The organism is Gemmatimonas aurantiaca, from assembly GCF_037190085.1.
In the GTDB taxonomy this organism is placed as follows: domain Bacteria; phylum Gemmatimonadota; class Gemmatimonadetes; order Gemmatimonadales; family Gemmatimonadaceae; genus Gemmatimonas; species Gemmatimonas aurantiaca_A.
This window is the reverse complement of the sequence record NZ_JBBCJO010000002.1, coordinates 345,510-403,180: the sequence shown is the minus strand read 5'-3', so window position 1 is coordinate 403,180 and position 57,671 is coordinate 345,510. Positions and strand designations below refer to the sequence as shown.

The following is a 57,671-nucleotide window of genomic DNA, read 5'->3' as shown; positions in this document are numbered from 1 at the left end:
GCCCGGGATCTCCACATCGAGCCGACGCCACAGGGTCGTGGCCGCCTCGAGTGACACCTGTTGCTCCAGCACCATGCGTCCCAGAGTCGCGAAGCCCGCCGGCCGCGCCCAGAGCGGCGGCGCGCCGTGCGTGGCGACGATGGCGGCCAGACCGGGATCGTCCGCACACAGCGTGCGGACGGCGGCGGCGAGCGAGACACGACCGAGTCTGACAGGCGGTGGGACGTTCATGGTCTCCTATCGTCGCGACTCCACATCACGCAGGAATGTGCGCAGCGCATCGAGATACTCCGCGGGCTTCTCGCGCATGGCCCCATGGGCTGCGCCCGGAATGACCGTCAGACGTGCGTCGGGCATCGTGGCGCGGAACTGTTCGAGCGTCTCCGGCCGCGCTTCGTCGAATTCACCGGCGATGAACAATGTGGGGGCGGTGATCGCCGGAAGATCGGCGGCGCGCGTCCAGTTGCGCAGGGAGCCGTTGCTCAGGAATTCGGTGGGGCCCCACATCTGGCGATAGATGGTGTCGTTGCCGGCCACGCCGGCGCAGCGGGGTTCATCAGCCGTCGGCAAACGACGCACGTGACGGCCGTAGAAGGTGTCGGTGGCCACCTTGTAGGCCGGCGTGTCGAGCGTGCCGCGGGCTTCGTTTTCATCGAGCACGCGCCGGATGGAGTCGGGGAGCTGCGTACGCAGGAAGTTGGCGTCGGCGATCCAGCGTGGTGTGTCGATGAGCGGGCTGCTCAGAATCACCGACACCACACCGGCCGGTCTGGCGGCGGCCATGTACTCGGCCGCCAGGGCGCCGCCCCATGAATGACCGAGCAGGTGAATACGCTCGAGGCCAAGCGCCTCGCGCACGGCCGTGACTTCCTCCACGAAGCGCGGCACCTGCCAGAGCGTCGTATCCGCGGGATGATCGGAACGTCCCGAGCCCAGTTGATCGTAGAACACCACCGGACGATCCGCCGCGAGCGGCGCCAGCACTTCGAAGCGACACGACGTGCCGCCCGGTCCGCCGTGCAGGGCAAGCAATGGAGTGCCGCCGCCGTTGCCGATCTGTCGCACGAACACCCGGCCACCGGGCACCTTCACCAATCCCTCGCGGGTGGGGATCATGATCTCACCCACGCGCACGCTGTCGTAGCGCACGTCTTCCATCGCAGCGCTGGTGAAGGCCACATCGTGCGTGGCGTCCGGCGTGGTGCACGCCGAGCCCACCGCGAGGACGGCGGCGAGCAGAACGATGCGGGGAGTGGTGCTCCAGTCGAAGAGACGCATGCGAGTGGGCAGGAAGAGGTGGGAGGACAGCGGATGAAAGATGCCTGCCGTACACGGATTCCACACGGATTCCACACGGATTCTACACGGGTCTTACACGGATCCTGCTCCACAGAATGCCGCTACGGTCGCGAGAATGGCGGTGCGTCGCGTCGCATCCGATCGCCACAAGGCATATACCTGCCGTGTCAGGGCCGGCTTCACCGGCACCACACGCACCCCATCGGGCACGGGGCCACGACCCAGTCGCGGCAGCACCGCGGCTCCGAGTCCGGCATTCACCAGGGACAACTGCGTGGCATACTCCAACGCGAAGTGTTGCACGCGCGGTTCCCGGCCCTGCGCGCGCAAGGTCAGCATCAGCCAGTCGTGACAGATGGAGCCTTCACGCCAGGAGATCCATGCATCACCGGCGAGATCGCTCAACGCCACGGCATCCGTCGTTGCCAGCGGATGGTCACAGGGCAGGGCAATATCGGCGATGTCATCGTACACCGGCGCACGCTCGAATCCCTCGGGGATGCGCAACGGTTGATTGGACCAGTCCTGGGCCAGCGCGAGGTCGATGTCTCCACGCTCCAGCAGGGCGATCGCCTCGAACGGTTCCATCTCCTGCAATCGCACCTGCAGTTGCGGGTGTTCCATCGTCAGGGTGCGCAGCGCACCGGGTGCGAGTCCGCGAATCGCTGTCGCAAACGCGCCCACGCGCAATTCGCCGGCCACGACCGCTCGGCGGGCATCCAGTTCGGCCTCCGCCTGTCGCAGCACCGAAAGCGCGCGCTCCGCGTGTCCGGTCAGCAATTGTCCCGCATCGGTGAGCGCGACCCCGCGTCCCCGGCGCTCCAGCAACGGTTCGCCAACCTCGCGCTCCAGCTTGGCGATCTGCTGCGAAATGGCCGACGCGGTCACATTGAGGGCTTCTGCCGCGGCGTGCAGTGACCCATATGACCCCACGGCATGCAGGCTGCGTAGTCGGTCGAGACTGATCATACAGTACAGATTAACGATGGCGTCAAGATCATTTCATTTGTCCTAAAGAGATATTCCGGTGAGATTGGGTACATGACTCATGCAACTCCTTCATTGCCCGTCGTCCCCCGCCTGGAGGCCTGGCGTGCGGCCGCCAAGGGTGATTTCGGCCTCATTGTCGTCCCCGGTGTCATCTGGGGCGCTTCGTTCCTGTTCATCGCCGAGGGGCTTCACGCGACCGGTCCGCATGGAGTGGCGTTTTTCCGTATTCTGGCGGGATTCCTCACATTGCTCGCCTTTCCGGCGGCGCGCACACCCATCGCCTGGGAGGCGTGGCCGCGCATCGCCCTGCTGGGAGTCCTGTGGATGGCGATTCCGCTCACGTTGTTCCCCTATGCTGAACAGCGCATCTCCTCGGCCATGGCGGGGATGCTGAATGGTGCGGTCCCGCTTTTTGCAACGGCGATCGCCGCGCTGCTCGCCCGTCGCGCGCCATCGCGTACGGTCCTGACCGGTCTGGCGGTGGGCATGTCCGGCGTGGTGCTGGTGGCGCTGCCCAATCTGCGGGACGGCGGTGCGCACCTGGATGGTGTGCTGCTCGTGCTGGTGGCCATCACACTGTACGGCATCTCCATCAACATCGCGCGGCCGCTGCAGATGGAATACGGCGCCTTGCCGGTGCTGGTGCGTGCGCTGGGATTCGCCGCCGTCCTGACCGCGCCACTGGGCATTCCCGAGGTGCTGCATGGCACCTGGACCCTCATGCCACTCGTCTCGTTGCTCACGCTGGGCATGCTGGGCACCGGTATTGCCTACGTCATCGGGACGGTGGCCGCTGGCCGCCTCGGCGCAGCCCGTGCGTCGGCGTCCATCTTCATCACCGCTCCGGTGGCCCTGCTGCTCGGGATGCTCGTGTTGCACGAGCATGTGGCCGTGTTGTCCATCGTGGGAGCGATCACCTGCATCGCTGGAGCGATGATCATCCGGCGTCCGGACGCGTAGCCAGATGCTGTCGCGGGGGGCGGGCTGGAGCTTCCATGGGTACGGTGGGTACCATGTGAGATGAAGGGAAGAAAAGCAGCCGGTGTGCTCGTAGATTCGGGACCGCGCCACTTGGACTCCGCGCTACCGTGACATCGACGTGACATCGACCGATGAGAGATCGACTGCCCGTGGGACTGCAGCATTGGATGGGAACATTCGTGACGATCGGCGAGATTCTGCTGATCGTCCTGTTGGCGTGGGCGTTGCGGCTGATGGTGCACCGGCTCATCCGCCGTGTGAACGCGAAGTACAATCTGCCGCCGCATGCCCTGCCGGGCGCACGTCGGGTTGCCGGCATGCTCATCAACGCCGCAGCCCTGCTGCTCATCCTGCAACGGCTGGGTGTCTCGGGGACTGTTCTGTGGACGGCTTTCAGTGGATTCGCCGCCGTCGGTGCCGTGGCGTTCTTTGCCGCGTGGAGCGTGCTGTCCAACATCTTCTGCATGATCCTGATCTTCTCCACGAATCCGTTCCGCATCGACGATCACATCGAGGTGCTGGAGAACGGGGAGAAGCCCGGTTTCAAGGGACGGGTGATCGACATCAATCTCATTTTCACGACCCTCGAAGAGATCGCGCACGATCCGGCGGGCGGGCAGTCGGCCACCGGCACGGTGCTGCAGATCCCCAACAGTCTTTTTTTCCAGCGTGCCATGCGTCGGTGGCGCGGCAATGAATCGTCGGTGCTTCGGCGTCTGGTGACGCCTACGAAGGAGAGTCCGGAAGCCTGAGGGACCAGGGAGAGACTACGTCGATCGTGGTGCGTCCACGACAATGGATATCGCACGCTCTACTACACTCCGGTGAAGACGACCGCGGAATCCTTTCTGCGGTCGAGTACCACCGGACCTGCTGGTATCGCGGCTACTTCAAGGAGGATCTCACGCAGCAGCAGGTGGAGCAGAGCCTGAAGGCCGTGGGCGCCAATGCCGTCGTCGTGGGTCACACCCTGCAGGGAAAGGTGAACGCCCGGTTCAACGGCAAGGTGTTCGTCATCGATGTCCGTCTGCTGGAGGATGGAGGGGTGCGCCCGCTGGACGTCGGCGCGCCATAGAGTTCCCGTGCTGCGGCCGCTCCCATGCGTTCATGGTCGTGCCCGATTCCTGGAATCACACCGAGGCGCCAGGCAAGCGGCACGTTCATGCTCCGGGCCGCACGTTGGCCCTCGGCAAAGAAGTACCGGCCACGCTCGAGACGACTGACGCCATATCGGTCGAGTGTCGGCGTATGCAGATGAATGCCGCCGCGCTCGCCGTCGTTGTCGAGTTCTCCCAGCAGCACATGAAGCTGCACGCCGAACGCAGACGCGAGCTCGCTGCGCGTGATGCCGGTACCGGCGAGACCGGCCAGTTGCGGCTCGTCGAGTGACGGCATGGTGTAGAGTCCGGCATTGGCCGCCATCAGTCGCCGCGCCTTCGAATGTGGATGCAACAGCGCCAGCCGATGCAGGATCTGCGCGCCGGCGGAGTGGCCGAACATATCGTAGTGCATGGCCGTCGACCCCGTGGCTTTCACCAGCAGCCCGAAGATTCTGTCGAAGTCGGGGAATATCCATGTCTCGCGTCGCGGGTTCACCGTGAAAGTGATGTCTTCGTCGCGCAGCCGCAGCACGGTCGGTGGCTTCCCATCGGGCGACGATGGCATGTTGCGCAAGACGAGATTGCTGATCACGCCGCCCATCTGGTAGGCGGCGATGTCATACATGGTCTCGGGATAGCCAAGTGCCGCCACGAGCACATTGGCCTCCTCGGCGCGTGCGACCCATGGTTCCCGATAATCCGCCGCATCGCGGCCCGAGCCCGGCAGCACCAGCAACACACGCGACTGCGGTGTGAAGCGCGTGGGTATGTAGTAGGCCACGGTGATGCGATGGGACTCATGACCGATGCCGCCCCTCGTGAGGAAGGCGCCGCGTCCCGGTTCGAGTCTCTCCGGTTCGAACGGCAGTGGCGCGGCCCGTTGCTCCACGAGATTCATCCCGCAGGCAGGACATTTCCCCGGCGCATCGAACACGCGGCCATCCATCGCGCAACCACAAGGTGGACATATCCAGGCGGCGAGGCCTGCGTGGCGCCCCTGCAGGACAGGGACGCTCGATGGTTGCCATACCGCGCCGCCGCCGAGGATGGCGGCGTGTCGTAGGAATTCCCGACGTGTGGTCATCGTGGCTTCCGGTTTGCAAAGCGCTGCTGATACTCGCTCGGGCTCACCCCGAGCTCCCGTTCGAAGGCGCGACGGAATCCGTCCACGCTCTGAAAGCCCGCACTGCCGGCCACGCGTTTGATGCTCACGCGTCCTCCGGCGAGCGCCGTGCGGGCGCGATCGAGGCGCAATCTCATGATGAAGCGCCCGGGCGTCATGCCGACGGCGGCGCGAAAGCGGCGGGCAAACTGGCGCGGACTCATGTTCGTCCGGTTCGCCAGCGCCTCCACCGAGAGATCGGCCTCGAGATGATTCGTGGCCCAGAGACACACGTCCTGCAGTCCGTCATCGTCGATGGCCTGCAGGCGGAGCGGTTCGGAAAACTGCGCCTGGGTGCCGGTGCGTCTCAGAAAGACCACCAGTTCCCGCGCCGCGATCATGGCGGTGCGCACACCCAGATCCCGTTCGATGATGGCGAGAGCGAGATCGATACCGGCCGTGACGCCGCCCGAGGAGTACAGGGTGCCGTCCTGCGTGTACAGGGCATCCGATTGGACGCGCACTCTGGGATAACGACGCCGGAGATCGTCCGCGTGCGCCCAGTGCGTCGTGAGTGTGCGGCCGTTGGCGATACCGGATTCGGCGATCGCATAGGCACCCGTGCACACGCTGACGATGCGCGCAAATGCACCATGATGACGACGCAGCCAGTCGCCCAGTGCCTGGAGTGTGCGCGGTTCCCGCACGCCCGGACCTCCGGGTATGAGGAGCAGATCCGCGTGCGGTTGCTCAGGCGCGCGTCGGTTGGCACGGAGCGCCAGTCCGGACTCCGACCGTATGTCGAGCGTGCCCAGACTCCACACGTCGACGGTATAGCCGGGAGCGGCGGAGCCTTCCGGATGGGCCGCCGCGAACGCTTCGAGCGGGCCTGCGACATCGAGCGCATTCACGCCGTCGTAGAGCAGCGCCGCGATGGTGAATGGTGCCATGGTATGGTTCCTCCGCAGGCAAATTTGCCTGATCGGACCATGGCGGCAATGACAGACATACGACCAAAACTGCCATGTGCGGAGCGACCGACGGCAGGCGGATGCCGTCAGGGTCTGTCGTCGGTCGTCGCTTCGGGATCGTGCAACGCCTGCGTGAGTCGCACGCCCCACTCGTTCAACGTCGTGCGATCGGGATATTCGGGTGCGTGCGGATAGATGCGAAGCAGTTCATCGCCGGTCCATCGGGGATGCACGTGCACATGGAGATGCGGAACTTCCTGATTGGCGCCGGCGCCGGCGGAATGCCAGACACTGAGACCATCGGAGGGGAAACAGCGATCCACCGCACGTGCGACACGGGCCACCATGCGCATGACCGCGGCGGCCACGGCGTCGTCCGCCGTGCGTATGTCGCTCACATGTTGCCGGGGAATGACCAGGACGTGGCCCGGGTGGAATTGCCGGAGATCCAGCAACGCGATGGTCAGCGCATCCTCCGCGACGATGGTCGCGGGCAGGCGACCGGAGAGGATGTCGCAGAATGCGCAGGAGGCATGGACCAAGGTTGTCATGGATCACGATGGGCTGATGTGTGTTCCACCATGGACGTTCATGCAATGTAGAGACCCAGGCAGGACTCTTGACAGACGCGTAACTTCCGCAAGGCGGACCGCCTCCAACGGAGGCCGCACTGGCGGCCTGACGACACTTTCTCAGCGATGCAAGACGCCCTGCGTGCATTCTGGAGCATCCCGACGGCCGACGTGATGTCGGCGCTGCAATCGTCGGCCAATGGTCTCACCGGGGACGCCGCAGCGGAGCGCCTGGCCCGGATCGGACCGAACGTGCTTGGCGAGCGCAAGCGTTCCGATGCCCCGACATTGCTGCTGCGACAGCTCACCAGCCCACTCGTCCTCCTGCTCGTCGGCGCGGCATTGCTTTCCTTCGCGCTGCACGACCCCACGGATGGGGTCATCATTCTGGCGATTGTCGGGGTGAGCGCTCTCCTCGGCTTCTGGCAGGAGCGTGGCGCCGCGATGGTGGTCGAGAAGCTGCTGGCCACCGTCGCGGCACAGGCCACCGTCCTGCGTGATGGGCACGAGATCGAGATCGCGGTGGACGGGTTGGTGCCGGGTGATGTGGTGCTGCTCTCCGCGGGCTCCAGCATTCCGGCGGACTGCCTCTTGCTCGCGGAGCAGGATCTGTTCGTGAACGAGGCCGCGCTCACGGGAGAGAGTTTTCCCGTGGACAAGACGCCCGGGGTGAAGCCGGCGGATGCACCGCTCGCGCAGCGTGACAACATGCTCTTTCTGGGAACACACGTGATCAGCGGCAGTGGACGAGCCATGGTCGTGCGTACCGGAAAGTCGACCGAATTCGGATCGATCGCCGCGCGGTTGCGCCTGCGTCCGACGGAAACCGATTTCGAGCAGGGCGTGCGCCGCTTCGGTTACCTGCTGATGGAGATCACGTTGGTGCTGGTGATCGCCATTTTCGGGTTCAACATCTATCTGCACCGACCGGTACTCGACTCCTTCCTGTTCGCATTGGCGCTCGCGGTGGGACTCACGCCGCAATTGCTGCCGGCCATCATCAGTGTGAATCTGGCGAGCGGCGCCCGCCGGATGGGTGAGAAGGGCGTCATCGTCAAACGACTGGCCGCCATCGAGAACTTCGGCAGCATGAATGTGCTCTGCTCCGACAAGACGGGCACGCTCACCGAAGGCCAGGCGCGTGTGCACGCCGCGCTCGATGCGACAGGAAACGACAGCGAACGGGTGCTGCTGCATGCCTTCGTGAACGCCTCCTATCAGACCGCTTTCGGCAATCCGATCGATGCGGCCATCCGGAGCCATCACGTCTTCCCGCTCGACGGCTGGCGCAAGCTCGATGAAGTTCCCTACGACTTCGCGCGCAAGCGTCTGAGCGTGCTTGCCGAGCACGAGGGGCGCGCGGTGCTGATCACGAAGGGCGCGCTGAGCAACATTCTCGACGTATGCACGTTCGCCGAACAGGCGGACGGCCCGATTCCCATCGCCGCCGCGCGCGAGGGAATCGAACGGCAGTATGCGAAGCTGAGTGGCGACGGGTATCGCACGCTCGGCGTTGCCATACGCGAGACCGCGTCGCCCGGTCCCATCGACCGCGACTCGGAACACGACATGACCTTCCTGGGACTTCTCGCCCTCGAAGACCCGCCCAAGCAGGGTGTCGAGACGGCCGTGACCGCACTGGCCACGCTGGGCGTGCAGTTGAAGATGATCACCGGGGACAATGCATTGGTTGCTGCCCGCGTGGGCGCACAGGTCGGTCTGCCCGACCCCCGGGTTCTGAGCGGCGCCGATCTCCTCGCACTGAGCGACGATGCCTTGCCGGTCATCGCGACGGAGACGGATATCTTCGCCGAGGTCGAGCCCAATCAGAAGGAGCGGATCATCCGTGCGCTGCGCAAGGCCGGACATGTGGTGGGCTACATGGGCGACGGGATCAACGATGCCCCGGCGCTGCATGCGGCTGATGTCTCCATTTCGGTGCAGGAAGCCGTGGACGTCGCGAAGGAAGCGGCCGACATCGTGCTCCTCGAGCCGGATCTTGCCGTGCTGGAGGCTGGGGTGCGTGAGGGACGGCGGACGTTTGCCAACACGCTCAAATACGTGTTCATGGCCACCAGTGCCAATTTCGGCAATATGTTCAGTATGGCGGGCGCTTCGCTCCTGCTGCCGTTTCTGCCGCTGCTGCCCAAGCAGATTCTGCTGACCAATCTGCTCACCGACATTCCGGAGTTGACCATCTCCTCGGATCAGGTGGACGCCGACTGGATCGAACGGCCGCGTCGCTGGGACATCGGTTTCATTCGCCGATTCATGCTCACGTTCGGGCTCGTCAGCTCCGCGTTCGACTACCTGACGTTCGGCGTGCTGCTCTGGCTGCTGCGTGCCGGCCCGGCGGAATTCCGGACCGGATGGTTCGTCGAGTCCGTTGTCTCGGCGACCCTGATCGTGCTCGTGGTGCGCACACGCGGCAGTTTTCTTCACAGCCGGCCGGGACGCGCGTTGTTGAACACGACGTTCGCGGTGGCCGCTGCAACGCTGGTGATTCCCTACACCCCGCTCGGTGCGGCTTTCGGCTTCGTGCCACTGCCCCCGCTTTTCCTGGGACTGATGGGAGTGATCGTCCTGGGCTACGTGGTGAGCGCAGAATGGGCGAAACGCTGGTTCTACCGCGGCATGCGATAGCGGAGCCGATTCCGGGACCGCCGTGGATGTGACGCGGACGGTCATCCACGGGTATGGAGGGAACCCGCCGCTGCAATGGCATCATCTCCCACCAATGGATACCCTCGATGCTGCACGTCTTTCTCGCCGCCGTCCTTCAGGTCCTCGATTTTCCTGCGATTGCGCCCCGGATCGCCCCTGCCGAATGTGGATCCCTGCCGGGTATCGAGACCGTTCTGCATCTGCCGTCGCTGAACTATCTGCTCATCGGTGAATATCACGGCACCGTGGAGATGCCGGCGGTGGCTGCCGACGCATTGTGTGTCGCCGCGAAGAGTGGACGACCGGTGGTGCTCGGTATCGAGTTCACACCCGCGAATCAGTCGGCGCTGGAAGCCTATCTGTCGTCGGATGGAAGCGATGCGGCCCGCACGGCGCTGCTCTCGTCCCCGGCCTGGCAGGTCAACGAAGGGCGCACGACCCAGGCCGTATTCGATCTCATCGAATCGGCGCGCCGGCTCGTGGCCGAAGGCCGTCGCATCGCAATCGTCGCCTTCGACCGGGTTCCCGAACCGGCGGTGTCCCGTCAGCGTGAGGCGGCACTCGCCCAGTCCCTGATGGAGGCCCGGGCCGGTTTGCCGGGAAGCCTCGTGGTGGCGCTCACCGGCGCGGGGCATGCGGGCAAGACGCCCTGGAGTTCACAGACGCCGCCGTTTCCCTCCACGGGACAGATCCTCCCGGATGCGGAGACCGTGGCGCTCACGTTCGCCCGTCCCGGCGGCATGTTCTGGGGGTGTCGTGCCCCCAATGGTGATGCCTCCGCGGGATGTACGGCCTACGAGATGCCGGCGCGCGAACCCGTTTCGGCGCGGGGCATCGTGCTCGACCGCACGTTGCGCGAAGGTTTCGAGGGCGTGTTCTCCGCCGGAAGACCATACACCGCGTCGCGTCCTGCGCGTTCGTGAGTGGTGACGGTCCCGCTTCACGGTGCAGGACATCTTGTGCCCGTTCAACCCGGGCAAGATCGTTATGAGCGCCGAGATGACATGAGCTGATCTACCGCAGCAGGCACAGACCAACCAATGCCCAGAGTCGACATCAGGGAGTACGACCCCGAGTGGCCGCGCATCTTCGAGCGGATCCACGCGCACGTATGGCCCGTGGTGCAGCACGCGGCCATGCGCCTCGAACATGTGGGCAGCACCTCGGTCCCGGGGCTTCGTGCGAAGCCCGTCATCGACGCCTGCATCGTGGTGGCTTCACCGCGCGATATTCCCTACGTGGTGAAGGCCCTGGCCGGGATCGGCTACACCCATCGGGGCAATCTCGGCGTCCCTGGACGCGAAGCATTTCGGCACCCGGAGTCACTGCCGAAGCATCACCTCTACGCCAGCCCCCGGAGCAGCCTCTCCCTGAAGAACCACCTCGGCCTCCGCGACTATCTCCGGGCTCACCCGGACGTTGCCCTGCAATACGGCGACTTGAAGGAGACGTTGGTCAGGCAGTTCCCCGAGGACATCGACCGCTACAGCGTCGGGAAGACCGACTTCATTCTTGGCATTCTCCAGGAGATCGGCTTCACCGACGACGAACTTGCGGAGATCCGGAACATCAATCGGATGGAGAATCCCGTTCGGCCGGTCACGCCATGAAAAAACTCCTCGTCTTCATCGGCTCCACGGTTTTCAGCTACGGTGGCTGGTGGCTGGGCAGTACCGTCGGCATCATGACCAGCTTCATCCTCAGCATGCTCGGCCTGGGGGTCGGCATGTGGCTGGGCGCGCGGATCGCGGGATACTTCGATATGTGAGTGATGCCGCTGTGGCGTGGTCGCCTACGACGGGGACTCGTCCGATCCGCGCCCATATCTTCGGCAAGCCAGTTGGCGACCTGCGTCGTCGGCGGCCAGATTCAGGACGACTCAGGAAGGCTCAGGATGAGAACGCCCCAGGCCCGTGTGCCCCAGACCCCGGAGACGTGATGAAGAGAACGCTGATGGCGCTGTTGACGATCCCGCTGTTCGCAGTGAACGCCTCGGCACAGCAGGGAGCGGGCGGGGGCGGGGGAGCGCAGGCGGCCCAGCGGCAGGCGTTGGCCAACAAGCCCCGCACCATCGAGGGCATCAACACGGTGTGGCTCGAAGAGCTCACGCAGCCCGAGTTCCGCGACCTGGTCAAGGACGGCTACACGACCGTACTGATCATGACGGGAGGTGTCGAGAACAACGACGGCAACCTCTCGATGAACAAGCACAACATCAACAACCGGCTGCTGGGAGAGATGTTGGCCCGGAAGATGGGCAAAACGCTGGTGGCGCCGCTGGTCACGCTCGAACCCGGCAACGCCGGCACCAACATCCAGCCCGGCCGGGCGGGCCCGATGCTTTCGCAGGCCACCTACTTCGCGCTGCTCTACGACATGGGCAACTATCTGCGCAGCATGGGCTTCAAGGAGATCTACTATCTGGGCGACAGCGGCGGGAACGGACGCGGCATGCAGGCGGCGGCCGATTCGCTCACGAAGGTCTACGCCGAGAGCCCGGACAGGGTCTACTTCAAGCACGTCCCGGAGTACTACAACCACACCAGCGTGGTGCAGCCGTACATCCAGAACGAGCTCAAGATCCCTGAGGGCATCAAGATCGGCGCCAGCACCGGCACCAGCGGCCTGCACGAGGAACTCGGTATCGACGCCACGCTGGCACTCGCCGACCCGCAGTCGATCCGTTTCGAACAGCGCGTGAAGGCCGGTGAGGCGGAGATCAACGGCATCAAGTTCCAGTCGCTCGCCTGGCTGCAGGATCTGGGTCGCAAGATCGCCGATGTGCGCGTGAAGACCACGATCGACGCGATCAACGCCTATCGGGCGACGTTGCCGAAGCGGTAGGGTTCAGGGAGATCGGGGGGCCGTCACCTGGTGGCACTGCGCCGCGCGCGATCGGCCTCCCACTCCACGAACGGGCCGTCGAAGTCCCGGAGACGCGTGCCGTCGAACGACCAGACCCGCGTGGCCACTTCCCGCAGAAACGCCCGGTCGTGACTCACCAGGAGCACCGAGCCCTCGTATTCATCGAGCGCGTCTTCGAGGGCTTCGATGTTCTCCACGTCGAGATGGTTGGTGGGTTCGTCGAGAATGAGCAGATTCGCGCGCGACAGCGTCATCAACGCGAGCGCCATGCGGGCCCGCTCGCCACCGCTCAATGATCTGATCTCGCGCTGCACCTCGTCGCCGCTGAATCCGAAGGCGCCGAGGCAGTTCTGCACCTGCCCCCGGCTCCAGAGAGGACGCTGATCCTGGATCGCGTCATACATCGTCTTGTCGAGCGGCAGATCGGCGAGGTCCTGCCGGAACCACGCCGCCGTGATCGACCCACCGATGCGGGCCTCGCCTCCCGCCGGTTCGCGATCACCGATGAGCGTGGAGATGAAGGACGACTTGCCGGCACCGTTCGGTCCCACGAGCGCGACGAAGTCGTTGCGCCGGAGCACGGCGGTGAAGTCTTCCACGAGCACACGGCCGGGGACTTCCACGCGGAGATCCTTGACGGCGATCACCTGATCGCCACCACGTTCCGCCACCTCGAACTCGAGCGACATCGCGGCGGGGTCGCCGACCGGAGGCGCCAGGCGGGGCAGACGCTCGAGGCGCTTGCGCTTGCCCTTGGCCTGGAACGAATTGACGCCCGCGATGTTGCGCCGGATGTACTCCTCCTCCTTCTTCACGTACGCGCGCTGCTTCTCCAGTTCACGCTCGCGCGAAAGACGCCGTTCGGCGCGTTGCGGCACGAACTGACTGTAGTTGCCCTTGTACCACTCACTCGATTTGGCTTCCACGTGCAGGATATGCGTGCAGATGGCATCGAGGAACGCACGATCGTGTGATACGACGATGACCGTCTCGTCCGCCTCGTTGAGCCATTCCTGCAACCAGGTGGTGGTGTCGAGATCGAGGTGATTGGTGGGTTCGTCGAGCAGCAACAGATCGGCTGGCGCGATGAGCTGCGCCGCGAGCCCCACGCGGCCGCGTTCTCCGCCCGAGAGCGAGGACACGAGGCGGGTCTTCGACTCCTCGGCGTCGAAACCGAGTCCCTGCAACACCGCATCGACGCGGGCGTGGTACTCGTAGCCGCCCATGTCGGCAAACCGTTCCTGATCCCGCCCGAAGCGTTCGAGGAAGGCGTCGCTGACATTCTCGCCGAGTTCACCCAGCTCGACGGCCTGTGCCGCGATGTGCTTTTCGAGCGCGATCACCTCGCGCCATGCCGCCGCACCGGCTTCCCAGACGGTCGTCGCGCCTTCGAATGCGCGATGCTGATCGAGCAGCGCGTGCCGCATTCCCGGCTTGCGGGCCACACTGCCTACCGTCGGTGCACGGTCGCCCGTGATGAGGCTGAAAATCGTCGACTTGCCCGCGCCGTTCCGCCCGATGATGCCCCACCGTTCACCCTCGGCGACGGTGAAGGTGATGTTCTTGAACAGTTCGGTCGCGCCAAAAGAAACGCCGACGTTGGAGACGGAGAGAAGAGTCACGGCAAACAGGATGTGAACGGACGGATACTCAGGCTTTCTTCACGAATTCCGACTTGAGCTTCATCGCACCGATGCCGTCGATACGGCAGTCGATGTCGTGGTCGCCATCGACGAGGCGGATGTTCTTCACTTTCGTGCCGACCTTCACGACAGACGACGAGCCCTTGACCTTGAGATCCTTGATCACCGTGACCGTGTCGCCGTCCTGCAGGACATTGCCGTTGGCATCCTTGATGACGCGGGTCCCGGCCCCTGGCTCTGTCGCGAGACTCTCCGGCGTCCATTCATGGGCGCACTCGGGGCAGACGAGCAGGGGACCTGATTCGTACACGTAGATGGACTGGCATGCGGGGCACGGCGGAAAGTCGGTCATACCGAATAGTAACCACCTGATTCTACGGTCGGTGTCCCGTCGCCTTTTGCAGCATGTCCGCGACGGTCCGATGCCCCTTCCGTTCTGCCCAGGAAAGGGGAAGAGCCCATGACGCTCCTCCGGCGTCAGGGTCCGCCCCGCGCGCGAGCAGGAGTTCGATTATTGCCCCCTGGCCGCGGTGGGCGGCCACACCCAGTGGTGAGGAACGATACTCGTCGTCGATGGCGTCGATGTCCGCCCCATGATCCAGCAGGAGGCGTGCCTTCCCCAGTTCGCCCTGGGCCGCCATGTGGTGCAGCAGCGTGAACCGATGCCAGTTCATGTGATTGGGATCCATGCCGTGCTCCAGCAGGAATGCAGCGGTCGCCTCGTGCTTGAAGTAGTAGTAGGGCGCCCATTTCGACACGGACGGTACGCGCGCGCCGAGACGGAGCAGCATCGCGATGATGTCATGCCGTCCACGGTTTGCGGGACCGGCGAGGATGCCGTCTCCCCAACCCGCTTCATCGTCATGAATGAGGTGCGGGTGCTCGTGCAACAGCCGTTCGGCGTCGTCCAGCTTTCCTTCCTCCAGGAATCGCGCGACCTGATCACGTTCGGATGCGCGGTGTGACCGCCCGCCGTGTTGCCTGAGGAGCTCTGCGAGTGCGACATCTTTCCCTTCGGCGTGGGACATCGGTGTGCCGCTCGATTCGACCGCACCGTTCGGGTCGGCTCCGTGCGCCAGCAGCAGGCGGACGATCATCTCTTCGCCATCATTCACGGCGATCCACAACGAAAGCCCACGTGGTGCGCCTTCTTCGGGCAGATTCGGATCGGCTCCGTGGTCGAGCAGCAATCGGGTCATCGCCACATCGTGTCGCCGCACGGCTGCCGAAAGTACACGATGATGGCAGGTATCCTCGAAGTTCGCGAAGGAGCGGTCGCGGGCCAGGGCATCGCGCACGAATCGTTCGTCGCCGCGCAGGGCCGCGATGAACACCGTGTATCGCGCACCCTGCGACAACAGCAACTCCACGATCTCTTCTCGTGTGTCATGTGAGACCTGGAAAAACCAGTTGGGCATCAGCGCGCAGTGCACGGGTCGATACCCGTCACCACGTATGGCATCCACATTCGCGCCTGCGGCGAGCAATACCCGCACGATGGACAGGAACCCGTTTTTCGCCGCACGGTGAAGTGCGGTGTCACCCGTTTCGTCGCTGGATCGCGCGAGCGTGACGTCCCGGGCCAGCTCCGCCTCCACCGCCGCAAGATCACCGCGCGTCGCTGCCTCGATGATGGTTCGTGTGCCGGGAACGACGGCGAACCGGCGTGTCAGGCGGTGGCGCAGGAGATCGGCCAGTTCCATATGACCACGATCCTCGGCAAACGTCAGCAGCGACTCCTGGAAGGGATAGCTGCGATAGGCCGGATCGGCACCGTGGTTCAGGAGGAATTCGGCAACGTTCCGGTGTCCTTCCCGCACCGCGAAATGAATCGGCGGCGTATAGTTGTATTCGACCGTTGCAAGCGCCGGACGATGTGCGACGAGTCGCTTCACCGCGGCCATGTCCCCGTCGCGTGCCGCCACGAACATGGCGAAGACATCGTCCGTGGATGCGATCGTACCGTCGGCGAGCGTCCAACGGCGGCCGGGTGAGAGTTCCACCGGGCGAATGAGCGGACGCAGAACGAATCCACCGCCGTCAACGGTCTCCACATGATGCACCAGCTTCGGCCAGCTCGGGAAACCATGCTCGCGTGCGATCACGAGTTGCGCGTCGGCGAGCGTGGCCGGCGTACCTGATGCGCCTCGATCAATGGCCGCCAGGCGGGCGCGTGCATCGGCGTCTTCGGCGCGCGCATGGCGCAACAGGTCTTTGGCCTGTTTGCGGAGGTGTTCGAGCGACGGGTGCTCGGGGAGGGGCCGGGACATACGATCTCCTTTCGATGCGCCCGTGTCCGCGAGTCGGGCTGAAAGAAGATCAGGCTCTGGCTGCCGTATTGCGTCAGGTGGGCTCTGCCCTTCCCGCGGACCGGATGCGCCCTGCGCGCCTGTCCATCCTACTGGTGGAGGTGGTGCGACGTCAAGCGAGCCCGCCCTTCAGGACGACAACAGCGCGCGCACCATCTCGATCGTGTCCGCCTCCGCGGCGGGTTTGTCCTTGCGCCAGCGGGCCATGCGCGGAAAGCGTACCGCGAGGCCGCTCTTGTGTCGGGTGCTCCGCTGAATGCCTTCGAAAGCCAGCTCGAACACCAGCTCCGGTTTCACCGTGCGCACCGGTCCGAACTTCTCCAGCGTATTCGCCCGCACGAAGCGATCCACTTCGCGGATCTCGGCGTCGGTGAGGCCACTGTAGGCTTTGGCAAAGGGAACGAGCACCGGCCCATCCCAGATGGCAAACGTGTAGTCGGTGAAGAGTCCCGCGCGACGCCCATGTCCCGCCTGCGCGTAGACGAGCACCGCATCCACGGTCATCGGATTCACCTTCCACTTCCACCAGTCGCCCACTTTGCGCCCCACTCCATACGGCGACTCGCGGCGCTTGAGCATGATGCCTTCGCTCTGACGCATGCGCGCCTCTTCACGCGCCTGCGCGATATCTGCCCATGTGTCTGCCGCAATGATGGGCGACAACCCGATGGAGCCGCCGGACGGCAGCCTTCCCATCAACTGTTCGACACGATCACGCCGCACCTGCAACGATTCACCGCGGATATCGTGCCCGTTCACTTCCAGGCAATCGTACACCAGCATGTGGCACGGCACGTCGGTGAGCAACGTCTTACCCACCGTCTTGCGATTGATGCGCCGTTGCAGCTCGCTGAACGGCAACGGTTGTCCATCACGCCACGCCAGCAACTCACCATCGAGCACCGTGCCTTCCGGCAACCACTCGGCGCTTGCTTCCACCTCGGGGAACCGGCCGGTGAGCAACTCCTCACCACGACTCCACAGTACTGTGCGTCCGCGACGTCTCACCAACTGGCAGCGGATGCCATCCCATTTCCACTCGCACTGCCAGTCCCGTACGTCGCCGAGTGTGTCCGGCGCCGCTTCGAGTGGATAGGCGAGGAAGAAGGGATAGGGTTTGCTCCAATCCGCATCGGTGGTCTCGGGGTGCACGAGCTGGTCGTACCAGGTGGCGCCGGGTTCCCACTGTCCCATCAGACGATGCGCGATGGTATCCACGGCCACGCCGCTGACCTGCGACAGCGCCCGCACCACGAGTCCTTCGGCAACGCCCACCCGAAAGCCGCCGGTGATGAGCTTGTTGAACAGAAACCGCGCCGTACCACCCAGTTCGGCCCACGCGGTCCGCAACGCATTGCGTTGTTCCGCGGGAGTCATGGTGGCGAGCGGCAACAGGCGTTGTTCCACCCACCAGGCGAGCGACTCGTTGCTGCCCGACACCGGCTCCGGCACGAGCAACGAGATCGTTTCGGCCAGATCGCCGGCCTGCGCATAACATTCCTCGAACAGCCACGCGGGGATATCGGCTGCTTCGGCTGCCCATGCGCGCAGGTCTGGTGCCTTCACCAGCCGCCTGGGACGCCTGCCCACGAGGAATGCCACCGTCCACGCCGCATCCGCCGGGCTGACCGTGCGGAAGTACGCCACCAGGGCGGCCACTTTCTCATTGGTGGCGGTGGTGGCGTCGATGGCGTCGTACAATGCGGCGAATTGCTTCACGGTGCAGATCCATCGACGGTGGATTCGTCTGCCGCATGTTCACCGGTGGCGTTCGTCTCCCCGGGGGCCTCCGCATCCTCTGCGTCACCCCAACGGGTCGGCAGCACACGTGCATCCCGTCCCTGCTCCACGAGCCATTGCACTACGGTGTTCGTGAAACCATGGGTCACCCACACCTGACTGGCATCTGTGGCATCGATTGCCGTGAGCAGTTGTGGCCAGTCCACATGGTCGGACAGGGTGAACCCCGCATCCACGCCGCGTTGACGTCGGGCGCCACGCACGCGCATCCATCCACTGGCAAACGCCGTACGGACATCACCGAACCGGCGCACCCAACTGGTGCCTGCCGCACTCGGCGGCGCGATCAGCAGGGCGCTGCCCGTATCCCCGTCGCGCAGTGCGTCCAGGGCGTAACGCGTGGGAGGCAATGCCACGCCCGCATTCCGGTACAGCGCCGTCATGCGTTCCACCGCGCCATGCGTGAGAATGGGTCCGATGGATGCATCGAGGCCCGCCAACAGACGCTGCGCTTTGCCCAGCGCGTATCCGCACAGCAGCGAGACACGGCCGGCTTCCGCGTTCCGGGCCCACCAGGCATTGATATCGCTCAACACCTGCTGCTGCGACGGCCATCGATAGATAGGCAAGCCGAATGTGCTTTCGGTGATGAACGTATGACATCGCACCGGTTCCCATGGGGTGCAGGTGGGATCGGGGTCGATCTTGTAATCACCCGACACCACCCACACTTCGCCACGATACTCCACGCGCACCTGTGCCGAGCCGAGTATGTGTCCGGCCGGATGAAGGGAAACCCGTACGCCATTGATGACACGGGGCTCACCGTACGGAACGGACTCGAGGCCACGCGCCCACTGACCCAGGCGCTCCCGTGTGATGCTCTCGCCATCGCGTGAGACGAGATAGTTGTCACATCCCCAGGTGAGATGGTCGCCATGCGCATGTGTGACCACGGCCCGCGGGACCGGTGCCCACGGGTCGATGTGGAAGTCACCGACCGGACAATGGAGACCGTGCTCGGTGACGGTCAGCAGTTGCATGGGAGGAATGAAATGAGTTACGCGTCGTGCGTTCAGCTTCCGCCGCTGGCGAGTCCGCGATCAGGTTATCACCGTCGGTGCGTCTCTTCCCGTTCGCTTGACCATCTCACTCACGGCGAGCGCCGTCGTCACCAGTTCGGCGAGCGCTTCGGCGGTGGCCATGCCCAACCGATCGGGCGCGGTTTCCCGCGCTTCGATGTACACCCGGATGGTCGCACCTTCCGTGCCGGTGCCGGACAGGCGAAACACGATGCGCGCACCGTCCGCGAACAGGATGCGGATGCCCTGCCTGGCGCTCACCGATGCATCCACCGGATCGGTATAGGAAAAATCGTCTGCCGCGCCGACCACACGGTGACCCAGCAGCTGTCCGGGTAACGACGCGAGCTGCGCCCGCAGGTGCGCCATGACACCGTTCGCGGCGTCCGTGGGCACACCCTCGTAGTCGTAGCGCGTGTAATAATTGCGCCCGTATCCAGCCCAGTGCTCCCGCACGATCTGCTCCACGCTCTCTCCACGTGCGGCCACCACGTTGAGCCAGAACAGCACGGCCCACAGGCCGTCTTTTTCGCGCACGTGGTTGCTGCCCGTGCCAAAGCTCTCTTCGCCACACAGCGTGATGCGACCGGCGTCCAGCAGATTGCCGAAGAACTTCCAACCCGTGGGCGTTTCGTAACACGGGATACCGAGCTTCGCCGCGACGGCATCCACCGCGGCGCTGGTGGGCATCGAACGCGCCACGCCGGCCAGCCCATCACGATATCCCGGCACCAGCGTGGCATTGGCAGCCAGCACGGCAAGACTGTCGCTCGGCGTGACGAAGAATCGCTTGCCGAGGATCATGTTGCGGTCACCATCCCCATCCGAGGCGGCGCCAAAATCGGGCGCGGTCTGCCCGAACAGTTCTTCCACCAGGTCGTGCGCGTAGGTGAGGTTGGGGTCGGGGTGCCCGCCGCCAAAGTCTGGCAATGGCGTGCCGTTGATGACGGTCCCTGCCGGGGCTCCGAGCCGTCGCTCCAGAATCTCCACGGCGTAGGGTCCGGTGATGGCATGCATGGCGTCGAAACGCATGGTGAATCCGCCCGCCAGCAGCGCACGAATGGCGTCAAAATCGAACAGCGTTTCCATGAGCGAGGCATAGGCCGTCACCGGATCCACGACGTCCAGTGTCAGCGTGCCGAGTTGCTGCACACCCAGTACATCCAGATCGAACGCCGGCAACTCCGCCACACGATAGGACGTCAATGCCGCCGCACGTTCGGCCACCTTGTTGGTGAACGATTCGGGGGCGGGGCCGCCGTTGGCGGTGTTGTACTTGATGCCAAAATCGCCGTCAGGGCCGCCGGGGTTGTGACTGGCGGACAGGATAATCCCGCCATGCGCACCCGTGCGAATGAGATGGGAGGCGGCCGGTGTGGACAACAATCCGCCGCGCCCCACGATCACATGACGGATGCCGTTGGCCGCGGCCATGCGTACGATCACGCCGATGGCCTCCCGGTTGTGAAACCGTCCATCGCCACCGACCACCAGCGTCTGCGTGGACGTGAGCGCGGCTTCGTCCAGCAGGGCCTGCACGAAGTTTTCGAGATAGTGCGGCTGCTGAAACACCGGCGTGCGCTTCCGCAAACCGGACGTCCCCGGCCGCTGGTCAGCGAACGGGGACGTGGGGACGATCGTGATGTCGTTCATCGTCATCGGAGAGAAGTCAGCTCCAGCGAAGGTCGACCTTCGACAGGGGAATCTGTCGCACGCGCTTGCCGGTGGCCTGATGGATGGCGCCCATCAGTGCCGGGATGAAGGGCGGCATCGCGGGTTCACCGATGCCGGTGGGCGCAAAGTCGGTCTTCTTCCAATGCACTTCCACCTCCGGTGGCACCTGACGGATCCGCAGCATCGAGAAGTTCGCCGCGGATCCGGCGGCCAGCGTGGGCGGCGCAAAGTTGGTCTGATCGGCCTTGCCATCGGTGAAGGTGATCTCCTGACCGTATGCCTGACCCAGGGCATCCAGCACGGCGCCCTGCGTCTGCTGTTCGGCGTGATTGGGGTTGATGATCTCACTTCCCACATCACCCACGGCCCAGACCTTGTTCACGGTCACCTGACCGGCCTTGCTCACGGTGGCCTTCACCACTTCGGCGAAGTATCCGCGATGACTGAAGTAGAAGGCCACGCCCATGCCGGTGCCCTTGGGCAGCGTGGTCTTTCCCCACCCCGACACGTCGCGCACCATCTCCAGCACACCGATCACCCGCTGCGCATCCATCAGGCCCGCCTGCTGCTGCGGCGTGTACGGCTGTGCGGGCGGGATCTCCGCCTTCAGCATGTCGATGCGGAACTGAATGGGGTCCTTGCCCGCGGCGGCGGCGCATTCGTCGATGAAGCTCTGGAAGGCAAACGACAGCGCGTTGGAGCGCGGGGCACGCAGAGCGCCCGTGGGCATGCCGAGTGGCATGACCGATACGTCCATCCTGAGATTCGGCACGAACCGCGCCGGGTACTCCGCGGGCGTCATCTCGGCGCTGGGCGCAAAACGCTCACCTTCACCAAACGTCGCGCAGTGATTGCGGAACGCCACCAGCTTGCCGCTGGCGTCGATACCACCGGTGAACTTGTGGAAGCCACCGGGGCGGAACATGTCGTGCTGCAGATCGTCGGTGCGGTTCCACAACAGCTTGACCGGCACACCGGCTTCGCGGGCGATCCACGCGGCTTCCACGAGCGGGTCGTTGTACAGACGACGACCGAAGCCGCCACCGGCCCGCATCATGTGCATGCGCACCTTGTCTTCGGGAATCCCGAGCGTGCTGGCTACGAGGGCCCGGCCGCCCTGCGGCGTCTGCGATGTGGTCCACATCTCGCAGGTGCCGTCGGCATTGAATCGCGCGGTGCAGTTCTGCGGTTCGAGCGTGGCGTGCGCGATGAACGGGTAGGTGTACTCCGCATCCACCACCTTCACGGCATTCTTGATGGCCGCATCGAAGTCGCCGTCGTTGCGAATGGTGCGGTGCGGTGGCGATGCGAAGAACTCCTTGGCTTTCGCGGCCCAGCCGGCACTCGACTGCTGCGACGTGGGATGCGCGGCCCACTGCACCACCAGCTTCTCGCGGGCCTTCTGCACCTGCCACCAGTTCCGCCCCACGATGGCCACGCCGGGCATGAGGCCCTGCAGATTCGCGGTGCCTTCCACCACGAACGCATGCGTCACCCCGGGCTGCGCCTTGATCACGTCGAGGTTGGCGCTGGCGACCTTGGCGGCATACACCGGCGCTTTCACGAACGTGGCGTAATGCATGCCGGGCACGGAGACGTCGATACCGAAGATCGGCTTGCCGGTGGTGATGTCCCGGATACCCACCGTGGTGGTGCGCTTGCCGATGATGCGGAAGTTCCGAGGATCCTTGAGCGGCACCGTTTCGAGCGCGGGGGGCGTCATCGTGGCGGCCGTGGCAGCCAGTGCGCCGTAGGTGGCCTGCTTCTTCGATGCACGATGGTGCACGACGCCCCTGTCGGTCTCCAGCTCACCGAAGGGCACGTTCCACTCCTTCGCCGCGGCGGCGAGAATCATCGCGCGACCGGCCGCACCCACACGACGCATGGGCAGCCAGTTGGTGGGCGTGGCGGTGGAGCCGCCGGCAATCTGCGCCTGATACTTGGTGGGATCGAAGTCGGCCTGCTCGACGCGGACGTTCTTCCAGTCCACGTCGAATTCCTCGGCGATCAGCATGGGCAACATCGTCTTGATACCCTGACCGATCTCGGGATTCTTCGCCGTGATCGTGACGATGTTGTCGGCGGTGAGGCGGATGTACGCGCTCAGCATGGGATCGGCGACGGGTGCCGTACCGGTGCCCAGGCGCTGCAGGGCTTCGAGCGGTTCCGCGTAGCTGGCCAGCAGAATGCCGCCGCCGGCCAGCGCACTCACGCGCAGGAAATCGCGGCGCGAGAAGCCGGTCGACGCGGCGGTGTTCGCCGTAGCGTTCGTCGTGGCGTTCGCCGACGATTCGGACGCGGCTGCCGGAGTGGGTGTGCTCGTGGGATCGATCATCGTCGCCATCGTTCAGTCCTCGCGCTGATTGTCGGGACCGGTGCGACCCGCGCCGGCCGGAACCGTACTGGCCGTGCCCGACTTGATGGCCGCGGCACGATGGACGGCGGCCCGGATACGCAGATACGTGGCGCAGCGACAGAGGTTCGTGTTCAACGCGGTGTCGATGTCGGCATCACTCGGCCTCGGTGTCTTCTCGATGAGCGCGGCGGCGGCCATCATCTGGCCGGCCTGACAATACCCGCACTGCGGCACATCGAGTTCTTCCCATGCCTGCTGCACCGCGTGGGCTCCATCGGGCGAGAGACCTTCGATGGTCGTGATCTCGGCGCCGGCCGCCCGCGAGACCGGCATGTTACAGGTGCGTTGCGCAACGCCGTTCACATGCACCGTACATGCGCCGCAGCGTGCCACGCCACAGCCATACTTGGTGCCCTTGAGATCGAGTTCGTCGCGCAATACCCAGAGCAGGGGCATGTCGGCCGGCACATCGACCGTACGGGTCTTGCCGTTGACCTTGAGGGAGATCGGCATCAGAGGCAGGGTTGAGGGAAGATCTGAAATGTGCGACCGGAGCCCCCATGAGGCCATCCCTCGCCGTGGTCGGATATGTCACGTGATGAAACGTCGATGCGGGAACGTCCACACGCCCGAGGGATAAAACGCACCATGCCTACCATTGCCGGTTCGAGGGTCGCCAGGCTGATCGTTGTCGCGGGCGGCGTGGCCTGCGGCACGTTCCTGTCCGCCTGCAGTCGTACGTCCAGTTCGGCCGAGCCGGATGAGTCCACGCCCGACACGACGACCACGGGACAGGTGCTGGCCGATCGTTCCCCCACCCCATCGTCGACGAGCGGAGTGGTCCGTGCGGAGACGTGGGCCAGCGGTCTCGTCAATCCATGGGCGATAGAATTTCTCCCCGATGGACGGGCGCTTGTGACGGAACGTCCCGGACGTCTGCGGATCGTGGCGCGGAACGGGACGCTTTCGGCGCCGCTTGCCGGTGTGCCGGCGGTGCATGCCGTGGGACAGGGTGGACTGCTGGATGTTGCACTCGATCCCGACTTTGCAGCGAACGCCACCATCTACCTCTCGTATGCCGAAGCAGGTACGGGTGGATCGGGGACGACGGTGGCGCGCGCCCGGCTCACCGAAACGGGACTGCAGGATGTGCGGGTGATCTATCGCCAGACGCCGAAGCTCGATGGCGGTGCGCACTATGGCTCGCGTCTCGTGTTCGGACGCGATGGCCTGCTGTTCATCACGCAGGGCGATCGACAGAACTGGCGTGAACGCGCGCAGGATCTGACGATGGGTCAGGGCAAAGTCGTGCGCATTGCTCCGGACGGCAGCGTGCCCGCGGACAATCCCTTCGTCTCACGCAGGGATGCGCGTCCGGAAATCTGGTCGTACGGTCATCGCAACATGCAGGGCGCCGCGCTGCATCCCACCACCGGACAACTGTGGACCGTCGAGCATGGCGCGCGTGGTGGCGATGAGCTCAATCACCCCGAGCGCGGCAAGAATTATGGCTGGCCGGTGATCACCTATGGTGTGGACTACTCGGGCGAGAAAATCGGCGAAGGCACGGCCAAAGCGGGAATGGAACAGCCGGTCTACTACTGGGATCCCGTCATCGCCCCATCGGGGATGACGTTCTACAATGCCGATGCGATCCCCGGATGGCGCGGCAGTATCCTCATCGGCTCACTCACCCCCGGTGGTCTGGTGCGGCTCGAGCTCACCAATGGCCGCGTCACGAAGGAAGTGCGCTATCTGGGAGAACTCGGAGAACGCTTCCGCGATGTCACCGTGGGCCCCGACGGGTTCGTGTACGTGGTGACCGACAACAGCAATGGACGGGTGTTGCGGATCCGACCGGTGTGAGAAGAGGGGACGTGCCGTCGCGCCATTCGTCAGAACACGCGCCACAGCAGCATGCCCACTGCTGCCATTGCGACTGCCCCCAGCACGATCGCCACCATGCCTGGACGTCGTGTGGGTACCGCCGGCGACATCTGCGGGGATGAGGAAGGGAACACCGCGTCGTTTGCTGCCGCGGCGTACTCACCCGTGCTGACCGGCTGTGCCTGGATCGCATCGATGGTCTTGACGATCACCGATGCCGAATGTGGACGGCGATGCGGATCCTTTTCGAGACACTGCATGATCACGTCGCCGAGAGCCGGAGGCACGTCCTTGCGTCGGTCGCTCAATGGCGCCGGTGTTTCCGAGAGCTGCGCCGCCATGGTGGCGCGCAACGACGTTCTGGCGAGTGGCGGGTCACCGGCGACCAATTCATAGGCCATGCACCCCAGTGCATAGATGTCCGCCTTGTGATCGACCAGTTTGGCCGAGTTCACCTGTTCGGGAGCCATATAGGCGGGGGTGCCCAAGGCCATGCTCACCGTCGTGACACGCCGACCGGTGCGCAGCGCGTCGTCGCTGGCATCGTCGAGGGCTTTGGCCACGCCGAAGTCGGTCACCATGGCCACGCCATCACACAGCAGCACGTTCTCCGGCTTGATGTCGCGGTGCACGATGCCGCGGGCATGCGCGTACGCGAGCGCCGAGGCGATCTCACGCAGCAGCCGGATGACCTCCGGCAACTGCAGCGGGCGTCCGGCCAGCAGGCGTTCGCGCAATGTCTGCCCCTGGACATACGGCATGCTGAACCAGGGGATGGCCCGCTCCGCGTTGCTTGCGGCCTGTGTGCCGGATCCGCTGGCGTCCCCGCTGGTATCGCGCTCCGAAGAAGCACCGGCGCTCAGCAGCGGGACCAGATGTGGATGCTGCAACCGGGCGGCGAAGGCGATCTCCCGGCGAAACCGCTCCACATCCACGCCGGCCGCCAGTTCGGGCGGGAGCGCCTTGAGCACCACGGGACGGTCGAGCGCGACTTCGGTGGCCAGAAAGACACTCGCCGAGCCACCCCCCGACAGCTCGCGCGAAATCGCGTAGCTGCCGCCGAGTTGCCGCTGCAGGCGGTCCCGTACCGAATGACGCGGCGAGTGCGCGTCCGTCGACGACTCCCCGGCTCGAAAGGTGGTCACCCGGGGTAAGCTAGCGAACTCACCAGACGCCACCAGAAGTGGACACCGGTTCCAATGGCTCCACGCTGGTGCGGTTTGTGAAATCCATCACATAATTCACCGCATATGGAACTCGGTATTTACACGTTCGGTGAAACGGATCCCCGCCGCACAGATGACAGCACGGTCGTCGCGCAGCGGATCCAGGACCTCATCGAGGAGATCGTGCTCGCCGACCAGGTGGGGCTCGATGTCTTCGGAGTGGGCGAGCATCATCGCCCCGACTATGTCATCTCCGCGCCAGCGGTCGTGCTGGCCGCGGCGGCGTCGCGCACATCACGCATTCGTCTCACGAGCGCCGTGACGGTCCTGAGTTCCGACGATCCCGTGCGGGTGTTTCAGGATTTTGCCACGCTCGACCTCATCTCCGGCGGTCGGGCGGAAATCATGGCCGGTCGCGGAAGCTTCATCGAATCCTATCCGCTCTTCGGACAGGATCTGGCCGACTACGACGCGCTGTTCGCGGAGAAACTTGAATTGCTGCTGGCGCTGCGCCAGCGCGAGCGCATCACCTGGCAGGGCACCCATCGTCCGTCCATCGACGATCGTGGGGTGTACCCCCGACCACTGCAGCAGCCATTGCCGGTGTGGATTGCCGTGGGTGGTACGCCACAATCGGTGGTGCGCGCGGGGACGCTGGGGCTTCCGCTGGCCATCGCCATCATCGGTGGCATGCCGGAGCGATTCGTGCCGTTCGCCGATCTCTATCGGGAAGCCGGCGCAAAGGCGGGACACGATCCGTCCACGCTCAAGGTGAGCATCAATTCGCATGGTCTCATTGCCGACACCACGGCGCAGGCCGTGGACGCGGCATTCCCGCCGTACATCGATACGATGGCGCGTCTGGGGCGGGAGCGTGGTTGGCCGATGCCCACACGACAGCAGTTCGATTTCGAGCGTTCGCCCCGCGGCGCGATGCTGCTGGGCGAACCGCAGGAAGTGATCGACAAGATTCTTTTCGAACACGAGCTGTTCAAACACGACCGCACACTGGTGCAGTTCAGCATCGGCCCGATGAAACACGCCGACATCATGCGCAGCATCGAACTGTTCGGCACCCGCGTGGCGCCGGCCGTGCGAAAAGCACTGGGGGTGTCGGATGCCGACACCCCCAGCGGTCCGGCGGCGGATCAATAGCCTATCGGTCGCAGATCAGTAGCGGATCCGTCGTCGGTCATCCGCTGCCGGTTTGCCGGTCTGCTGCGGCTCATCACTTGGAGAGCGCACGCACCACGTCGATGAGGGCGCGCACACGCGGGGCGTCGGACGACTTCGTCGCATCGGTGGCGAGCTGCGAAGCCAGCAGCGTGAGGGCACCCTTGCGTGTCGAGCCGCTGGCCTTTTCGGCTGCATCGAGTGACTTGTTGATGGCCGCGATACGCGAATCGGACAGCGCATCCTTGCGGGCCAGCTGATCCACATACGCCCGTGCCACGGGGAACGCGGCGGGCCACACGATCTTCGTCTGGAGCTGCGGATTCACCTCGTCGTACTTCACGAGCTTCGCGGCTTCGATTTCATTGGCCGAGAGAAACTCGCTGGGCTTCAGCGCGAAGATGTCGAGACCGCGTCCGATCTCGGAGCCGATGATGTAGCCGTTGTACCAGTAAGTGGACCAGTACCCGGCAAGCGTGAGCTGCTCGGCGATGGGGCCGCGATCGAAGTACGCGATCTCCACCGGCCGGGAGGGATCGGAGAAGTCGAAAATCGACATGCCGCCCTGATACCACGCCTGCGCCATGATGTCTCGCCCCGGCACGGGAATCAGCGATCCGTTGTGCGCGACGCAGTTTTCGGCGTCGGTTTGCGCGGCCGGCAGTTTGTAGTAACCCACCTGCTTGAGCTTGTGATCGGCACCCAGCGTGAAGAGCGCATTGGCGCCCCAGGTGGGCTTGTCGGTCGACCGGCAGCGCGGCGCCGTACCGCCGCCCCACTCGTCGGTGAAGAGCACCGTCGTGCCGGCGTTGTTGAACGTCGCCGAATGCCAGTAGGCGAAGTTGGGATCGATGACTTCGTCGATGCGCCTCGGATTGGCCGGATCCTTGATGTCGAGCAGGATGCCGTTGCCCGAACAGGCGCCGGCCGCAAGACCGATTTCCGGATAGGCCGTGATGTCGTGGCACTGGTCGGTGCGTCCGGTGTTCTGCGTGCCGTCGCCGTGCGCGCCACCCTTCCAGAGACCGGCCACATTGCCCTGCGCATCGGCGAAGATGCGCGGCATGTTCACGATCTCGGCGTTCTGTGGCGCAGCCAGGGGCACCTTGATGACTTCGATGCGGAAGTACGACGTGTTGGCGTCGTCCACGGCCCGATTGCATCCGGCGAGTTCATTGGATGAACGCACCGGACCCGTACCCTGCACGTACACATACACCGTGCTCCTGTCCTTCGGGTCGGTGACGAGCGTGTGCGTGTGTGAACCGCGGCAGGTCTGCACGGCGGCCACCTGCTTCGGATTGTCGATGTCGCTGATGTCGAAAATGCGCACTCCACGGAAACGCTCAGCGCTCACCGTGTCGGCCACGCCCTGCGTGCCACAATCCACGCGTCCGGCGAGATCCTCCACCGACATGAAGAGCAATCTGCCGTGCACCGACAGATCGCCCTGACCGCCCTGACACACGAACGCCTTGCGCAGCGTGGGCGCTTTGGGGTTGCTGATGTCCCACGCCTGCCAGCCGTGCCAACCGCCCTGGAAGACGAGATTCTTCTGGAACGCGAGATCGGAGTTGGCAAAACCGAAATCCCCGAGCTGCTGCGGATTGAACCAGCCGTTCTGCTTGGGCGTGTGCGAGACGAGTTCGAGATTCCGGATGGCTTCACCGGCATCCTGGAAGCCGGTGCGCAGCCCGATGCGGGGATCCTGCGCCATGCCAGCGGACGGCGTGACGGCGACCGCCGCCAGGGTGGAGGCGATGACGAGGAGCGCGCGCGTGCCGCGCAGGCGGACATCGTGACAATGACGGGTCATGGGCGAACGAGTAGTGAAAGGTGTGACAGGTAGGACATGTGGGACAGGTGATGCTTCAGGGCAACTGCGCCAGCAGGGCCTTCATACGACGGATCTCGGCGCGCTGATCGGCGTCCACGTCGGACATGATCTGGAACACCATGGGCTCCTGCGCGGCACCAGGGCTGCGCAGGAGCTCGGCCACCATGACCAGCGCGCCTTCGTGGTGCTGGATCATGTACTGCAGGAACAGCCGGTCGAAGGTGGTGCCTTCGACGTTGCGCAGCGAATCCATCTGTGCCGGCGACAGCATGCCGGGCATGGCCGTGTGCGCCGCGTGCATGTCGTGGGACATGGCCTGTTTCGTGTCGCCGGCTTCCCCATGGGCCGTCAGCCAGCGCTGCATGATGCCGATTTCGTCCTTCTGGGAAACGGCGATCCGTTCGGCGAGGCTTTCCATCTCCACCCGTGAGGAGCGCGCGGGCACGAGGGCGACCATCTCCAGTGCCTGCGCATGGTGGCCGATCATGCCCTGCATGAATGCCACGTCGGCCGCCGTGTGTTTGCGCGACGCCACGGATCCCGGAGTGCCAGACGTGCTCTGTGCGTTCACGGACATCGCCGTCGCACCGTTCACAACGGAGACGACGAGGACAGTGTACAGAACCGTGGGGACGATGCGACGACATGATGTGGGAAAGGCCATTCTCACGCTCCGGACCGACAGGAAAACACGACGGGCATAAACTACCGCTTCAGTGAGTGCGCGACGACCAGTGCACCGCGGTGATGCGCCAGCCAGCGGCGGCCCGCTCCAGCACGATCACCTCCGCACCGGCGCTGCCCCGGGGACGATTACCGTAACGACCGGTGAGGGTTTCGGTGACGGTGCTGTAGGCCACGTCGCCCACCACGATCACGGTGCGCGGAATGCGCGCCACGTTGTGTGAACGGGCAAACGCGATGTCCGCCGGCAGATGTCGTACCCGATACTCCGCAAGCGGTTCGGCCGTGCCCCGTTCCAGGATCTGCGTGTCCGGATCGAGCAGATGGAGTACCGTGGCACTGTCCCCACCGGCCAGCGCGGTGAGGAACTGCGCCACCACGGCCGATGCGGCGCTGCTGTCCGCACTGCTGCCACGCGGATAGCGCGAGTCGGGCGTCGCCGGCGGCATCTGGTGGCCCGCGTGAGGATCCACCTTGGCGGGCGCCGCGTGGCCCGTGTGGGCGTTGTCCGCACGCGCGTCGTCTGCATGGGCATTGCCTTGCGCGCCAGTGGCCGCACCTCCGTGCGTGAATCCGGTCATGGCCCCGGTACTGTCGTGCTGCATGACGGCACCCATGGTCACCGAGGGGATGGGAAACCGCGACGTGAAGCCCACGACCGGACCACCCATGTTCTCGATGCCCATGTGTTCGGACATGCGGCGCCAGGCCGCCTCCGTCATCACATACGACGTATCGTCACGGAAACGCCGAGCGGCGAGCAGAATCTCGTCGCGTTTGTGAGAGCGTGGCACACCGGGGTTGGCGAGGATGTCCGACACGACATCGTGCATGGAGTGCAGATTGTCGAAGATGATGGCCGCCTCCGGATAGCGCTCGGCGAACGCTGGAGAGATGGCCGCCGTCATGGGCATCTGATACGGCATGCTGCGCGGCGCATCGGTGAGCATCTGGAAGAAGCGCACCGTGGCCGCCCGCACACCCGCATGTCGTTCGGCCGCATTGCGTCCCACCATGAGCGGCTCGTACAGCCCCACCTGGAACCAGTGATAGCCCCAGATGAGCCCATTGAACTTCGGATACTTCACGCGGAAGGCGAGCGAGTATGGCTGCTCCTGCATCAGTGCCATCGACTTGGGCCTGCTGCTGAAGGCGATCGCGGGACGCGACTTGTAGTACGCGAGCAGCTTCGCCACAGCGGCATCGCGCTGGGGCCAGTCGAGACGGTCATCGGCGAGCACATCGTAGATCTGCCGATGCAGCAGATGGGCCCAGTCGAACATCGTCTTCGCCTCCGGCGCGAGCCGGGCGTACATCGGTTCGATGGCGGCTTCCTCGAGTGGCAGGCGTGGCGGCTTCTGCAACACCTGCTTCGTGAGCTGGTCGTAGCGACGGGTCTCGAGTTCGGCGACCGGCGCGTTGGGAAAGCGCCACATGGTTTCGTACAGGATCGCGTGTCCGAAGTCGAAGGCGTTGAAGAGACGATCGGCGTAGGCGAAGTGTGTGCGGAACTGCCAGTTGTGCGGCGCCTGCAGATAGAACTGCTCGTAAACCGTGGACCACTGCGCCGACAGGGAGGCGGGCAGCAGGCAGAGCGCGGACGCCGCGAGTGTGCGCAGACGGCGGCTGAGGGTCGATGGCCTGATCGGGCGCATGATCGAAGGCATGATCGGTGTCATTCTCCGTGTCATGGTCAGTTCCCCCGCCACGGCAGGCCGATGGCGACGGCGGCACCGGTGGTGGCGAACCATCCAGGCTCGTTTCCGGCCAGGCGATATCCGCCACCCATATCGAAGGCCACGCGGGGACTGAGTTGCACGCGCGTCCCTGCCGCGACGTCCCACCGCAGCGATGCCGCGCGCACCAGCGGCTGACTCGTCACGACTTCGGCCGTGAACAGCATCGAACGCAGCGGCAGGGTGCGATCGACCGCCATGCCCACCTGCCAGCGCGAGTATTCGGCGTTTGCATCGACGTCGGCGCGTGTGGACGGCGGTGCCGTGGTGGGATCATCGGCGAAGGTGAACTGTCCGTTCACGTGCACCCGCGCCCACGGCAGCGTGCGGGTGGCGATGGCCTTGATGGTGGGGATCTGCGTGGAGGGACCGAGGCTGCCCGCGGGAATCACCACATCTCCCACGACGGCGAAGGCCGGGATGTTCGTCTCGGCATTGAAGTTGTAGAACGCCGACAGCTCCACGCCGCCAACCGCCGTGGTGCGCGCGGTGTTGTTGCCGCCGGCATGCAGGATGGGCACACCGATCTCGATGTGCATGCGTGGAAGCAATCCGATGGCGATTTCCGGTTCGATGCCCCAGCGATAGGCACCGGCGCGCGAGCGTTCGATACGGAACGGGGCGATCTGCAGCTCGAGGGCCTGTCGCTCGAGCGCGTAGGCGTCTTCGACGCGGATGGGTCGACCGGCGTCGGTGTTGAAATAGTCCGTTTGTGCACCGGCAACGGACGCTGTCGCATGACCGAGCGCGAGCAGCGCCGCGGTCACGCGCAGGGAGTGCGCGAACATGTGGGTCCTGGGATACGGGAAACACGGAGCGTGTCGACGGACCGGTCGGAAGACGGGTCGGAGCACGCCGGGCGTCATGGCGATGAACGTCGATCGGATGCGGCCGGTGGCAGCGCATCCGCGTGTTTCACGCGCGCGGAGGGGGCGGTTCGGGCGCGAGCCGGGTGGAGCGGGGCAGATGATCGTTCTCGAACGCGAGCGTCGAGGCCATCTGCGTGGCGTGTGTCGGAAGCATCGGAACGCCGGTGACGATGGCGCTCACCGCACAGGCCATGGCCATGGGGCAGGCGAGGGGCGCCGTGCCATGATGGTGCGTCTTCGCGGGGGACTGGTGCGGCGAATGGCTCGCCGAATGGTGCACTGCGCGATGCGCCTCATGGTGCACGGCCTGTGCATCGGCCCCCTGCACGGCGCTCCCCCGGTCCGCTGTCGGATTGCACGCGGCCAATGCCGTGATCACGGCAGTCACGAGGACATGCGCGCCGAGGAGCATGGCCAGGGACCGTCGGAATCGCAGTGCGAGGTGCAGCAATCCGGAGGGCATGGGGGCAAGCTAATCGATCCCGGAGAGAGCGTCAGGATCCTGCTGGGCGGCCGCCGGGCCCGGCGATGGGTGTTCCTACATAGGTGTCTTGACAATAATTGTTAAAACAGGAATATTGGATGGCATGAGTGTATCCAGTCATGACATGTTCGATGGCGCCGGTGCGCCACAGCCGGCGCTGCCCGGCAGTTACGGAGAGGCGCCGCCTCGCTTTCGGCTTCCGGAGGCGCTCCGGCTGGGACCGGTGCATCTCCAGGTTTCCAATCTCGATCGGTCGGTGGCCTGGTATGCGGGAGTGCTCGGGCTCACCGAACTGTCGCGTCGCGGAGATGTCGTCGCACTGGGCGCGGTGGGGGCCAGCGAGCCACTCGTGATCGTGGAGGCGCGGCCGGGCACGAAGTCCGTGAGACCGGGGTCGCGCCTCGGGCTCTATCACTTCGCCATTCTGATGCCCGACCGTCCGGCACTCGGCCGTTTCGTGCAGCACCTCGCCGATATCGGGGCTCGCGCCGGCGCGGCCGACCATCTGGTGAGCGAAGCGCTGTATCTGCAGGATCCGGATGGGCTGGGGATCGAGGTGTACGCCGACCGTCCGCGATCGACCTGGCAGCGGCTCGGACGCGAGCTCATGATGGCCACCGACCCGCTCGATTTCCCGGCGCTGGCGGCCGCGGCGCGGGGAGAGCCCTGGTCCGGTATGCCCCCGGGGACGGTGATGGGGCACCTGCATCTGCACGTCGGGGACCTGGCGGAGGGGGCCGCGTTCTATCACGCGGCGCTCGGGTTGGATCGCATCGTCTGGCGCTATCCGGGCGCGCTGTTCCTGAGCGCCGGTGGATATCACCACCACCTCGGCACCAATACCTGGGCGCAGGGAGCGCCGTCGCCCCGGGAAGACGAGGCGCGACTGCTGTCGTGGAACATGATCCTGCCGACGGTCGCGGACGTGGCGGCCGTGCAGGCCAGCATGGCAGGTGCGGGATATGAAGGGATGAAGGACCCGTGGGGGACGAGGCTGAGGGTGAGTGTCTAGTGGGGGAGGCGGGGACTACGGGGGCTGGGACTACGGGAGCTGGAACGACGGGAGCTGGAACGACGGGAGCTGGGACCACGGGAGCTGGAACGACGGGAACCACGGCGCCACGGAGGCTGGAGAAACGGGAGACCTACGGGTGTCCGTAGTCCCAGCTCCCGTGGTCCCAGCTCCCGTCGTTCCAGCTCCCGTCGTTCCAGCTCCCGTTTCCCTAGCCCCCGTAGTCCCCGCCCCTCTTGCATACCCCCTCCCCCTATTATAACTTGCTGCATACCCACCCCGGGTATAACTCAAGGAAGGAGCCCATGCAGACCCTTACGTTCGAAATCAACGGCATGTCCTGCGGACATTGCGTCAAGGCCGTCGAGAAGGCCCTCGCCTCCGTCGAAGGCGTCACCACCCAGACGGTGGCGATCGGATCGGCCACGGTCGCGCTCGATCCGGCGCGCACGAGTGCGCAGCTGGTGACCGACGCCATCACGGACGCCGGCTACCAGGTCACCGCGACGCACTGAGGGAGCGCGTCATGGAAACGCTCCGTATCCCTGTCACCGGCATGACCTGCGCGGCGTGTTCGTCGCGTGTGCAGCGTGCGTTGCAGAAGCAACCCGGTGTGGCGGACGCCAACGTCAACCTCATGATGAAGAGCGCCACGGTCACGTTCGATCCGGGGGCCGTGACACCGGAGGCGCTCGTCGCCACGATCGAGGACACGGGATACGGAGCGTCGCTGGCCAATCCGGATCAGACGGCGTTCGAAGAGCAGGAAGCACGCGATCGCGCGCAGGACGACGAGTATCACGAGCTGCGCGGCAAGGCGATCGTGAGCGGCATTCTCGGCGTGATCGCGATGATCGTCAGCATGCCCCTCATGTCGATGCTGGCCGGGGGGATGTCCGGTACGTCGCAGGGTGGTGCGCATGCGCACGGCGGCGCGGTCGTCGTCGATCCGTTCATGCGGTGGAGCATGGATACGCTCGATCCACTGCTGCGCCGCGCGATGCCGTGGTTGTACACCATGCCGGCGTCGGTCCTGACGGCCGGCTTGCTGGTGGCCACGCTGGTGGTGATGCTCTGGGCGGGCCGCCACTTCTACACGCGCGCCTGGGCAGCGGCCCGTCATGGCGCCGCCGACATGAACACGCTGGTGTCGGTGGGGACCCTGGCCGCGTTCGGCTATTCGGTGGTGGCCACCCTGGCTCCGCAGTTCTTCACGAGCCGGGGCGTGGCGCCCGACGTGTACTACGAGGCGGTGATCATCATCATCGCGCTCATTCTCACCGGCAACATGTTCGAGGCCCGCGCCAAGCAGCGGACATCGGCGGCATTGCGGGCGCTGGTGGATCTGCAGCCGCCCACGGCGCGTGTGCTGCGTTTCGACGAAGAGGTCGATGCTCCCGTCGACACCATCGAAGCCGGTGAAGTGATCATCGTGCGACCGGGTGAACGCATTCCCGTGGATGGCGAGATCGTGCAGGGCGAGAGCGCCGTCGACGAAAGCATGCTCACGGGCGAATCGCTGCCGGTGGCCAAACAGGTGGGCGATCGGGTCATCGGTGGCACCATCAATCGCACCGGCGCGTTCCGCTATACGGCCACGACCCTGGGTGCCAACAGTGTCCTCGCGCAGATCGTGAAACTCATGCGCGACGCGCAGGGGACACGCGCACCCATTCAACGACTGGCCGACCGGATCAGCGCGGTGTTCGTGCCGGTGGTGATCGGGCTTGCCGCCCTCACGTTCGGGATCTGGTACTTCGCCGCCGATCAGGCGCCCCTGGTGCGCGCTTTCGCGTCGGCGGTCGCGGTGCTCATCATCGCCTGCCCCTGTGCCATGGGACTGGCCGTTCCGACGGCCGTGATGGTGGCCAGCGGCAAGGGCGCCCAGTTGGGCGTGCTCATCAAGGGAGGCGAGGCCCTGCAGCGCGCCGGTGACATCACCACGGTGGTGCTCGACAAGACGGGCACCATCACCCGGGGCGCGCCGGCCGTGACCGACTTCGTTCCGGCGCCGGGGCTGACCATCGACGCCGATACGCTGCTGCAGCGGGTGGCGTCACTGGAGCGTGTCAGTGAACATCCGCTGGCCGAGGCCATCGTGCAGCATGCCGCGGGAAAGAACCTCACGCTCTTCACACCCGAGGGATTCGCTTCGGTGACCGGTCGTGGTGTGCAGGGCGTGGTGGATGGGTCGGCGCTCGCCGTCGGCAACGCGACGTTCATGCAGGACTGGGGCGTATCCACGGCATCGCTCGACGCGGAGGCCACGCGCCTGGCCGGTGACGGACGCACGCCGATGTACATCGCGATGGATGGCGCGCTGGCCGGCCTGATCGCCGTGGCCGACCCCATTCGCGACAGTTCTCCCCAGGCCATTGCCGCATTGCATGCGCTGGGGCTGCAGGTGGTCATGCTCACCGGGGACAACGAACGCACCGCGCAGGCGATCGCGCGCGCCGCCGGCGTCGATCGGGTGGTGGCCGGTGTGTTGCCCGAGGGCAAGGTGCGCGAGGTGCAGCGTCTGCAGGAGGAAGGGGCGGTGGTGGCGATGGTGGGCGACGGCATCAACGATGCGCCGGCGCTGGCGCAGGCCGATGTGGGCATGGCCGTGGGCAGCGGCACCGACATCGCCGTGGAAGCCGGCGACGTGGTGCTGATGCGCGGTGATCTGCAGGGTGTGGTGCGCGCGATCGCGCTGTCGCGACGCACGATGCGCACGATGAAACAGAATCTCTTCTGGGCGTTCATCTACAACGTCATCGGCATCCCGATCGCCGCCGGCGCGTTGTATCCGGCGTTCGGTCTGCAGCTCAGTCCCATCCTGGCCAGCGCGGCCATGGCTTTCAGTTCGGTGAGCGTCGTGACCAATTCCCTGCGGCTGCGCCGGGCCACCTTTGCCTGAGTCGAACGATCCCATGTCGCACGATCCCGTGACGAAGAGCGCCACGACGAAGAGTGCCACATCGAAGAGTGCCACATCGAAGCCGGCGAAGCGCGTAAAGCCGGCAGAACCGGTCGCGACGGAAGGCCGCAAAGCCGTGGCAGTCGACGCCGATGCGAAGCAGCGCAATCAGAAACGTCTGCGGCGTATCGAAGGACAGGTACGCGGCCTGCAGAAGATGGTGGAGGAAGGCCGCTACTGCGCCGATATCCTCACCCAGATCGCATCGGTGCACGAGGCGCTGCGGGCCGTGGGGCGGGAGCTCGTGCGCAACCATCTCAAACACTGCGCCACGCAGGCCATCAAGCGCAGTCCGGAAGACGCCGAAGCGATGTACGACGAGCTGGTGGAGATGATGTACCGCACCAGTCGCTGACAGTCCTGCCGATCGTCCCGCTGGTCGTGCGGCGCCTCGTCTCGCGGATGGTCCCGTCTACTCCCGCATCGCGAACAGATCGATCTGCGGCGGTTGGGTCGGCAGTCCGAGCTCCGCGAGCGCATGCACGGTCCACTGATCGCGTTCGCCGGGCTCCAGGCGATGCACCGTCACGCCCAGGTCGTGCACGAGTTCATCGATGATGCCATCGATCTCCTGCTGAAACGACGGACTGACCGCCCGTTTGCCGTCGAATGCGGGCGCCGACAGGACGGGGACCTTGAACAGTGCCTGATAGCTGCGCACCCACTCGCGTACCAGCGGCTCGAGTTCCGCGCGGCGCCCCACGCGGGCCACGAGATAGGCGTAGTTGTCCAGCACCGACCGGTCGCAGACCACGACTTCGTAGTGCGAGGCCGCTTCGATCTCCTCCGCGATCTGCGTGTGCAGAATCCACGCCTGCGCATCGAAGGTCGTGTCTTCGTTGATCGGCAGGGGACACCGTCGGGCCACTTCCTTCACGATGTCGACCCCGAGATCGAGTCGCTTGAGCTGGGCCGCGAGGTCGAAACAGAGCGTGGTCTTGCCCACACCGTGTGTTCCCACGAAAGCCACTTTGAGTCGGCGACGACCGAGTGGATCGAGCGGCAGCAGAATGGACGTCGCGGACATGGATCGTGGCTGGAGCGGGTGATGCAACGTACGTTACAACGTACGTTGCATGGCATGGACAACACGCCGTGCGGTACGGACGTTACCAATGGCGCAGGGCTTTCGTAACCTCACCCGCCGTGGCGCAGGGCGCGCCGCTGTCTGTCACCGGACGCACGCATGACGATTCGAGCCGCCGTGTTGCGAGCCACGGCACTTCCGCGCCCGTATACCGACAGTCTTCCGCTGACGGTGGAGACGGTGCAGCTGACCCCGCCGCAGGCACACGAAGTTCGTGTGCGCATCGTGGCTGCCGGTCTGTGTCATTCCGATCTGTCGGTGGTGGACGGCAACCGTCCGCGGCCACTGCCCATGGTGCTGGGCCACGAAGCGGCGGGCGAAGTGATCGAAGTGGGGACCGGTGTCGGCGATCTCGTCGTGGGCGATCATGTGGTGTTCGCCTTCGTGCCCCAGTGCGGTCATTGTGCCCCCTGCCGCAGTGCCCGACCCGCGTTGTGTGAACCCGGCGCCGCGGCCAACGGGGCCGGCGAACTGCTTGGCGGCGGCCGACGGCTGCGCGACAGGCACGGCGCACCACTGCATCATCATCTCGGGGTTTCGGGCTTCGCCGAGGAAGTGGTGGTGTCGCGCCAGTCCGTCGTACGGGTGGACCGTTCGTTGCCATTCGAGATCGGCGCGCTGTTCGGTTGCGCCGTGATGACGGGGGTCGGCGCGATCGTGAACACGGCGCGTCTCCGGCTTGGCGAATCGGTGCTCGTCACCGGCCTCGGTGGTATTGGCTTCGCGGCGGTACTCGGGGCTCTGGCTGCCGGCGCCGGCCAGGTCGTCGTGGCCGATGTGAACGACGATAAGCTGCGGCAGGCGCTCGCCCTCGGTGCGCATGCCGCGGTGAACAGCAGTGCGGACGGCGCGGTGGAGCAGGTGCGTGATCTCACGCAGGGCGGCGCGGATGTGGGGCTCGAATGTGCGGGCGTCGTGGCCGCGCTCGACTTCACATGGCGCGCGACCCGTCGTGGCGGACGCACGGTCACCGTGGGACTGCCGCATCCGTCACAGACACTGGCCATTTCGCCGGTGCAGCTGGTCGCGGAGGAACGCACGTTGCAGGGATCGTATCTTGGCAGTTGTGTGCCGTCGCGGGACATCCCGGCCTACATCACGTTGTATCAATCGGGTCGCCTACCGGTGGACCGGTTGCTCACCCATCGTCTTTCGCTCGACGATATCAACGACGGTTTCGATCGCCTCGCGCGTGGCGAGGCGATCCGTCAGGTCATTCTGCTCTGAGTTGCCCCATGCCCACTTCCGAGTTCGCTTCGCTGTCGTTCTATCGTACGCAGGGTTATGTCGACGGCGCGTGGCTGGCGGCGGATGACGGTTCCACGTTTGCGGTGCACAGTCCGTCCACGGGAGCGCATCTCGCCGATGTCGCCGACATGGGGCGGGCTGAAACGCGTCGGGCGATCGAAGCCGCCTCAGCGGCCTGGCCGGCCTGGCGGGCGATGACGGCCAAAGAACGTGGCGCGCTGCTGCGTGAGTGGTTCACGCGCATCGTGGCTCACCGCGAGTCGCTGGCCCGTCTCATGAGCCTCGAATCGGGGAAGGTCATCACGGAAAGCCTCGGCGAAGTCACCTACGGCGCGTCGTTCGTGGAATGGTTCGCCGAGGAGGCGAAGCGGGCGTATGGCGATGTGATTCCTCCGCACACACGCGATCGGCGCCTGGTCGTGATCCGGCAGCCGGTGGGTGTGGTGGCCGCCATCACCCCGTGGAATTTCCCGTTGGCCATGATCACCCGCAAAGTGGCGCCGGCGCTGGCGGCCGGATGTCCGGTGGTGATCAAGCCGCCGGCCGAGACGCCGCTCACCGCCCTGGCGCTCGCGGCATTGGCCGAAGAGGCGGGGATTCCGGCCGGTGTGCTGAATGTGGTGACGACGAATCAGGCGTCGGAGGTCGGGCTCGAACTGTGCGAGAATCCGCTGGTGCGGAAACTGTCCTTCACCGGCTCGACCGATGTGGGACGCACACTCATGGCGCAGTGTGCGCGGAACCTCACCAAGCTCTCGCTGGAGCTCGGTGGCAACGCACCGTTCCTGGTGTTCGACGACGCCGACCTCGATGCCGCGGTGCGTGGAGCGCTGACGGCGAAGTACCGGCACAATGGGCAGACCTGCGTCTGCGTGAATCGCATCCTGGTGCAGGACGCGCTGTACGATGCCTTCGTGGAACGCTTCAGCGCGGTGGTGGCGGGGCTGCGCACCGGTGATGTGCTCGATGCACAGGTGCAGGTGGGGCCGCTGATCAACGAGAAGGGAGTGATCAAGGTGGAGACCCTCGTTGCCGATGCGCTGAGCAAGGGAGCGAGCCTGTTGCGCGGTGGACATCGCCGCGAGGGGTTTTACTTCGAGCCCACGGTGCTGGCCAATGCCACACCGGCCATGCGTATCGCGCGTGAGGAAGTGTTCGGACCGGTCGCGTCGATCTTCCGCTTCCATACCGAAGCGGAGGGCATCGCGATGGCCAACGACACCGAGTACGGTCTGGCCGCCTATTTCTACAGCCGCGACGTGGGTCGGTGCTGGCGCGTGGCGGAGGCGCTGGAATACGGCATGGTGGGCATCAACGAGGGACTCATCTCCACGGAAGTGGCGCCTTTTGGCGGCATGAAGGCGTCCGGTGTGGGCCGCGAAGGGTCGCGATACGGACTCGACGCGTTTCTCGAGATGAAATACCTCTGTTACGGCGGCATCTGAGTGTCGTGCGGATGCTGCGACCTGTGCCGCACCCGGTATGCGGACAACTTCTTATCGTGACATCAACCTGATGACATCAACCGTCGGAGTCGCAGTGTCCCTGATCACACGGATCGTCGTCCTCCCGGTGCTCGTCGCAGTGCTCATCGCACCCCTGACAGCAGCGGCGCAGGACCGTTCACAGTCGCGCTCGATGGTGGCGTCGTCACAGGGCGTGGTGGCCAGCGAGAGTGTGCTCGCTTCGCAGGTGGGGGCGCGCATTCTGGAGCAGGGGGGCAATGCCATCGATGCGGCGATCGCGGTGAACGCAATGATGGGACTGGTCGCGCCGATGAACGACGGCATTGGTGGTGATCTCTTCGCCATCGTCTACGAGGCAAAGACGGGGAAGCTGTACGGCCTGAACGCGTCGGGGTGGGCACCGAAGGCACTGACCGCCGAGTATCTGCGCGGCAAGGGACTCACCCGCATGCCGCAACGCGGAATCGATGCCGCGACGGTTCCGGGCGCGGTGAAGGGATGGGAAGCACTGCGGACGCGTTTCGGGAAGCTCAGCTTCGCGCAGATTCTCGCGCCGTCCATCCGGTACGCCGAGCAGGGATTCCCGGTGGGTGAGGTGGTGAGCGTGTACTGGAAGGACAGTGAAGACGTGCTGCGCGCCGATCCGGCCACGGCGAAGACATTCCTGCCCGGCGGCACACTGCCCAAGTCGGGAGACGTCTTCCGCAATCCCGAACTCGCGTGGACGTACCGGCAGATCGCGGCGCAGGGTGCGCAGGCGTTCTACACGGGCAACGTGGCGGCGAAGCTGCTGGCGAGTTCGAAGGCGCATGGCGGCACCATGACGGCGGCGGATCTCTCGGAGTACGAGCCGGAGTGGGTGACGCCCCTGTCCACCACGTATCACGGCTGGACGGTGTACGAGTTGCCGCCCAACGGGCAGGGGATCGCGGCGCTCGAGATGCTCAACATCATGGAGCGGTTCCCACTCGCGAAGATGGGCCACAACTCGGTCGCGGCGCTGCATCACATGATCGAGGCCAAGAAGCTGGCCTACGCCGACATGCAGCGCTACGACGGCGATCCACGGTTTGTGAAGATCCCGCTGGCCGGGTTGCAGTCCAAGTCCTACGCTGCCCAGCGGGCCGCGCTCATCGACGCGCGGAAAGCCACCTGCACGATACCCGCGGGCGAACCCGACGGCACCGACAACGGCACCACCTATCTCAGCGTGGTGGACAGGGAGGGGAACATGATCTCCTTCATCCAGAGCAACTATTCCACGGTGGGATTTGGCGCCGGTCTGGCGGTGGCCGACGCGGGTTTCGTCTGGCACAACCGTGGGGGCGGATTCTCGCTGGATGCCAACAGCCCCAATCTCATTGCCGGCCGCAAGCGTCCGCTGCACACCATCATTCCGGCCTTCATGGAGAAGGACGAGATCAAAATCGCCTTCGGCATCATGGGGGGATGGAATCAGGCGCAGGCGCATGCCCAGTTCGTGTCGAACATCGTCGATTTCGGCATGAACATTCAGGGGGCACTCGACATGCCGCGTTTTTCCAAGGAAACGTTCCCCGGCTGCGACGTGAATTTCGAATCCCGCATCTCGCAGGCCGTACGCGACTCCCTGGCCGCGATGGGGCATCAGATCGTGATGCGCGGCGATTTCTCCAGCACCCGCATGGGAGCGGGCCAGGCGGTCATGCGCAATTTCACGACCCGGGTGAACTTCGGCGCGTCCGACCCGCGCAAGGACGGTAGTGCGATTGCGGAACTGCTCTCTCTCCCTCTCACACCGGTTCGGCGATAACCGTTGCGGACTGGGGTGGTTTCCGTTTCAGCGGCTCAGTCATCATTCGCTCCGCCTGTTCCCGAAGCGCCGATGATCAGCACATCGACGCCTCTCCCTTCCACCAGCAACCTGTCCACTATCGAGCCGTGCAGCAGGCGATGCCACCACGGGCGTTCACTGCGGCCCACGAGTACGAGTGACACACCCTGACGGTGCGCGAAGTCGATGAGCGTCCGCGCAACATCGGTACCTTCGAGTTTCACCACCTCGGCTCCCATCCGCTGCGCGAGCTGAATGTTTTCCACCAGTGCACGCTGGATGCCGGTGTCGATGCGGTCTGCGCGCTCGGCCGGTGTCTGCACGTACACGCAGTACCAGTCCGAGTTGAGTCGTCCGGCAATGCGACGGGCCTTGTGCAGGAGTGCCGCCGTACGGGGGGGATCGCTCGCCATGGCCACCAGCAGGCGATCGGGGCTGGTGTGCACATTGGGGCTCCGGCCGGTTTCCCGTCGCACCAGTTCCATGCGCTCGCGATCAACCGAGCTCGCCGCTTCACGCAGGGCGAGTTCCCGCAGCGTCGTCAGATTCTCGGCCGTGAAGAAGTGGGCGAGTGCGGTGGAAACCTTGTCGAGCGCATAGATCTTCCCGTCGATCAGCCGGCGGCGGAGTTCGTCGGCAGGGACGTCGATATTGACCACCTGATCGGCGCGACCCAATACCCAGTCGGGGACTGTTTCGCGCACGATCACACCGAGCACCTGCTGCACGATGGGCGCGATGGATTCCACATGCTGCACGTTCACCGCGCTCACGACACTGATGCCGGCATCGAGCAGATCGAGCACATCTTCCCACCGCTTGCGATGCCGGCTGCCCGGCACATTGTTGTGCGCCAGTTCGTCCACCAGGACCACCTGAGGACGACGTGCCAGCACCGCCGCGAGGTCCATCTCTTCCAGTGCAACGTCACGGTAGTTGAGCCGGACCCGTGGGACGACTTCGAGATCGCGCACCAGCGACGCCGTCTCCTGGCGCCCATGCGTTTCGATCAGCCCCGCCACCACGTCGACGCCCCGCCGGCGGAGGTCGTGCGCTTCCTGCAGCATGCGTACGGTCTTGCCCACGCCCGCAGCGGAACCGAGGTACACCTTGAAGTGCCCGCGTCCATCCCGAGGCAGCAGGGAAAGCAGCGCTTCGTCGTGCGAGTCGATGGACGTGGAAGACGTCATCAGAGACGGAAATTGATCGCCAGCGCAAAAAGCGTCTGCGCGCGGCGGACGTCCGGCACAAAATCGCCAACTGTGCCCTGGTAACCATCCGCCGAGGTCGTACCACCCGGTCCCGCAAAGAACGGCACATCGGAGGCGCGTGTCATCACCTCTCCACGGACCGTGAAAAAGTCGGTGGGCATGAGATCGATCGTGGCCGTGAGACCGCGGACGTTCAGCGACGTACCATCGTCCACGAACCCCACCGGCGTCGGTGCCAGCGCGAGATAGCGTGACGGGTTGGTGATCACCTCGCCGCGCACCGCAATGGCCAGGCGATCCCGGTCGAACCAGATGCGGTTCGTGAACGACGTGCCAGCCATGTAGGCGTTGGCGGAAGACGGACCATCACCTCCTCGTTCGAAACCGTAGTGGTTGTTGAGCGAAAAGGCCATCTTGCTCACGCCATGCGATGCCGGTCGGTCGAGATAGCGCACCAGCACGGAATGATCGTGATGAAAGCGCCTGCGTGCTGGATTGCCGCGCTGGTCCGCGCCGTAGTAGAGATTGGCAATCAGGCCCAGTGATCCCGTCGGACGATAGTGGGTGGAGAACCCCACGCTCGGCATCGCGTTCCAGCGGCCGAATGTCTGGAAGCCGTTCATGATCCACGGTTCCAGCTTGAGTTTCGCGGTCGGATAGAATGACGCACGGACGCCCTGGAGATAGAACGGCGTGAAGTCGCTCACGAGCGCATGGTTGTAGTTCCAGTTCTCCGCCAGGAGGTAACTCTCGAGCCCGATATAGCTGGAGAAGATGCCGGCTTCGATGTCGAACCCATGTCCCTTGTCGACGTGATAGCCCACCGAGGCCTGGCGGATGTTGCGCAGATTGGCCGTGCTCAGGTTGCGCCCGCGGTGTACACTGCCATCGAGATCCTGTACGATGTCGAGCATGTTGCCGGTCTGCAGTTCGATCCGGCCGATGACATTCTGGTGATTCCACGACACACCGACGCTGGCGAGGTTGATCTGAAATTCCCCGCTGCGACCGATGGTGGCCGATCCCGTCAGTGTGTTGTCACGCGGCCGGTTGCTCGAGAGGGCAAAATAGGTGTCGAGATACAGGCTGCCGGTGATGGACGCGCCGAACTGCAACAGTGTCGATCGTTGCCGGCTCTGGCCATTCATCCAGGTGAAGTCGGCCCACGCAAAGGGGACTTCGGATGCAGTGGTATCGGTGCCCGCGGTCGTGCCTGTCGTGCGCGGGCCGCCGGAGTCTGGAGCCTCCGGTCGTATGCGCAGCGTATCTGCGGCGTGAAGCGAGGCGAGCAGTGTCGCCGTGATGAGCGGTAGCATGATCGCGATGATGATCAGTGCGAAGACAGCGAAGACGCCGGGGGATTCAGGGAGGTGGAACGCGCGCTCAGCGAATCCAGCGCGAGATTGAGACGCAGGACGTTCACGCGCGATTCGCCGAGTACGCCGAACTGCCGCGACTGTGTTCCCTGCGTGACGAGCGTCATCACCACGGTCGGTGGCAGATCGCGCGCCGCCGCGACACGGGAGACCTGCAGCATGGCGGATGCTGGAGAGATGTCTGGATCGAGTCCGGACGCCGATGCCGTGACCCAGTCGGCCGGGATACGTCCCCGTTCACCTCCCGCGGCCACGGCCGAATCGACGCGCGCGGTTATGCGGGCGGCGAGTGTGCTGTCGGTGGGGCCCTTGTTGGAGCCTCCCGACGCCATGGCATCATATCCCGCGCCCGCCGCCGACGGGCGTCCATGGAAGTAGCGGGGTGAAGTGAACGACTGCCCGATCAGGGCGCTGCCGATCACCGTGCCGTTCCGTTCGATGAGTGAGCCCTGCGCCTGTCGGGGAAAGACTGTGTTCGCGACGATGGTGACGCCAACGGGATAGACGACGCCGGTGATGAGGCAGAGCGCGGCGGTCATCACGACGGCGGGGCGGACCTGTTGCAGCATGGATGCCTCCGGTGATGATTCAGACGAGATGCAGGTTCACGAGCGCCACGTCGATCAGCTTGATGCCCACGAAGGGCACCACCAGACCGCCGAGCCCGTAGATGACGAGATTGCGGCGCAGCACCGTCGCCGCGGCGGCAGGGCGATAGGTCACGCCCCGCAGCGCGAGTGGAATAAGGGCCACGATGATGAGCGCGTTGAAGATCACCGACGAGAGAATCGCACTCTGGGGTGAATGCAGCCGCATGACGTTGAGCGCATCCAGCGCGGGAAACGCGGCCAGGAAGATCGCCGGGATGATGGCGAAATACTTGGCCACGTCGTTCGCGATGGAGAAGGTGGTGAGGGCGCCACGTGTCATGAGGAGCTGTTTGCCGATCTCCACCACCTCGATGAGTTTGGTGGGATTGGAGTCGAGGTCGATCATGTTGCCGGCCTCCTTCGCCGCCTGTGTGCCGGTGTTCATCGCCACACCGACATCGGCCTGCGCCAGCGCCGGGGCATCGTTGGTGCCGTCGCCCGTCATTGCCACCAGGCGCCCGCCCTGCTGCTCGCGGATGATGAGCGCCATCTTGTCTTCGGGCCGCGCTTCGGCCAGATAGTCGTCCACGCCCGCCTCGGCGGCGATCGCCGCGGCCGTGAGAGGATTGTCGCCGGTGATCATGACGGTACGGATCCCCATCGCGCGCAGACGGTCGAATCGTTCGCGCATGCCGCCCTTCACGACGTCCCGCAACTCGATCACACCGAGCACCCGGCAGCGCACGGCACGGTCATTGTGGGCATCGCGCTCACATTCACCGACGACGAGCGGAGTGCCGCCTGTCCGGGCGATCGCTTCGATGCGGGTATCGAGATCGGCAGGTATGGTGCCGCCTTGTTCGCGGATCCAGCGCACAACCGCATCGCCCGCTCCCTTTCGCAACTGCAGGCTGCCGATGTTCACACCGCTCATGCGCGTGCTCGCGCTGAACGCCACGAACTCGGCGTCCGCCACCGCCTGACCGCGCAATCCGAACCGCTCTTTGGCCAGAATCACGATGCTTCGACCTTCCGGAGTTTCATCGGCTAGCGAGGCGATCTGCGCGCTTTCGGCAAGACGTGTCTCCTCCACGCCGGCCACGGGGTGGAAGGTCGTGGCCAGCCGGTTTCCGAGCGTGATCGTGCCCGTCTTGTCGAGCAGCAGCGTGTTCACGTCACCCGCGGCTTCCACCGCACGGCCGCTCATGGCGATCACGTTCTGCTGGATCAGGCGATCCATGCCGGCAATGCCGATCGCGGACAGCAGTCCACCAATGGTGGTGGGAATGAGACACACCAGCAACGCGATCAGTACCGGCACGGCGACCGACGAGCCCGAGTAGATGGCCATCGGCTGCAGCGTCACCACGGCCAGCAGAAAGATGATCGTGAGGCCGGACAGCAGGATCGTCAGCGCGATCTCGTTGGGTGTCTTTTGCCGGGATGCACCCTCCACCAGGGCGATCATGCGATCGATGAACGTCTCCCCGGGGTTGGCGCCGATGCGGATGACGAGATGATCCGAAAGCACTTTGGTGCCGCCGGTGACAGCCGATCGGTCGCCGCCACTTTCGCGGATGACCGGTGCGCTCTCGCCGGTGATGGCCGACTCGTCCACAGAGGCCACGCCGATCAACACCTCGCCATCGCTCGGAATGACGTCGCCGGGAAAACAGACCACCAGATCTCCGCGGCGCAGCGTGCTGGCGGATACGACTTCGAACGCGCTGATGTCCACCTCGCCCACATCCGACGCATCCAGGCGTTTGGTTACTGTATCCGAGCGTGCTGCGCGCAGACTGTCCGCCTGCGCCTTGCCGCGTCCCTCGGCCATTGCTTCGGCGAAGTTGGCGAACAGCACGGTGAACCAGAGCCAGAGTACGATCTGGAGAGTGAAGAAGACATCGGTGGCGCCGTGGACGATATCGATGGCCAGGGATATCGTGGTGAGCACACTGCCAAGCAGCACCACGAACATCACCGGATTCCGCACCATGTGACGGGGATCCAGCTTGTGCCACGCTTCCCGCATCGCATGGCGTACGATCGTGCGCTCGAAGAGCGGTCGCGAAGCGTTCGTCATGCGAAGAGCCTCCCGGCGGACGTGAGCAGATGCTCCACCACGGGGCCGAGCGCGAGCGCCGGGAAATAGGTGAGGGCGCCGACGACGAGAATGACACCCAGCAGCAGTCCCACGAACAGCGGGCCGGTGACGGGGAATGTGCCGGTCGTTGCCGGAGCGACGCGGCGTTCGGCGAAGAAACCCGCGAGAGCGAGAACCGGGACGATGAGAGCGAACCGGCCCAACAGCATCGCGATACCGAAGAGCGTGTTGTAGTACGTGGTACCGCCGGTGAGTCCGGCAAAGGCACTGCCATTGTTGGCGGTGGTGGATGTGAAGGCGTAGAGCACTTCGGTGAGACCGTGCGGTCCGCGATTGTTGAGACCTGCCAGTCCTGCGGGCAGCACCACGGACAAGGCCGTGAGCGCCAGCACCACCAGCGGGAAGGCGAGGATGTAGAGCATCGTCATCTGGATCTCGCGCTGCTGAATGCGTTTGCCGAGATACTCCGGCGTGCGTCCCACCATGAGGCCGGCGATGAACACGGTGAGCACCACCATCACCAGCATGCCGTACAATCCGGCGCCCACGCCGCCGAAGATCAGTTCGCCGAGCTGCATGTTGACCAGCGGCACCAGTCCGCCGATGGCGGTGAAGGAATCGTGCATGGCATTCACCGATCCACACGATGCATCGGTGGTGATGGTCGCATACAGCGCGGAGTTCACGATCCCGAAGCGCACCTCCTTGCCTTCCATGTTGCCGCCGGCGTGACCGGGCAGGTGTCCGGCCACATCGACGCCCGCCCGCGCGTGAATGGGATTCCCTCGCGCTTCGGCCCAGTACGCGAGCGATGCTCCGCCCATGAACAGCACGAACATCGCACTCCAGAGGGCCCACCCATGTCGCACGCTGCCGATGCCGCGTCCGAACATCCAGACCACGCCCACGGGAAGCACAAAAATCGCGAACATCGACCACCAGTTGGTGAGCGGCGTGGGATTTTCGAAGGGATGTGCGGCGTTGGCATTGAAGAAACCGCCGCCGTTGGTGCCGAGCTGCTTGATCGCTTCCTGGCTGGCCACCGGACCGCGCGCGATCGTCTGTGTCGCGCCGTCGAGTGTCTGCACCTGCACAGGTCCTTCGAACGTCTGCGGCACGCCCTGTTGTACGAACAACAGGGCGAACACGAACGCCAGGGGCACGAGCACGTACAACGTGGCGCGCACGAGATCCACCCAGAAGTTGCCGATACGTCCGCCGCCGGTATTCGTGTCCGATCCGCGCCGGGCGATGCCACGCATCAACGCCACGGCCACACCCAGACCGACCGCCGCCGATGTGAAGTTGTGAAACGCGAGCTGCGTCATCTGTGAGAGATGGGACATCGTGCTCTCGCCGGCATAACTCTGCCAGTTCGTGTTCGACACGAAGGAGGCGGCGGTCTCGAACGCCTGCCGGTCGACCACCGCCCCCAGTCCGCCCGGATTGAACGGGAGATATCCCTGCGCACGCAGCACCACATAGGTCAGCATCATGCTGACGGCACTGAAGAGCAGCAGGGCTGCGGTGTATCCGGTCCAGTGTTGATCGATGTGCGGATCCACGCCAGCCAGTCGATACAGCCCCCGTTCTACCGGTGCCAGCCAGCGCATCCGTCCATCAAAAACGGCCGTGAGATACCACCCCACCGGTTTGGTGACGAGCAGGACGGCCAGGGCGAAGAGGGCGATCTGCAACCACCCGTTGGCGGTGGTCGTGCCGAGATGGGTGTTCACGAGGGAACCCATATCAGAAGCGCTCCGGGCGGATCAGGGAATACACCAGATACGCCAGCACCAGCAGCGCCGCGCCTATTTGAACGAACGTGATGGTCATGGGAACCGTCCGGTGCGTGCACCATCCTGATCCCGCTCACTTGCCGGGCCGGACCGTCGTCCGAGGGCCTCACACCCCCGCACATACAACAGCATCACGACGAACACGACCGCCGTGAGCAGCAGGTAGAACAGATCGCGCATGCAGACCTCGTATCGCGTGAGGCTACCGCAACGGTAGTCATCGTCCGATCGGGCGATGCTGCATGGTGGAACCGACGCCGTGAACGTCGCACAAAGGCATGGATGGTGGCACACAAAGAACTCACAAAAATCCCGGAAATTCCGCCGGGTCCTGCCGCTTCCGGTTACCCTGTCTCGAACGTGTCGATCAGATCGGCGGCCGGCAGGCGGAGCGCAAACACGCTGCCGCCACCTTCTCTCTTCTCCATGGTCAATGAGCCGCCCTGGGCCTCCGCCAATCCGCGGGCAATGGCCAGGCCAAGTCCGGAACTTCCGACATCCGGACGCGCGGTGCTGGCGCGATGGAACGGCGCGAAGATGCGTTCACGCTCTTCCTCGGGCACGCCGGGGCCCCGGTCGGCCACCCGGAACACGAGCATCGGGCCTTCCCGCACTACGGTGAAATCGATGGGGGCATCGACGGGCGCGTACTTGAGCGCATTTTCGAGCAGGTTGCCGAGAATGCGGACGGAGTGTGCGAGATCGAAGGTGCCGATCAGCAGCGGATCGTCGGGATCGAGTGCCGCGCGAATGGCACGACCGGCTGCCGCACCACTCACACGCTGCAATGTCGCGCCCATGAGTTCGTCGGCGGTATTGAGCGCCAGGGCGAGCGGCATACCACCCGCCTCGAGACGCGAGAGGTCCAGCAGATCGGTCACGAGGCGGTTCAGGCGATCGACTTCCTCTTCGATCACCAACGCCCGGTCGTCACCGTCGCGTGCCATGTCATGTGCCAGGCCACGAATGGTGGTGAGGGGTGTGCGCAGATCGTGCGAGACGGTGGCGAGCAGCGCATCCTTGAGCTGATCCGCTTCACGCAGTGCTTCGGCATGTGCGGCATCCGCCTGTGCCCTGGCGGTGAGTTGGGCGACTTCTTCCGCCCGCCGATGGGCTTCGTCGGCCTCCCGCTGTGCACGCGTGAGCAACTCCGCGGCCACCACACCGGTGGCGAGAAAAGCCACCAGCACCAGCCAGTCGAGTGGATCGGCAACCACGAGCGTTGCGAAAGGTGGCAGGAACAGCCAGTCGAAGATGAGGAAACCGGCGAGCGCCAGCACGATCCCCAACATCCGACCGCCGGCCGCACTGCCGCCGAGTACGACCAGGAGCAGCACCAGAGCCACATGCGCCTTGTCGAGCGCATCCCGTAGCATGAAGAGACCGATGGTGACCGCGACGAGCGCAATGATGCTGCCGAACCACGCCCGACCCGTTCGTGCATGGCCGTTGGTCATGGCGTTCTCGTCATGGCTTTTTCACCGTCCGTCGGTGAATCGGTATCCCACGCCACCTTCGGTCACGATCAGCGTCGGACGCAACGGATCGGCTTCCAGCTTGCGACGGAGATGACCGATGTAGACGCGCAGATACTGCTGGGCATCGCCGTGGTGACGTCCCCACACGGCGTCGAAGAGCTGTTTGTGCGTCATCGTGCGTCCGGCATGAGTCACCAGGGCCCGCAGCAGATCCCACTCCGTGGGAGTGAGGTGCACCGCCACGCCGTTGTTGGTGACGACACGATTGGCGAGATCGATGGTGATACCATCCCTGATCAATGGCATGTCACCACCGGGCACCGGCCCCATCTTCGCACGTCGGAGGAGCGCCCGCATCCGGGCCTGCAATTCGATGGTGGAAAACGGTTTGGTGAGATAGTCGTCGGCACCTGCGTCGAGTGCGCGGGCCTTTTCGGCGTCACTGTGTCGTGCCGAAAGCACCAGGATCGGCGCGGAACTCCATTCGCGCAGCGCGTGACATACGTCCACGCCATCGTGGTCGGGCAGGCCGAGATCGAGTACGATGAGCGCCGGGCGTTCGCGTCGCGCCAGCTCCAGGCCTGTCGTCGCATTGGAGGCTTCGAATGCCACGCCGGCATCGTCTTCGACCGCGGCACGAATGATCGAACGGATAGCCGGCTCGTCGTCGATGACGAGAATGGGCGCCGATCGGGACATCAGAGCGCTCCCTTGGATGCAGAGGAGGTCTCCGAGGCCGCGGTCGTCCTGTGCATCGTCATCACCCGTCCCTCGCCGAGTTGCACGACGACATCCGCCACGCGATGTGCTTCCTCGGGATCGTGCGTGACCAACAGCATCGGGACGCCGGTGCGCTCGTGCAGGTGGCGCAATTCGTGTCCCAGTGCGATTCGCAGTGGGGCATCCAGCGCCGAGAGCGGTTCATCGAGCAGCAACAGCGACGGTTGCGGGGCCAGAGCGCGGGCGAGTGCCACCCGCTGCTGTTCCCCGCCACTCAGTGCGGAGGGACGTTTGTCAGCGTGCCGGTCGAGATGCACCAGGGCCAGCATCTCCCGCACGCGCGTGTCGCGGGCTTCACGCGGGAGCGTGTGCAGTCCGTAGGCCACGTTCTGTGCGGCGGCATAGTGCGGAAAGAGCGCGTAGTGCTGGAAGACGTATCCGATATGGCGTTCACGGGCCGGCACATCGATGCGGGCATCGGTATCGAACAGCACACGACCACCCAGCACGATGCGTCCACTGTCGGGATGCAACAGACCGGCGATGGTGCGCAGGGTGAGTGTCTTGCCGGAACCGGAAGGGCCCACCAACGCGACAATGCCTCCCGGTGTGTCGAACGCCACATCGAGGGCAAAGGCCGGCAGTTGGCGACGGATGGCGACGTGCAGGGCACCGGGCGCTGTGGTGGTGGGTGCCGCGGCAGTATCCGGAGTCTTCGGACGGGCCGTCATCGCGGTGGCTCCCGCAGCGGGTCCACGGGAGCACGCCCGGCGCGTGTGAGCGCGGCGAGTGCGAGGCCCGTCATGAGCGACAGCAGCAACGCGAGGGTGGACGCCCGTGTGAAGTTGCCGGCCTGCACGGCATCGTAGACGGCCAGACTCGCCGTCTGGGTGCGTCCCGGAATGTTGCCGGCGAGCATCAGGGTGGCGCCGAACTCGCCCATCGCACGGGCAAAACAGAGGGCGGTGCCGGCCAGAATGCCACGCCACGCCAGCGGTGTGGTGACCGTGAGAAAGATCGACCACTCGGAGCGTCCGAGGGTGCGTGCCGCGTCTTCGTAGCTGGCGTCCACCTGCTCGAATCCGCCCTGGGCGGCACGCACGAGGAACGGCGCGGCCGCGACGAACGTGGCCAGCACCGCGGCGCCCGGCGTGAACACGAGTGGCGCGCCGAAGAGGGTCTCGTACAGGTGCCCCACGGTGCTGCGCCGACCGACCATGACGAGCAGATAGTAGCCGATCACCGTAGGCGGCAGCACCATGGGAAGCAGCACCAGCACTTCCAGCAGCGCACGTCCACGAAATCGCCGCCGCGCCAGCAACCAGGCCAGTGGAATGCCCACGAGCAGTGCGCACACGGTGGCAAGCGTCGCCACGAAGAGCGACAACGCCAGGGGCCAGGTGCCGATGTGCAGGTTCACCGCGGCTTACCTGGCATCCTCGTCGAATCCGAACCCGTGCATGGCTTCTTTTGCGGCCGGCGTTTCGAGGAACGCCAGGAACTTCACGGCAGCATCCTGATGTGCGCTGGCGGCCATGACGGCCACCGTCTGCCGCAGCGGGTCATGCAGGGCGGCATCCACCAGCGTGTGCCCCAGCACGGTGTCCCGGGCCACCAGGGACAACGCCACGAGGCCGACATCGGCATTGCCGGTGCTCACGAACTGATAGGCCTGCGAGACATTCGCTCCCAGCACGATGCGTGGCTCGACGGCTTTCCAGAGCCCGGCGCGCTCGAGCGCCTGTCTGGCTGCCAGGCCATACGGCGCATGAGCCGGATCGGCAATGGCAATGGATCGCACGGTGGACGCGGCCACGTCTTCGAGGCGTGCGGGAGCCGGGCATCGCGCATCGGCGGTCTGCGACACGAGTCGCGTGGTGGGACAGCGGGCGATCAGCGCCAATCGCCCGAGCGCATACACGCGGCGGGTGCTGTCCACGATCATCGAGCGACTGGCCAGGGAATCGATGGCCGGTGCGTTGGCCGCGAAAAAAAGATCGGCCGGAGCGCCATTGATGATCTGCGTGGTCAGATCGCCCGTGGAACCGAACACGAGCACCAGACTGTCGCCACCCTGCGCGCGATAGAGACGGGCCACATCGGCCAGCGCGAAACGCAGGTCCGCGGCCGCGAACACCGTGACGGGTTCGACGGAGGTGGCCGACCCCGATGCCGTCCGGTCACGCGAGGAGCATGCGGTCGAGGTGGCAAGCGCCGCCGCCACCGCAACCATCGACATGACGACACGCGGCCTGGCGACTCGCGAGAAGGCGCGCACAATCGACGCGCGGATGCACCCGGTTGATTCAACGACCGTCGACCGCATGACGACAACCTCGGAACATCGGGAAAAGGACGGGGCACCCAGCCCCGTCCTCAAACTAATCCTCCCTCGTACGCGATGGACTTGTCAGGCCGGGTGCCCGATCATCCGTGCCGCCACCGCTTCCATGTCGTGCGACACGTCGTATTCGCGCAGTGCGTGCCGGGTGAGGCTCACCGCGAGTTCGCGCTCGCCCACGAGGGCCCGCTGTGCGCCATGCGTCTCGAGGAATGTCCGCTCCTCGTCACTGTGGGTGCGGGCCAGCACGGTGACCGTGGGGTTCAACTGACGCGCCAGGGCGAGAATGGCCCGGGTCTGATAGGCGTCGGGCGCGGCGACGACCACGAGGCGCGCGCGTTCGAGATGCGCATCCTCGAGAATGTCGGGGCGGGTGGCATCGCCGTAGATCACCGGCAGTCCGGCTTCACGCAGCACTTCGGTGCGCTCGCGGCTCGCTTCGATCACCACGTACGGCACCTTGTGGAGCGCCAGTTCCGCCGCGATCGGCGCCCCCACACGACCGTACCCGATCAGCACGACATGATTGTGCAGCTCGTCCTCGCTCATGCTCTCCGGCAATTCCGCGATGTCGCCCACCTCGCGTTCGAAGAGGTCCGCCAGACGCGGGTGACTGCGCAACCACCTGGCAATCGGTTCGACGGTGCGGAAGACGAAGGGATTGAACGTGATGGACAGCAGCGCGCCGGCCACGATGAGCCCGGTGGCTTCCGTGGGCAGCAGCCCGAGCGACACACCCAGCGCGGCGAGAATGAAGGAGAATTCGCCGATCTGCGCGAGACTCGCCGAAATCGTGAGCGCCGTGTGCAGCGAGTACCGGAACGCCAGCACGATGCCCAGCGACGCGACCGCTTTGCCGATCATGATGATGAACACGACGGCGAGCACGTGCAGCGGTTCACGCAGCAGGATCAGCGGATCGAACAGCATGCCCACCGACACGAAGAACAGCACCGCGAAGGCATCCTGCAGGGGCAGGGCGTTCGTGGCGGCTTCGTGACTGAAATCGGACTCGCTGACGATCACGCCGGCAAAGAACGCACCGAGCGCGAAGGACACACCGAACAGCGCGGCGGCTCCGAACGCGATGCCGAGTGCCACGGCCAGGACGGCCAGCGTGAACAGTTCCCGGGAGCCGGTGTTGGCCACGCGGCTGAGCAGCCAGGGAATGGTGCGGCGTCCGATGATGAGCATCATGGCCACGAACGAGATGACCTTGAGCAAGGTGACGCCCAGTGTGCTCAGCACGCTGCCCGACGCCGGTGCGGCATGCCCTGCTGCGTCGGCGGCCGCGGCCGCGGTCGCGGCGACGGCTTCCGGTGACGCCCCGAGCAGGGGCGCCAGCGCGGGCAGCAAGACGAGCGCGAGCACGGTGATGAGGTCTTCGACGATGAGCCAACCCACGGCGATGCGTCCGTCGGCGGAGTCGAGAATGCCCCGTTCTTCGAGTGCGCGCAGCAGCACGACCGTACTGGCCACCGACAACGCGAGACCGAATACGATCCCCGTGCCCCACGACCAGCCCCAGAAGTGCGAGACCACGGCACCCAATCCGGTCGCCACGGCGATCTGCGCGAGCGCGCCGGGAATGGCGATGCGCCGCACCGCCAGGAGATCGGCAATGGAGAAGTGCAGGCCCACGCCGAACATCAGGAGAATCACCCCGAGTTCGGCGAGCTGGGACGCGAGCGCCCGATCGGCGACGAATCCCGGCGTGAAGGGTCCCACGGCCACACCGGCCAGCAGGTACCCGAGAATGGGGGGAAGTTTGAAACGACTGGCCAGCAAGCCGAAGAGAAATGCCAGTCCAAGGCCGGCGGCGATGGTGGCAATGAGGGCAGTATCGTGGGGCATCAGGTCACGGCGGACAGAGTCGTGCGACGGGATGCCGGTCGGGGTCCGCCTCGACGGACCCACGACCAGCGCGGGAGCTCAGAGCGACCGCGTGTGACCTGGTGGAGGGACCGTCGGCAGATAGGGAGGAATGCCACTGTCCGCGACGACGTGATGGGCGCATCGTCCGAGACGCAGGAGTGTTCTCCGGGCGTCGGCGGACGTCCCATCGCCTGCGACGGGTCCGCGTTTGTCGGAACCACTGCGCGCGGCCCGGTCATTGCCCGCGGCATGCCGCGAAGGCGACACACCCGACGACATGGACGATCGCGCGCACGAATGGAGGGGCGCGTTCGCCGTCTCCTGTCCATCCTGCTCGACGAAGGCGTACATCGACGCATGCGCGACACGGTCGACCCGATCCGTGAAGTGGATCGGGCCCGGCATCATCAGCGCTGTCGTGAGCGCCGTCAGCAGCGCTGCCCAGATGGCGAAGACCGGCATGCCCGAAACTAGCGTGCGAGTTTATGGCGCAACTAGTGTCGGGCGCCGGTTTCGAAGGTGGACAGATATCCGAAGACCGCGCGTGGCATCTCGCTCCGGAGGCGGGAGCGCATGGACGCGGGCGCATGCATCATCAGGTTCGAAACCCCGTCCCCGATGGCGCTTGCGACATCGAGACGGATGGCGCGCTCCTCGGCCGACGTTTCCGGCCAGCGACGGGCGAACGCCAGGTCCATGGCTTCACGGATGATGGCGTGCACGGCGGCCTCTTTGGCCATACGCCGCCCGCCCGGCTGGATGGCCAGCTCGTACAGGGCCGGCTTGCGCTCGAAAAACTCCGTGAAGGGCGAAAAGAGACGCTGGATGAACGTCTCGAGATCCAGCGACGCCCAGTCGGGCGCACTCTGGCGTACCCCCTCCGCGATGGCGACCGCTTCGCGGGTGTACCGCTCACGCAATGCGTCGAAGATGGCTTCCTTGGTGGGGAAAAAATGGTAGATCGACCCCACGGACGCGCCGGAGCGCTTGGCCAGTTCCTGCACCGAACAGGCGGCGGCCCCCACTTCGAGAATGAGCGCCTCGGTGGCGTCCAGGATCTCCTCGACACGCCGCTGACCCCGCTCCTGCCGCGGTTCCCGCTTCGGGGTGGCGGGGATGGCGTGGGATCCGGTATGGCTTTCGATTGCCCTGTGTTCGCCGGAGCCGATGTTCTCAGTGTCGTTCATGGGGTGATGGTACCTCTTCTGGGATCTCAATTCTAGTGTCTGTTTTCTAGTATTGACATTCTAGAATAATTCCTCTACTAATTCAACTAGAACAAACATTCCACTCTTTTCATGCCCAGTTTCGTTTCTCCCCCGCGTGGGCGAATTGCCCACCTGCTGACCACGGCGATCGTTGCGGTGAGTATCCTGCCCGCATCGGTCGTTGCGCAGTCCACGCG

Annotated in this window: 52 protein-coding genes (2 of these 52 cut by a window edge); 17 read left to right on the top strand and 35 right to left on the bottom strand. The window is 65.1% G+C overall.

The window, feature by feature from the left end; translation table 11 throughout:
* From WG208_RS03370 to WG208_RS03360, 3 genes are all read right to left on the bottom strand, one after another.
* Positions 1-231, bottom strand: the beginning of a protein-coding gene (locus tag WG208_RS03370) for a hypothetical protein (protein WP_337169908.1). 414 nt of this gene lie to the left of the window's left edge; 231 of the gene's 645 nt are visible here — the first part of the coding sequence; the start codon lies at positions 229-231; its stop codon lies beyond the left edge, outside the window.
* A 6-nt stretch (positions 232-237) separates the two neighbouring features.
* Positions 238-1,278 (bottom strand): proline iminopeptidase-family hydrolase, encoded by a 1,041-nt coding sequence (locus WG208_RS03365; protein ID WP_337169907.1) that lies wholly within the window; start codon positions 1,276-1,278, stop codon positions 238-240.
* A 93-nt stretch (positions 1,279-1,371) separates the two neighbouring features.
* The gene (locus WG208_RS03360; RefSeq protein WP_337169906.1) at positions 1,372-2,268 is read right to left on the bottom strand and encodes a LysR family transcriptional regulator; all 897 of its coding nucleotides are present in this window, start codon (positions 2,266-2,268) and stop codon (positions 1,372-1,374) included.
* Between the two features lie 72 nt (positions 2,269-2,340).
* On the opposite strand from WG208_RS03360, the gene WG208_RS03355 reads away from it, so the two are divergent.
* Both WG208_RS03355 and WG208_RS03350 read left to right on the top strand, forming a co-directional pair.
* A complete protein-coding gene (locus tag WG208_RS03355; RefSeq protein ID WP_337169905.1) occupies positions 2,341-3,249 on the top strand; it encodes a DMT family transporter in 909 nt (302 codons plus the stop codon).
* Between the two features lie 152 nt (positions 3,250-3,401).
* Positions 3,402-4,022 (top strand): mechanosensitive ion channel domain-containing protein, encoded by a 621-nt coding sequence (locus tag WG208_RS03350; RefSeq protein WP_345786955.1) that lies wholly within the window; start codon positions 3,402-3,404, stop codon positions 4,020-4,022.
* 211 nt (positions 4,023-4,233) lie between these two features.
* Here WG208_RS03350 and WG208_RS03345 read toward each other — a convergent pair whose 3' ends face one another.
* The 3 genes from WG208_RS03345 to WG208_RS03335 all read right to left on the bottom strand — a co-directional run bounded on the left by WG208_RS03345 (position 4,234) and on the right by WG208_RS03335 (position 6,994).
* Complete coding sequence (locus tag WG208_RS03345; RefSeq protein ID WP_337169903.1) at positions 4,234-5,454, bottom strand: heavy metal-binding domain-containing protein; 1,221 nt, start codon at positions 5,452-5,454, stop codon at positions 4,234-4,236.
* Entirely contained in the window at positions 5,451-6,422 is a 972-nt protein-coding gene (locus WG208_RS03340) for a helix-turn-helix domain-containing protein (RefSeq protein WP_337169902.1), read from the bottom strand. Before WG208_RS03340 ends, WG208_RS03345 begins: the two co-directional genes overlap by 4 nt.
* 107 nt (positions 6,423-6,529) lie before the next feature.
* The gene (locus WG208_RS03335; RefSeq protein WP_337169901.1) at positions 6,530-6,994 is read right to left on the bottom strand and encodes an HIT family protein; all 465 of its coding nucleotides are present in this window, start codon (positions 6,992-6,994) and stop codon (positions 6,530-6,532) included.
* 147 nt (positions 6,995-7,141) lie between these two features.
* Between WG208_RS03335 and mgtA the strand changes: the two genes are divergently transcribed.
* The 5 genes from mgtA (at position 7,142) to WG208_RS03310 (ending at position 12,523) form a co-directional block, all read left to right on the top strand.
* On the top strand, positions 7,142-9,658 hold the full coding sequence (gene mgtA, locus WG208_RS03330; RefSeq protein ID WP_337169900.1) for a magnesium-translocating P-type ATPase: 2,517 nt from the start codon (positions 7,142-7,144) through the stop codon (positions 9,656-9,658).
* Positions 9,659-9,765: 107 nt separating this feature from the next.
* Positions 9,766-10,602 (top strand): hypothetical protein, encoded by an 837-nt coding sequence (locus tag WG208_RS03325; protein WP_337169899.1) that lies wholly within the window; start codon positions 9,766-9,768, stop codon positions 10,600-10,602.
* Between the two features lie 117 nt (positions 10,603-10,719).
* On the top strand, positions 10,720-11,289 hold the full coding sequence (locus WG208_RS03320; protein WP_337169898.1) for a GrpB family protein: 570 nt from the start codon (positions 10,720-10,722) through the stop codon (positions 11,287-11,289).
* The gene (locus WG208_RS03315; RefSeq protein ID WP_337169897.1) at positions 11,286-11,447 is read left to right on the top strand and encodes a hypothetical protein; all 162 of its coding nucleotides are present in this window, start codon (positions 11,286-11,288) and stop codon (positions 11,445-11,447) included. Before WG208_RS03320 ends, WG208_RS03315 begins: the two co-directional genes overlap by 4 nt.
* 170 nt (positions 11,448-11,617) lie before the next feature.
* Positions 11,618-12,523, top strand: coding sequence for a creatininase family protein (locus tag WG208_RS03310; RefSeq protein ID WP_337169896.1), 906 nt, complete (start codon positions 11,618-11,620; stop codon positions 12,521-12,523).
* Positions 12,524-12,546: 23 nt separating this feature from the next.
* Here the strand turns inward: WG208_RS03310 and WG208_RS03305 are convergent, their stop codons facing one another.
* From WG208_RS03305 to WG208_RS03270, 8 genes are all read right to left on the bottom strand, one after another.
* Positions 12,547-14,166 carry an ABC-F family ATP-binding cassette domain-containing protein gene (locus tag WG208_RS03305; protein WP_337169895.1) on the bottom strand — a complete coding sequence of 540 codons (1,620 nt, stop codon included), beginning with the start codon at positions 14,164-14,166 and terminating at the stop codon, positions 12,547-12,549.
* Positions 14,167-14,194: 28 nt separating this feature from the next.
* On the bottom strand, positions 14,195-14,539 hold the full coding sequence (locus WG208_RS03300; RefSeq protein WP_337169894.1) for a zinc ribbon domain-containing protein YjdM: 345 nt from the start codon (positions 14,537-14,539) through the stop codon (positions 14,195-14,197).
* A gap of 22 nt (positions 14,540-14,561) precedes the next feature.
* The gene (locus WG208_RS03295; protein WP_337169893.1) at positions 14,562-16,457 is read right to left on the bottom strand and encodes an ankyrin repeat domain-containing protein; all 1,896 of its coding nucleotides are present in this window, start codon (positions 16,455-16,457) and stop codon (positions 14,562-14,564) included.
* Between the two features lie 168 nt (positions 16,458-16,625).
* Positions 16,626-18,215: an ATP-dependent DNA ligase gene (locus WG208_RS03290; RefSeq protein WP_337169892.1), complete on the bottom strand. Its 1,590-nt coding sequence runs from the start codon at positions 18,213-18,215 to the stop codon at positions 16,626-16,628.
* Positions 18,212-19,279: a ligase-associated DNA damage response exonuclease gene (locus tag WG208_RS03285; RefSeq protein ID WP_337169891.1), complete on the bottom strand. Its 1,068-nt coding sequence runs from the start codon at positions 19,277-19,279 to the stop codon at positions 18,212-18,214. Before WG208_RS03285 ends, WG208_RS03290 begins: the two co-directional genes overlap by 4 nt.
* 60 nt (positions 19,280-19,339) lie before the next feature.
* Positions 19,340-20,971 carry an alpha-D-glucose phosphate-specific phosphoglucomutase gene (locus tag WG208_RS03280; RefSeq protein ID WP_337169890.1) on the bottom strand — a complete coding sequence of 544 codons (1,632 nt, stop codon included), beginning with the start codon at positions 20,969-20,971 and terminating at the stop codon, positions 19,340-19,342.
* 16 nt (positions 20,972-20,987) lie between these two features.
* Positions 20,988-23,336, bottom strand: coding sequence for a molybdopterin cofactor-binding domain-containing protein (locus WG208_RS03275; RefSeq protein ID WP_337169889.1), 2,349 nt, complete (start codon positions 23,334-23,336; stop codon positions 20,988-20,990).
* A 3-nt stretch (positions 23,337-23,339) separates the two neighbouring features.
* The gene (locus WG208_RS03270) at positions 23,340-23,861 is read right to left on the bottom strand and encodes a (2Fe-2S)-binding protein (RefSeq protein WP_337169888.1); all 522 of its coding nucleotides are present in this window, start codon (positions 23,859-23,861) and stop codon (positions 23,340-23,342) included.
* 135 nt (positions 23,862-23,996) lie between these two features.
* Here WG208_RS03270 and WG208_RS03265 point away from each other — a divergent pair, with 135 nt between their 5' ends.
* A complete protein-coding gene (locus tag WG208_RS03265) occupies positions 23,997-25,214 on the top strand; it encodes a PQQ-dependent sugar dehydrogenase (RefSeq protein WP_337169887.1) in 1,218 nt (405 codons plus the stop codon).
* Between the two features lie 29 nt (positions 25,215-25,243).
* On the opposite strand, the gene WG208_RS03260 is transcribed toward WG208_RS03265, so the two are convergent.
* On the bottom strand, positions 25,244-26,380 hold the full coding sequence (locus WG208_RS03260; RefSeq protein WP_337169886.1) for a serine/threonine-protein kinase: 1,137 nt from the start codon (positions 26,378-26,380) through the stop codon (positions 25,244-25,246).
* A gap of 105 nt (positions 26,381-26,485) precedes the next feature.
* Here WG208_RS03260 and WG208_RS03255 point away from each other — a divergent pair, with 105 nt between their 5' ends.
* Positions 26,486-27,556: an LLM class flavin-dependent oxidoreductase gene (locus tag WG208_RS03255; RefSeq protein ID WP_337169885.1), complete on the top strand. Its 1,071-nt coding sequence runs from the start codon at positions 26,486-26,488 to the stop codon at positions 27,554-27,556.
* Positions 27,557-27,629: 73 nt separating this feature from the next.
* Here WG208_RS03255 and WG208_RS03250 read toward each other — a convergent pair whose 3' ends face one another.
* The 5 genes from WG208_RS03250 to WG208_RS03230 form a co-directional block, all read right to left on the bottom strand.
* Entirely contained in the window at positions 27,630-29,390 is a 1,761-nt protein-coding gene (locus WG208_RS03250; RefSeq protein ID WP_337169884.1) for a hypothetical protein, read from the bottom strand.
* A 55-nt stretch (positions 29,391-29,445) separates the two neighbouring features.
* Positions 29,446-29,988 (bottom strand): DUF305 domain-containing protein, encoded by a 543-nt coding sequence (locus tag WG208_RS03245; protein WP_337169883.1) that lies wholly within the window; start codon positions 29,986-29,988, stop codon positions 29,446-29,448.
* 136 nt (positions 29,989-30,124) lie between these two features.
* Positions 30,125-31,762, bottom strand: coding sequence for a nuclear transport factor 2 family protein (locus WG208_RS03240; protein WP_337169882.1), 1,638 nt, complete (start codon positions 31,760-31,762; stop codon positions 30,125-30,127).
* A 26-nt stretch (positions 31,763-31,788) separates the two neighbouring features.
* Positions 31,789-32,619: a hypothetical protein gene (locus WG208_RS03235; RefSeq protein WP_337169881.1), complete on the bottom strand. Its 831-nt coding sequence runs from the start codon at positions 32,617-32,619 to the stop codon at positions 31,789-31,791.
* Positions 32,620-32,746: 127 nt separating this feature from the next.
* Positions 32,747-33,163: a hypothetical protein gene (locus WG208_RS03230; protein WP_337169880.1), complete on the bottom strand. Its 417-nt coding sequence runs from the start codon at positions 33,161-33,163 to the stop codon at positions 32,747-32,749.
* A gap of 124 nt (positions 33,164-33,287) precedes the next feature.
* Here WG208_RS03230 and WG208_RS03225 point away from each other — a divergent pair, with 124 nt between their 5' ends.
* The 4 genes from WG208_RS03225 to WG208_RS03210 all read left to right on the top strand — a co-directional run bounded on the left by WG208_RS03225 (position 33,288) and on the right by WG208_RS03210 (position 37,513).
* Positions 33,288-34,196, top strand: coding sequence for a VOC family protein (locus WG208_RS03225; RefSeq protein WP_337169879.1), 909 nt, complete (start codon positions 33,288-33,290; stop codon positions 34,194-34,196).
* A 305-nt stretch (positions 34,197-34,501) separates the two neighbouring features.
* Positions 34,502-34,711, top strand: a complete 210-nt coding sequence (locus tag WG208_RS03220; protein ID WP_337169878.1) for a cation transporter — start codon at positions 34,502-34,504, stop codon at positions 34,709-34,711.
* Between the two features lie 11 nt (positions 34,712-34,722).
* Positions 34,723-37,098, top strand: coding sequence for a heavy metal translocating P-type ATPase (locus WG208_RS03215; RefSeq protein WP_337169877.1), 2,376 nt, complete (start codon positions 34,723-34,725; stop codon positions 37,096-37,098).
* 13 nt (positions 37,099-37,111) lie between these two features.
* Positions 37,112-37,513, top strand: coding sequence for a metal-sensitive transcriptional regulator (locus WG208_RS03210; protein WP_337169876.1), 402 nt, complete (start codon positions 37,112-37,114; stop codon positions 37,511-37,513).
* A gap of 57 nt (positions 37,514-37,570) precedes the next feature.
* Here the strand turns inward: WG208_RS03210 and WG208_RS03205 are convergent, their stop codons facing one another.
* Positions 37,571-38,185: an AAA family ATPase gene (locus tag WG208_RS03205; RefSeq protein WP_337169875.1), complete on the bottom strand. Its 615-nt coding sequence runs from the start codon at positions 38,183-38,185 to the stop codon at positions 37,571-37,573.
* Positions 38,186-38,344: 159 nt separating this feature from the next.
* On the opposite strand from WG208_RS03205, the gene WG208_RS03200 reads away from it, so the two are divergent.
* From WG208_RS03200 to ggt, 3 genes are all read left to right on the top strand, one after another.
* Positions 38,345-39,472: a zinc-dependent alcohol dehydrogenase family protein gene (locus WG208_RS03200; protein WP_337169874.1), complete on the top strand. Its 1,128-nt coding sequence runs from the start codon at positions 38,345-38,347 to the stop codon at positions 39,470-39,472.
* A gap of 8 nt (positions 39,473-39,480) precedes the next feature.
* The gene (locus tag WG208_RS03195) at positions 39,481-40,938 is read left to right on the top strand and encodes an NAD-dependent succinate-semialdehyde dehydrogenase (RefSeq protein WP_337169873.1); all 1,458 of its coding nucleotides are present in this window, start codon (positions 39,481-39,483) and stop codon (positions 40,936-40,938) included.
* A gap of 94 nt (positions 40,939-41,032) precedes the next feature.
* Positions 41,033-42,751 (top strand): gamma-glutamyltransferase, encoded by a 1,719-nt coding sequence (ggt, locus tag WG208_RS03190; protein WP_337169872.1) that lies wholly within the window; start codon positions 41,033-41,035, stop codon positions 42,749-42,751.
* A gap of 35 nt (positions 42,752-42,786) precedes the next feature.
* Here the strand turns inward: ggt and WG208_RS03185 are convergent, their stop codons facing one another.
* The 14 genes from WG208_RS03185 to WG208_RS03120 all read right to left on the bottom strand — a co-directional run bounded on the left by WG208_RS03185 (position 42,787) and on the right by WG208_RS03120 (position 57,453).
* Entirely contained in the window at positions 42,787-43,962 is a 1,176-nt protein-coding gene (locus WG208_RS03185) for a universal stress protein (protein ID WP_337169871.1), read from the bottom strand.
* Complete coding sequence (locus tag WG208_RS03180; RefSeq protein ID WP_337169870.1) at positions 43,962-45,299, bottom strand: porin; 1,338 nt, start codon at positions 45,297-45,299, stop codon at positions 43,962-43,964. Before WG208_RS03180 ends, WG208_RS03185 begins: the two co-directional genes overlap by 1 nt.
* Before the next feature lie 14 nt (positions 45,300-45,313).
* Positions 45,314-45,928, bottom strand: a complete 615-nt coding sequence (gene kdpC / locus WG208_RS03175; RefSeq protein WP_337169869.1) for a potassium-transporting ATPase subunit KdpC — start codon at positions 45,926-45,928, stop codon at positions 45,314-45,316.
* A gap of 19 nt (positions 45,929-45,947) precedes the next feature.
* Positions 45,948-48,032: a potassium-transporting ATPase subunit KdpB gene (kdpB, locus tag WG208_RS03170; RefSeq protein WP_337169868.1), complete on the bottom strand. Its 2,085-nt coding sequence runs from the start codon at positions 48,030-48,032 to the stop codon at positions 45,948-45,950.
* Positions 48,029-49,801: a potassium-transporting ATPase subunit KdpA gene (gene kdpA / locus WG208_RS03165; RefSeq protein ID WP_337169867.1), complete on the bottom strand. Its 1,773-nt coding sequence runs from the start codon at positions 49,799-49,801 to the stop codon at positions 48,029-48,031. Before kdpA ends, kdpB begins: the two co-directional genes overlap by 4 nt.
* An 84-nt stretch (positions 49,802-49,885) precedes the next feature.
* Entirely contained in the window at positions 49,886-50,032 is a 147-nt protein-coding gene (locus WG208_RS03160) for a hypothetical protein (RefSeq protein ID WP_337169866.1), read from the bottom strand.
* A gap of 164 nt (positions 50,033-50,196) precedes the next feature.
* A complete protein-coding gene (locus WG208_RS03155; protein WP_337169865.1) occupies positions 50,197-51,309 on the bottom strand; it encodes an ATP-binding protein in 1,113 nt (370 codons plus the stop codon).
* 21 nt (positions 51,310-51,330) lie between these two features.
* On the bottom strand, positions 51,331-52,029 hold the full coding sequence (locus WG208_RS03150; RefSeq protein ID WP_337169864.1) for a response regulator: 699 nt from the start codon (positions 52,027-52,029) through the stop codon (positions 51,331-51,333).
* Positions 52,029-52,781, bottom strand: coding sequence for an ATP-binding cassette domain-containing protein (locus WG208_RS03145; protein ID WP_337169863.1), 753 nt, complete (start codon positions 52,779-52,781; stop codon positions 52,029-52,031). Before WG208_RS03145 ends, WG208_RS03150 begins: the two co-directional genes overlap by 1 nt.
* A complete protein-coding gene (gene modB / locus WG208_RS03140; RefSeq protein WP_337169862.1) occupies positions 52,778-53,470 on the bottom strand; it encodes a molybdate ABC transporter permease subunit in 693 nt (230 codons plus the stop codon). Before modB ends, WG208_RS03145 begins: the two co-directional genes overlap by 4 nt.
* A gap of 6 nt (positions 53,471-53,476) precedes the next feature.
* A complete protein-coding gene (gene modA / locus WG208_RS03135) occupies positions 53,477-54,289 on the bottom strand; it encodes a molybdate ABC transporter substrate-binding protein (RefSeq protein WP_337169861.1) in 813 nt (270 codons plus the stop codon).
* A 171-nt stretch (positions 54,290-54,460) separates the two neighbouring features.
* Entirely contained in the window at positions 54,461-56,245 is a 1,785-nt protein-coding gene (ybaL, locus tag WG208_RS03130) for a YbaL family putative K(+) efflux transporter (protein WP_337169860.1), read from the bottom strand.
* A 78-nt stretch (positions 56,246-56,323) separates the two neighbouring features.
* Positions 56,324-56,728: a hypothetical protein gene (locus WG208_RS03125; protein ID WP_337169859.1), complete on the bottom strand. Its 405-nt coding sequence runs from the start codon at positions 56,726-56,728 to the stop codon at positions 56,324-56,326.
* Positions 56,729-56,760: 32 nt separating this feature from the next.
* The gene (locus WG208_RS03120) at positions 56,761-57,453 is read right to left on the bottom strand and encodes a TetR/AcrR family transcriptional regulator (protein WP_337169858.1); all 693 of its coding nucleotides are present in this window, start codon (positions 57,451-57,453) and stop codon (positions 56,761-56,763) included.
* Between the two features lie 111 nt (positions 57,454-57,564).
* On the opposite strand from WG208_RS03120, the gene WG208_RS03115 reads away from it, so the two are divergent.
* Positions 57,565-57,671, top strand: partial view of a TolC family protein gene (locus WG208_RS03115; protein WP_337169857.1) — the 5' end (the start) only. The gene runs 1,444 nt beyond the window's last position; the window shows 107 of its 1,551 coding nt (coding positions 1-107); its start codon is at positions 57,565-57,567; its stop codon lies off the right edge, out of view.

Coding starts and splice junctions, on each gene's coding strand:
- WG208_RS03365 (WP_337169907.1), bottom strand. CDS start 1,278: ATGCGTCTCTTCGACTGGAGCACCACTCCCCGCATCGTTCTGCTCGCC.
- WG208_RS03360 (WP_337169906.1), bottom strand. CDS start 2,268: ATGATCAGTCTCGACCGACTACGCAGCCTGCATGCCGTGGGGTCATAT.
- WG208_RS03355 (WP_337169905.1), top strand. CDS start 2,341: ATGACTCATGCAACTCCTTCATTGCCCGTCGTCCCCCGCCTGGAGGCC.
- WG208_RS03350 (WP_345786955.1), top strand. CDS start 3,402: ATGAGAGATCGACTGCCCGTGGGACTGCAGCATTGGATGGGAACATTC.
- WG208_RS03345 (WP_337169903.1), bottom strand. CDS start 5,454: ATGACCACACGTCGGGAATTCCTACGACACGCCGCCATCCTCGGCGGC.
- WG208_RS03340 (WP_337169902.1), bottom strand. CDS start 6,422: ATGGCACCATTCACCATCGCGGCGCTGCTCTACGACGGCGTGAATGCG.
- WG208_RS03335 (WP_337169901.1), bottom strand. CDS start 6,994: ATGACAACCTTGGTCCATGCCTCCTGCGCATTCTGCGACATCCTCTCC.
- mgtA (WP_337169900.1), top strand. CDS start 7,142: ATGCAAGACGCCCTGCGTGCATTCTGGAGCATCCCGACGGCCGACGTG.
- WG208_RS03325 (WP_337169899.1), top strand. CDS start 9,766: ATGCTGCACGTCTTTCTCGCCGCCGTCCTTCAGGTCCTCGATTTTCCT.
- WG208_RS03320 (WP_337169898.1), top strand. CDS start 10,720: ATGCCCAGAGTCGACATCAGGGAGTACGACCCCGAGTGGCCGCGCATC.
- WG208_RS03315 (WP_337169897.1), top strand. CDS start 11,286: ATGAAAAAACTCCTCGTCTTCATCGGCTCCACGGTTTTCAGCTACGGT.
- WG208_RS03310 (WP_337169896.1), top strand. CDS start 11,618: ATGAAGAGAACGCTGATGGCGCTGTTGACGATCCCGCTGTTCGCAGTG.
- WG208_RS03300 (WP_337169894.1), bottom strand. CDS start 14,539: ATGACCGACTTTCCGCCGTGCCCCGCATGCCAGTCCATCTACGTGTAC.
- WG208_RS03295 (WP_337169893.1), bottom strand. CDS start 16,457: ATGTCCCGGCCCCTCCCCGAGCACCCGTCGCTCGAACACCTCCGCAAA.
- WG208_RS03285 (WP_337169891.1), bottom strand. CDS start 19,279: ATGCAACTGCTGACCGTCACCGAGCACGGTCTCCATTGTCCGGTCGGT.
- WG208_RS03280 (WP_337169890.1), bottom strand. CDS start 20,971: ATGAACGACATCACGATCGTCCCCACGTCCCCGTTCGCTGACCAGCGG.
- WG208_RS03275 (WP_337169889.1), bottom strand. CDS start 23,336: ATGGCGACGATGATCGATCCCACGAGCACACCCACTCCGGCAGCCGCG.
- WG208_RS03270 (WP_337169888.1), bottom strand. CDS start 23,861: ATGCCGATCTCCCTCAAGGTCAACGGCAAGACCCGTACGGTCGATGTG.
- WG208_RS03265 (WP_337169887.1), top strand. CDS start 23,997: ATGCCTACCATTGCCGGTTCGAGGGTCGCCAGGCTGATCGTTGTCGCG.
- WG208_RS03255 (WP_337169885.1), top strand. CDS start 26,486: ATGGAACTCGGTATTTACACGTTCGGTGAAACGGATCCCCGCCGCACA.
- WG208_RS03250 (WP_337169884.1), bottom strand. CDS start 29,390: ATGACCCGTCATTGTCACGATGTCCGCCTGCGCGGCACGCGCGCGCTC.
- WG208_RS03245 (WP_337169883.1), bottom strand. CDS start 29,988: ATGTCCGTGAACGCACAGAGCACGTCTGGCACTCCGGGATCCGTGGCG.
- WG208_RS03240 (WP_337169882.1), bottom strand. CDS start 31,762: ATGCCTTCGATCATGCGCCCGATCAGGCCATCGACCCTCAGCCGCCGT.
- WG208_RS03235 (WP_337169881.1), bottom strand. CDS start 32,619: ATGTTCGCGCACTCCCTGCGCGTGACCGCGGCGCTGCTCGCGCTCGGT.
- WG208_RS03230 (WP_337169880.1), bottom strand. CDS start 33,163: ATGCCCTCCGGATTGCTGCACCTCGCACTGCGATTCCGACGGTCCCTG.
- WG208_RS03225 (WP_337169879.1), top strand. CDS start 33,288: ATGAGTGTATCCAGTCATGACATGTTCGATGGCGCCGGTGCGCCACAG.
- WG208_RS03220 (WP_337169878.1), top strand. CDS start 34,502: ATGCAGACCCTTACGTTCGAAATCAACGGCATGTCCTGCGGACATTGC.
- WG208_RS03215 (WP_337169877.1), top strand. CDS start 34,723: ATGGAAACGCTCCGTATCCCTGTCACCGGCATGACCTGCGCGGCGTGT.
- WG208_RS03210 (WP_337169876.1), top strand. CDS start 37,112: ATGTCGCACGATCCCGTGACGAAGAGCGCCACGACGAAGAGTGCCACA.
- WG208_RS03205 (WP_337169875.1), bottom strand. CDS start 38,185: ATGTCCGCGACGTCCATTCTGCTGCCGCTCGATCCACTCGGTCGTCGC.
- WG208_RS03200 (WP_337169874.1), top strand. CDS start 38,345: ATGACGATTCGAGCCGCCGTGTTGCGAGCCACGGCACTTCCGCGCCCG.
- WG208_RS03195 (WP_337169873.1), top strand. CDS start 39,481: ATGCCCACTTCCGAGTTCGCTTCGCTGTCGTTCTATCGTACGCAGGGT.
- WG208_RS03185 (WP_337169871.1), bottom strand. CDS start 43,962: ATGACGTCTTCCACGTCCATCGACTCGCACGACGAAGCGCTGCTTTCC.
- WG208_RS03180 (WP_337169870.1), bottom strand. CDS start 45,299: ATGCTACCGCTCATCACGGCGACACTGCTCGCCTCGCTTCACGCCGCA.
- kdpC (WP_337169869.1), bottom strand. CDS start 45,928: ATGCTGCAACAGGTCCGCCCCGCCGTCGTGATGACCGCCGCGCTCTGC.
- kdpB (WP_337169868.1), bottom strand. CDS start 48,032: ATGACGAACGCTTCGCGACCGCTCTTCGAGCGCACGATCGTACGCCAT.
- kdpA (WP_337169867.1), bottom strand. CDS start 49,801: ATGGGTTCCCTCGTGAACACCCATCTCGGCACGACCACCGCCAACGGG.
- WG208_RS03160 (WP_337169866.1), bottom strand. CDS start 50,032: ATGCGCGATCTGTTCTACCTGCTGCTCACGGCGGTCGTGTTCGTCGTG.
- WG208_RS03155 (WP_337169865.1), bottom strand. CDS start 51,309: ATGACCAACGGCCATGCACGAACGGGTCGGGCGTGGTTCGGCAGCATC.
- WG208_RS03150 (WP_337169864.1), bottom strand. CDS start 52,029: ATGTCCCGATCGGCGCCCATTCTCGTCATCGACGACGAGCCGGCTATC.
- WG208_RS03145 (WP_337169863.1), bottom strand. CDS start 52,781: ATGACGGCCCGTCCGAAGACTCCGGATACTGCCGCGGCACCCACCACC.
- modA (WP_337169861.1), bottom strand. CDS start 54,289: ATGTCGATGGTTGCGGTGGCGGCGGCGCTTGCCACCTCGACCGCATGC.
- ybaL (WP_337169860.1), bottom strand. CDS start 56,245: ATGCCCCACGATACTGCCCTCATTGCCACCATCGCCGCCGGCCTTGGA.
- WG208_RS03125 (WP_337169859.1), bottom strand. CDS start 56,728: ATGCCGGTCTTCGCCATCTGGGCAGCGCTGCTGACGGCGCTCACGACA.
- WG208_RS03120 (WP_337169858.1), bottom strand. CDS start 57,453: ATGAACGACACTGAGAACATCGGCTCCGGCGAACACAGGGCAATCGAA.